Raw genomic sequence first — 52735 nt, 5'->3', positions numbered from 1 at the left:
GTTCATGAAGGACGCGGCCCTCGCTGCTCACCGAGCGCTGGCTCAAAAGATCATCGTCGAAGGCGAGCACGGCGCGAACCAGGTGATATTCGTGACTGAACGATCGCTGATCGAGGTGGAAGAATTCAGCGCATACGCGCCCGGTCAGCTCGACCAGTTTGGCATCGACACTTGGTGGTATGGGAGCGCGACAGAAGCCCGGAGGGCGAAGATCGGAAAGGTTCTGGTGGAGGACCTGTCGGGCGCGGCCGAGTTGGCTTTGTCCGAGATTCCGGCGACGGTCGGGATGCTTGTCGAAGCGGAAGAGCAGTGGGTTCAGCGCGCTTGGGCCATGAGCGAGGCCGGCCAGATGACCCAAATTCTCGAAATGGCTCAGCGCATCGGTTATCGAGAGCTTCTGCAGAAGCTGATTGGGCTTATGCGAACTCGTGGTTGGATCATCGACTTCGCTTACCGAGGCAATGAAGCCGGACAGATGCATATCGGGTCTGATCGGAGGTCGCTGCAGTTCGACGCCAATTTCAGTACGCCAGACAGCGCCGGGTCGACGAGGTTGATGTTCCACATGTCGAGTAAGGCGAATGGCCTCGTATTTTTGGAGGATCCAGAAGACGACGATGCCGTCGCGACGGGACGTCTCTTCACCGTTCGGAACAGTGGTGATGCCGGCCGATTACCGGACCACCTCGCACGCCGGCGGACACGCAAGCGGCGAAGCTAGAAGTACCTGCTTGGGGTGCTCCCTATCTTGGAGCACGGACGCCTTGGCCGGAAGCCGAATGATCTCGAACCGAAGGGTGGTCGGCAACCTTCTTTTTCGGCCATTCATCCATCTTCGCCGCCTGCTGGCGGGCTAGATCGCAGATGCCCGGGTTCGCGCCGGCGGCCGCGGCCAGGTCCGCCCAGGCGCGAACGGCATCGCCTCCAACCATGTCCTGACCACGGATCAGGAATACAGGCTCGTCCGCGGGAATCAGGCGCATCGTGCCGTTGGTCGTAACCGGAACGCGGTCCCTGTATGCGGCGTCGCTCGTAGGATCGGCGATGCCCAGAACCGCTCGCGCCAGGCTGCGCGCCTTGTGGCCAGCATCGCTAACGAACACCATAGACATGACGAGCTCGGCAAGGCGCAGGGCCGCATCCTCGTCTCGGATGGTATGGTCACCATCCACGGCTCCGGCGCCGCGAAGCGGGGCGGTATGCATTGTCGTACTCCTGTTGTCAGGGCTTCGGCGGTGCCGTCGGGTTCCAATATTCGCTGACCGTGCCCTTGGGCTTGAAGTAAAGGTCGCGCTCCACGCGCAGGCCTCCTGGGCCCTCAAGGCGCGCGATCTCGCGAAGGTCGAAATTGCCGAGCTCGATCTCCCCGTTGAAGTCCGCCACTCCGAAGGCAACTTGCGGGTCACGCGGGCTGAGCTCGGAAATGAACCAAGTGATGTTCGTCCAAGGGGCGAACAGCTTCACCAGAGGCTCGGGGTCGATGGCGACGCCTGCGGCAGCCTGTCTCCCGTTCTCTAGAAGGATGTTCTTGAGGTCGTCGGGAATGAGATCGGTCATCGGAGGCTCCTGCGTCACATCCGAGGCGCGTGCGGAGCGAAATCGGAATAGCGGCGGTTCACCCAGAGATCGAGCAGCTGCTCCTGGGTCGGCGGGGAGTTGATGATGCCCGCGACGTCATCACCGAACACGCTGTAGAAGTTGCGGTAGCTCAGAACGGTGCGCTTGGCCGCCGCCATCCAGGCATCGTCCTTGTCGAGACGATCGCGGTGGCGCACGCCGGCGGTGGAGCGTCCGCCCTGGATCAAGTCGTCGATCGTCTCGCTGACGACCCGGCGTTCGCCGTCCTTCGCGTAGATCGCGCGCCAATCGTCGTCGAAGAGGGTGTTGTTGATGAAGAAGAGCGTTTCGGACAGCCCGTGGAATGTCAGGGGATCCAGAACCGCGCACCGCGAGAGGTTCGCGCCGTACCAGGCAACTGGCGCGAAAACGTCGCGCAGGTCGGGAGCCTTGAAAAGAAACATGGAAAGCGCCGTGGCCTTGATGTCCCAGTAGTCCTCGCCAACGCGATCCTGCGACGGAACGATGCCGTCCAGCGTCGCGAGCACAGCGCCGCGATGGGGGATCTCGCCATGGACTTCGGGCCGATCGCTCGGGAGAGCATAGGTACCGTTTTGCCGGATGAAGGCAGCCAGCTGGGCGAGGGTCTCCAGGTAAATATCCTTGTGATTCACGTTCCGATCCACCGCGGATTTGTTCGATGCGCTTCCATGGATCATGAATCGATTCCACAATCCTTCGTAGCTTGATACTCCCGGATCGCGCGTTTGAGCACTCCCGAGCAGTTCTTTTTGGTGGATGCCGGCACCATGCCTCGCTGGTGCGTGCTCGCGCGCACGGAGGAAGGCGTCTTATGGATCGACATGAAGGCTCGTCGGACGCCTTTCGAGGACGGGAAGCCGCTGGCCCACGTCGACGCGCACAACATCACCGAAGCCATGACGCTCGTGCCCGATGCTGTTGTCGAACTCGAACGGGAGTTCGCTTTCCGCTTCCTGCTCAAGCCGTTCTCAGATCAAGGGTGGATCTCGCCCGCCGGCCGGTTCTGGGGGTGCGACTACTATGCCCATGACGACATCGCCCACGCACTCATTCGGAAGACCGCGCCGCAGCTGGAATACGAAGGCTGGGCCCGGGTTCACTCCGACAGCTTCAGGATGCTCGACTCGATCCGCGGCGTGACCCGTGCGCAGGAGCGGACCTTGATTGCTCTGGGGTTCGAGGATCCTGAGCCAGGCGCTCGGAGAGCCCGGGGATTCCAGGTCGACAGCAGCGGTTCGATGCCCTCCTACGCGGTGAAGCCCCCGGAGCATCTCCTGCTTCTTCCGCCGGCGGAAGCGAAGAAGCCGTCGGCTCCTCGTGAACGCGTCTCTCTGAAAGGGGTGATCGATCGCCTGCGCTCCGATGATGACATCAGCGCGCTGATTGAACTGGGCTATGAGGAGCACCGCGCTCTTGGGAAGGGAACCTGGCGGTGGCTGATCCAGCTCGGGGATATCGCCTTCGGCAGCGAAGAGAAGGCGTCGAACCTTCTGAAGGCGCCTGGACTGGCTCTGCGTGCGACATCATTCGATACGATCGAGATCGACGGCTGGCCGCGGGCGGAACTCTCGATTGACAGCTCCGCGAAGTCGATAGTCGCGAAGGAGATGGCTGCGCGGGGTTCATGTCGCAAACCGTGAGAGTTGACACGGTTTTCGCTTTGCGGCATAAACCGTGAGAGTTCTCACGGTGATGACGATGCCAGACTTCGACCGGGCCTTTTCGACAGAATTCACGCCTGCTGAGGCAGCCGAGGCCACCGGTGTCAGTGTCGATCTGCAACGGGATTGGCGGCGACGCGATCTTCTGAAGCCGCAGCGCGGTTCCGGTCACACGCGGTTCCGTCTGCCCGATCTCTGCCGGCTCTACGCGATGAAGGTCTTCTCGGACATCGGGGTCGGTCCTCGCCGCTCGAATTCCTTCGAGCCCGAAGGTTGCGACATCATGAGCCCCGCCGGTGCCACGATCATGGCAGTGCCAATGATGCTCCACTTCGCGGCACTCTCCCTCCGGCTGGCTGAAACGGATCACGACATGGATTTCCGCTTCGTGGTCATCGAGGAGCAGGCGATGGGGCGCACGGCAAGTTTGGCGTCCTACGAGAAGGCTCGAAGGAAACGCAAGTCGGCTAGCCCGCTGCTGCTGGTGTTCGACACCAAGTTGGCGGCCGAGGCGCTGCTGAAAAACCTGCCGCGTTCTCCGATCTCGTTGAAGGAGGCTTCGTAATGAAGGGGGTCGTGATCAGGCTCACAGCGCGCGAGGCCGAGCTCGTTTGGAAGAACGCGGACGGCTGGATCGACGCAGGCGCCTGCGCGGATGGTTTGCGACCGGACGAGGCCGCTGCCCTCAGTCGACTGAACGATCAGATCAGCGCTCAGATCTTCCTGAACAAGGGGAAAAAGAAGTCGAAGGCCGAGCCGGTGGAGGATCAGAGTGTCCATCTTCGCAATCGGCTGGAGAAGGCCCTCGCGAACAACACCATGTGGGATCTCCACGGCGACATGCTGACGGACATCCTGGACGAAGTGATGAAGGTCCTTGAGACCGAAAACAGTGATGTGGAGGTAGCGTGATGGCTCTGGATTTCGACAAGATGATCGGCGAGGCGAAGCTGGCGAGGCAGTCGTACGGCATTGCGATGGCGCAGGGGCGCTTCGGTGGTCCCGCCGGGATCTGGCTGGAGTGCACCAGCTGCGATGATTCGCAAGTTATCGTGGGGTCGAACAGCGATGCTTGGGCGGCGGTGCCGACCAAGCGCGCGGCCGAGGTGTTTCGCAACGCGGGCTGGACTGGTGAAGGTCCGTCGATCAAGAAGGCGCGTTGCCCGAAGTGCTCGGCCGGGCTCGCCGCGGCCGCTTGAGCACACGGGGGTCAGCCGTGGATCTCGCGACCTTCTACCGGGGTATTGCCGTCTCCCCTGATCGGCTCGAACCGGTGCTATCGGCGATCAAGGATCGCGGGCTCGGCGTAGAGAAACTCGGGTTTTGGGCACCGGATCTATATCGCCTACCCGAGCCGCCCAGAGCACTGCTGCAGCAAATGCCGATTCCGAGGGGGCATCTCCAGATCGAAGCGCCAATTCCTGCGGTGTATGCCACTGCCGATAGAGACACAGCGCTCTATTACGCCCTGAAGCACAATCGGAACGCCAAGAGCGCCGCCTCGATCCTGATCAGCTTTCAAGCACCGCTCGATGACGTAATGGTGGATGGCAGGGACCTGCTCTACACCGCGGCATCGGCTGTTCCGCGTCCCGACCTTCGCGCGTTGCTCGTGAAGGTCTTCGGTGAAGCGTTGCTGCCTTATCTCGACGCGGCCTGGGCCACTTCGGATGGCTTGCAGCGGATCACCATAATCGACCTTGCGGTTCATGACCCTAAGGTCATCCGTTCCCATTACGCCAACCGCGTCCTGTTTCGCGCGCGCAACGGAATTCCGTTCCGGTCGGCCTTTGTCGTGCCTACACCCATTCCCAAGAGTCGCATCCTTTTCGCCCGCGAGGTCGATGGAGAACCAGCCTCAGAGGAAGCTGTCGACGCACTGGAGATGATCGAGATGCGCGTCGGTCGGTAGCTCACGGAGCCAGTGCGGCGCTCACTTCAACCCCGCGCCGATGAAGTGTCTCCAGCACGATCGCTGCTCGGCGCGTCACGGGCAATAGGCCATCGTAGCGGTCTAGGTCGGTGCCCTTCGCTTTCTCCTCAAGGCCGAGATCCCTGACCCACACGACGGTCGCCTCGATGAGATCGGTGACCTCAGTCAACGTGCCGCGACCTGAACGATGCGCGTCGAGTGCGGCCATCCGGAACCCGTCCAAGAAAAGGAGATCGGTCACCAGTTCATCGAGGGATTTATCGCCGACCGCCTTTGCGAGACCCCAACCATTGATCGCCCTCGTCATGGGGCCGTCGAAGTCGGAGCAAAGACGGGTGATCATGTCAGCGGATGGCACCAGCATGTCATCGGGGCGCTCGTCCGGTAACAAGGGGCGCAGGCGGCAGCCGGAGCGGCCGAGGTGGTCCTTGCTGGTCCAGGCGTCGGCATCGCTGCTCCAGTACATCTGCTCGCCGTCGTCGAGGATATAGGTCTCCTCGAAATCGAGGATGGTGTCCGTGACGCTAGGGGCCGTGGCGATGATCTCGCGAGCAACAGCACTGCGGTCGGCGGATCCCGGATTGACCACGAAATCACCGACCTGGAACCGCCCGCCAAGCGGTGGCCAGGTGCGGATGTCGTCGATGATGTTTCGATTGGAATCGGTCATCAGGTGGGTGTCGGGATGGCGGGCTGCAAAAGCGACGACCATCGCCTTCCAGTCGGGAAGATGCTGACGCTGCCAGCGCAGATAGTCGTGGCGAAGCAGGGTGTCGCCGCTCGGGTAATGGGTGAACCTGCGTCCGCCCAGGTCGATCTCGATATGTGGGAGGTTGGGATCGATCTTCATCGGAGCCTCGTTTTTTCGAGGACGACTGCACCACCAGATGGTGCAAGCGGCAAATGCAGCTGGCTGTCTGGTTCAGGCGGCCGAGGATTGCCCGAACAACCCTGCCCTGAGGATCGGGCCGATATCGCCGGCGTTCCAGTGCGGCCGGCACACCGAAACATAGCGGTCGTCCCCGCCGACCTCGACGACGTTTCCGCTTTTGATGGCCTGGCCTACGGAGTCGTAGCGAAGGATTTGCGTGGCACGCTGGCCGCAATGGCAGCGGCGCGCGATCTCCACGAGTCGGTCGGCCTTCGCCAGCAGGAACGCGATCGTGTCGCTGAACAGATGGCCGAAAACATTGTTCTTCAGCCCGTAGGCAAGGACCTCGATACCGAGTTCATCCGAGATGCGGATCATTTGCTCCGCGTGATCGACGCTCAGGAATTGGACCTCGTCGATGAAAATGGCCGCGATCGGGGCAGCTTCCGCAGCGCCCGCGACCAGGTCGAAGAGGTCGTCAGCGGTCGCAACCGGATGCGCTGACCTGCTGATGCCCATGCGCGATGCAATGCGGCCAACGCCGGCGCGGTCGTCGATCGCGCTCGTGAAAAGGAGAACGCGGGCGCCACCCTCCTCGAACTCGTGGGCGGCCTGCAGCAGGCGGGCGGATTTGCCGGCTCCCATGACCGAATAGTTGAGCGTCAGCATTTCGCAGGCCTTCCGATTCCTCGTTCCGAGGATCGATGGCGCGGACGAATGGCGCAACGCCGGTTCCTTTTCCTCAACGGCTTTTTGTGGGTTTCACGCCGTTACCGCACCCTAAAGGGCCGGCCAGATCACCGGCATCGCGAAAGATATGAGTTAAACACGGATTTGGTGCTTATCTAATATCAATGAGGATGCTATGCTGAAGGACGAGATTGAGATCCGAGAGCAGGCCAGGCGCCTCAATCTGGGTGTCGAGCATGTCGTTCGAGATGTGATCCAGGCAAGGTTGATTGGGGCGATCTTCGCTGCTTCCGCGGGCGAGCTGGTTCTGAAGGGAGGATTGGCCATGCGAACCTTTCACCGCTCTCATCGCTTGACCAAGGATATGGATCTGCAATGCGATCCAGAGGTGTCTCAGGCGCGCGTTGCTAGCATTATCCGGAAGGCGCTGGGCCAGGCCTTGGACACTGGGTTCCTCAAGCAGGTTTCCATCACGGCTCCCAAGCAGACCGATACCGTGCAGAGATTCAAGATTGCCGGGATCGTCGGATCATCACACATCAACATGACGGTTGAAGTCTCCCGCCGCGGGCTCCCGCCTCCGGAAGAGCTCGTAACGACCAAGGTCGTGGATTTGGCCGGCCAAGCCCGCTCGGTCTACAGCTATTCAGCATCCGCGATCGCGGCCAGCAAGGTTGTCGCGCTTGCCGCTCCGAATCGTTTGGCGGCGCGCGATCTCTATGATCTCGATCTCCTGATCACGATGGAGGTGAACCCGCCGATCGCGCTGCTTGCCCGTATGGGCAAGAAGGGGATCGAGGAGGCCATCGCAAACCTCTGGGACAAGCTTGAGCTGCTGACCTGGGACCACGCTGTCGAGACGCTGCGCGAGTTCCTGCCACGCCCGGAGGCGGCCCGCCTCACCGAGAGCTCGTGGGAAGAGCGCCGTCTACGCACGGGCGAGACGGTGGAGCGCTGGCTCCGGGAGGCCATGCAGATGATCGAGGAGCGCGAGCTCCAGCCGGCGATGAGTATGTGACCGTGGCAGAGCAACATTTGATCCTCAGGGTCGCGGGGGACCTCCTTCGGAGCAGCGAGGCACACCGTGTCCTCGACCGCGAGGGGGTGACGGCGCTCTATGACGAAGCGGTGCGTATCTCGGGCGGCGAGGGCTCAATCCCCTCCAACCAGACGACCACGCGCTTTGCGGATCGATTGATCGCATCCGGCCTTCTGTCCCGAGTGCAGCGCGACCTCTATGCCAATCGTGCGGTCGAGCCGGCGGTACAGCCGAATGAGCTGACCCCGAAGCTTCGCGACGGTGCCGTGGTCGGTCTCTATACGGTTCTTGGTGAGATCGGAATCGCGCATAATCCCTCGCGCGTGGTGACAGCCCTCATGCCTGCTTCGTCGCGCTCCATTGGATTGAAGCGCCGCGTCGAGACGCCTGTTGGTGACTTCCGGTTCATCGGGATCAGCGAGGAAATATTCTTCGCGGGCAGCGAGGCTGACAGGCTGGATCCGATCTTCAGCTATCCGCGAGCGACACCCGAACGTGCACTCTGCGACTGGATCTATCTCGCCATCCAGCGAGGCCCAGGGAAGATCGCGTCTCCTCCCCTCGATCTGGCGGCCGAGGAGCTCGACCAGGACCGCGTGGGACGACTCGCCGATGCAATGGGCGTGCGCGGGTATGTCGAAGCCTGGATGGCGCAGCGTGCGATCTTCCTCGAGGACGAGGAGGCTGAGGAGAAGTTCAGCCAGAAGCTTGGGTTCTGACCTGCACACCAGGTTAACCACGCTGTGGGCGGATCCTTGCGTGCCACTTGCCTTATCAAGAATCGTGTGCTCAATTCATCGCCGGGTTCTGAGATAACCCAGCGCGCCTGCCATAGGCGGAGCCTTTTTCAAGGCATTCTCTGATCTAGACGATCAATTACGACCCCACCCCTTCGGTGGTCGAGCAGGCCGACCATGACCCGGAGGTTGGCATGACCCACCATTTTCATAATACCGTGCGTCCGAAGCTTGTCGCTAAGGCGCTGCAGCAGCAGTTCGACCAGGTCGGGCTGAAGAAGATCCGAGCGCAATGCCTGGAGACCACGGCGCACGTCTACGGGCACGCTTCGTGGAAAGCGCTCGTCGCCGATATCGGGCGAGCCGAGCCGAGCAAGGATGACCACGAAGTGGAGCCGGCCGTTCGGGCCGAACGTCGTGATGTGGCCATCAAGGCACTCATGGCGAGCGGAGCAAGCCGTCCGGTAGCGGAGAAGATCACCGACGAACTCGCCTTCACCGCTCGTGCTGCGATCGCGGAGACGCTCCCAGTAGATGCGATCCTCAAGCCGCTGGCAGGTTTGCCCTGCTTCAGGGAGAGGACGGGAACTCGCGCCAAGGCGGTCCTCGCGACGGTCAGGGACCTCATCAAGGAGCAGATCTCGCTTGCGGATCTCGCCAGCATGCTGCTTGGCAGCGCGACGGCGTTGATGGACCCGGAGCGTAACGTTGATCACCTTCGCATGCGGAGCTGGGACAACGTGGGCAAGGTCTGGCGGAAGCGGATGAAGCGCGTCGTGGAGGGCATCCCGAGCTTTGTGCAGGCAAAGCCCGGACGAGCGGATGTCGCTGCAGCCTTCGGGCTGGAGTGGAACCGCTTGCTGGATCCCGATGTCGATCTCAGAGCGACCGTGGAGGGCCTGGTCGAAGCCGGCCGCGCGGGCGGCACGATGGCGGATCTGATCCAGGTGCTTGACCTCTTCGGCTCGCAGCGGATCGCCCGTCGGGGTGTGACCTGGGCTCCTGCGCTGGGTAGCGATCTCGTCCATGTCGGCCAGATCAATCTCGTCGGATCGAGCCGCTCGCATTTGGGCCGCCTGACGGCGAACCGCGTCACGCAAACGGCACTGGTCAATCTGTTCTGCTTGGGTGACGACATCGCCGATCACTTCATGACCGGCGTTGCGGGCTTGATCGGAAGGACGACCCTAGTCCGGGTTCTTGATCGAGGCGCTGAGGAGAACGAGAGCGACGTCGCCATCTTGGTGTCGTTGACGACGGATGACGGCCCCATCCAAGGCAACGAGCAGTTCGTCGACGTCAACGGCGTCCATGACGCGGCGAGCCTTCCTGCCTACCTCGGTATTCGCGCTGATCAGCTGGAGCTTAAGCGCATCGAAGCGGGATCGCTTGATGATGCGGACGAGGATTTCGAGCCTGCCGAGTTCCTCGAAGCGCTGGCGGCCTGCCTGCCCTGGATTTCGGATCATCCGGATTTCGTCCGGCGGATTGACGAGGACGCGGCGGCCGATTGCCTCGATCGCCTCGTCGATTGCTACGGCATTGTCAGCGGAAGCTACCTCATGAAAGACGGGGTAGAAGATGTCGCCGCAGAGATCCTCGCCGAGGCAAGCCCGAAGCAGGCTCCGCGCCTGAACTAGTCGAACGAAGGGGCGCCAGGGTACCCTGCCCAGGCGCCCCTTTCTCTTTTGAGCTGCGAGGGTAAACGCGCGCCTCGTCGTTCAGGGCTGCGGAGCGTCGATCTGCTCGTAGTCGCTCTCGTCCGGGAGATAGACGTCCCGAAGCTTGTTCTCGTCGTCGGAATAAAACGAGGCCTTCTCCGGATCGTTGTAGAAGCTGGGAGCGAGAGCAATCGCGTGAGCCTCCTCGATCGAATCTGCCTCTACCTCCACAACAGCCGAGACCGTGGTTGGTGCAGTGATCGTGAACCGGAACTTGCTCATCGGGATCTCCATTGGATGCGGAGACGCTAGTCGGCCGGCGTGCAAGGAAGAAGCGATCACGAGACAAGCGACACGGGAATCAGGCGAGCCGCGCTAGTGTTTCCGTTGCCTCTGAGCCCCCTCCTCCTTGAGTGACTCCCGAAGCGCGTCGAAGAGGTTGATGACGGTTGCAGGTTTCGCTCCCGGAGCCGATTTCCGGATGCTGCCGCGCTTTCGATCGATGATCTTGAGCAAGTGCGTCTGGACCGGATCCTCCATGAGTTTCTCGCTCCATGGCTCCGTCTTCTGAGCCACCAGTTGGTCGGCGAGTTTCATCAGATCCGGATCCGGCTTCGCGTCGCCGAGCTCGCCGAAATAGATGCCAGGCCGACGGACCTCGTTCCCGAAGCGAAGGGTCCAAGCCATGATGCCTTTGCCGTGCGGAACGAGCATCACCGCGCGCTCCCGGCGGTTCAGCACCACGCGCGAGATCCCGACGGTGTCGGTCGCTACCATGCCCTCCCGAATGACGGCATAGGCCTCCTCGCCGACGGGATCGTCAGGCGTGAGGAAGTAGCCGGAATCCAGGTAGCTCCATCCGATAGAATCCTTGGGTGCAAACATATCGATGTCGATGGACCGGGCGCTCTCCAGGCCGACGGCCGCGAGCTCTTCGTCCTCGAAGATGACGAACCGGCCCTCCTCGACCTCATAGCCTTTGACGACGTCTTCCTCGTCGTTGACAGGCTTCAGGCTGACGGAATCGATATAGCGGCTGACTACGCGCTGCCCGGTCGAGCGCGCCAGCGTGTGGAAGCGGACCTTTTCGGTGTCGGTGGTGGCGGGGCTTAGCGCCACCGGGCACGTCACCAACGAGAGCTTCAGATAGCCTCTCCAATACGCCGCCATGACACTCACCACGCGCACACCACTCACGCCGACTCAATTTCCGGGAACGCCAACGGTTCCCGGGCGTTTGAGTCCCGGTTGCGTTTATGGAGTTGCGTACGATGGCGGCAGCCCCGAGAGCCCAGTGGCGCGGCAGCTTGATTCTGGGAGCCTTGTCAGTGCCCGTGGCGCTGTACACCGCTGCCAGCACTAGCGAACGCACAAGTTTTAACATGGTGAACAGGGCCACGGGCAATCGCCTCCGCCGGGAATTGATCGATCCAACCACTGACCAGCCCGTCGCCAAAGAAGATCAGGTCAAGGGCTACGAGCTCGACAAGGACCAGTTCGTCCTGATCGAGGAAGAAGATTTCGCGGGAGCGCTGCCGGAAGCGGATAAGAAGCTCGCGATCGGGCAGTTTGTCGACTGCAAGGAGGTCGATCCCGCTTTTCTCGACAAGCCTTACTATGTGACCCCGTCCGGACCTGGAGCTGAGGCGTCTTACGCCGTTTTGCGCGAGGCAATGCGCAACCGCGGCGTCGCGGCGATCGCGCACGCGGTGCTGTTCCGTCGCTACCGCGCGGTGCTCCTGCGCGCCAGCGGTCCAGGGATTATCGCGCACACCATGAACTTCGACTACCAGGTTAGGTCCTCGGCCGCCGCGTTCAATGATCTCCCCGAGATCGAGATCAAAGGGGAGATGTTGGATCTCGCCAAGCACATCATCGGCTCAAAGCGCGGCACTTTTGACATCGAAGGGTTCACGGACCGCTACGAGGAGAAGGTGGCCGAGCTCGTACGCGCAAAGATCGAGGGTCGGGAGATCCACGTCCCCAAGCCCGCGCAGCCGACGAATGTCGTCAACCTGCTGGACGCCCTGAGAGCGAGCGCCGGTGCGTTAGCGAAACAGGACAAGGCCGCCAAGAGGGAGCCCCGAAAGGCAGCACCTACGCGGAAGGCGGGCTAACCGGCTGTGGACAGCACCAGTTCGCAGTCGTTGCCGACGATGCGAGCCATGCGGATGACGCCCGTCTGATAGGAGCCACCGTCGAGATTGAGCCTGCATCTGCGCACCTGCTTCTCGATCGAGATGAGATCTGCATTCGGTTTCGTGTGTCCGTGAACGATGAAGTAGCCGTGATGCCCCTTGCCCTCGGATGGGACGAAGTCAAGGAAGGGCTCGCGGACCCAGGCCCAGTGCCGATCCTCTTTGAAGTCGGCGGGATCGATTGCCCAATGCGCGGCAAGGAAGCCGTCGAGCGGCATGTAGGGTGAAAGCCCCGCGTGAACGGCGAGCACTTGGCCCGATCGGAAATGTGACGCAAGCCGCTCAAGGTGACCCACTCGTTCCGGGCCCAGCCCACGAGACAGGGTGAGATCGGTATCTTCGGGATGCAGCGTCAGCATCTCGTTCATCACCGCGCGGCCGCCATTGCGAGCCCACACCCTCAGGGCGTTGGCCGGAGCAGGATCGTTTCCTCCGATCAGCGCGATCTTAAGCAGCTGCTCATGGTTGCCCATGAGGTGGACCTCGTCGTCGGCTCCGATACGATCCTTGGCGCCGATGATGAGGTCGAGCGCGCGCAACGAAGCGGGGCCGCGATCAATGACATCGCCCACGCTGATGAAGACCCGCCGGCGTCCCGCGACCTTCGGTGTTGAGGCGGCATGATGGAGGAGCTCTTCGAGCTGATCGGCGCAGCCATGCACGTCGCCGATGAGGATCAGCTCGTGCTCCTCGGCGCATGCAAAGGGAAGGCGTAGGTCGGCAGTCTGGATCATGGCGATATCCCGGCAACTCAGGCCGCGGCTTGCATCTGGAGCGTAGACTGGTTGAGGAGCCACGCCGCGAAATCGTCGAGCGACATGGAGCGAAAGTCGCGGGAGAGCAGCGGCCGCCACAGGGCCCAGGCGACCTCACGCTGCGTCCGGTCCATACGAGGAACCCAAACGTGATCATGCCCTGCCTCCCAGGCGCCGGGAGTCGCCGGTACAGCCATGGCCAGGCGGGAAGCGCAGCCCATGACCTGTCCGGAGTTGACAGCGTCCATGTAGCGGGCGAGCGCAGTTTCGGCCGCTTCGCTCGGGGCCAGGTTTTCGAAGGACGCGTGCTGGATAACGGCCAGGTCCCCGCCGGCATTGACCCCGAGCTCGACGGTGGAGACCCGCATCCCCTTCGCCCCGTCGTCCTGCTCCCGAATCGAGAGGATAGCGCATTCGTATCTGGCACAGCGCTCGTCATAGCTCGCGACGCAGTGCGAGAGGCCCCGAAAGCCGTCAGCATCCTTGTCGGGGCTGCCTTCATCGACCAGCTCTCTCGAAGAGCCTAGACACGTGATTGCGAGGCCCGTTTTCTTGCAGACATAGTCGCCAAACAGGCGATCCCAGGCGAGCGCGGGCTCACACTTCGGGTTCGCCAGCGAAATTGCCTCATGCCAGCGTTCGCTCTGCCGGATCATTCCCGCGATGTTGAGATCGCGATAGATCAGCTTGCTGGACAGGGACTCAAGAACCGAATTTACCTGCGATGTCGCTAAGCCCGGAGGAGTATGAGCGATCGCGGGAATGAGGACGCTATTGAAAAAATGGTCGGCCGGGTCGAAGAACCAAGGGGCATCGACCCGATCCAGCCGCCGGCCGAACTCCGACCTCATCAGGTCGAGCGAGCCGGCCCAATCCCGGTCCAGCCCGTTCAGCAGAGTCTGGTAGGACCGACCTGCGATCGCGGTGTTCGCGGCTACCCAGAGATTGCTCAGCTTCTCGCAGGCACGGACGCTCGCGCGATCGATCGGGATCTTGTTTGGGGGGATATGCGGCAGCATCAGCTGGAAGCTCGATGCGTCCCGCTCAATACCCCAGTCTGCGCGGCGAAGAGCCCTAAGATGGCCCTGCGTAACCTTGCACCGCCCGGATTGAGTGTTCAGCTGATGGATGGTCGCGTTCAGCGAATGCAGTATCGAGACGCCGTCGTCGATCGCCTTCCTGCAATCTTCGGCGCCGAATGCCCAGACGGACGGCATCAGCATGGGGAATGTCCGAGCGAAATCCCGGCGGCGCGCTCCTGCTCCGGATTGCTCCGCCAGCCAGGAATAGATGCGCTTGTCGGGCTCCCCGAGGCGCTCCATGATCGCCAGACTCTCGGGGTCGAAGCGCCGCCGATATCGATCGAGACCCGCGCTATCGAGCTTGAGCAGAAGCTCGTCGCACTTGGCCTGCGCTTCCTTCTCAGACTCGTAGCGATCCGGGTCGAACCCTGGCGGCACAGAAATCATGCCGCCCCGAACGAGACCGCTGCGGCGGAACGCTGGCCGCCGATAGGTAATTGTCGTGACCTCGCGCTGGATGTCGATGAGAAGCAGATCCTCATCATATCCGACCTCCAGCTCGCCGTGGGCTTCGTAGAGGTTGGAGAGATCGGGCCGGCCGCCGACGAAAACGTATGAGAGCATCGGACGGTCATTGAGCTGCCACGCATGCGCGAGAACGATGCCGTCCAGCTTGGGCTCACCGAGGAGCGCGACACCGTCGAGCGTGATGACCCCATGACGAGTATCGTCGAAATCGAACCAGACTGCGGAAACGGGCAAACGCAGATACTCCTTCGTCGGTCCGAATTTTATGGTCATTCAAAGATCGTGAGCCAAGTCCTTGTTGGGTGCTCGTCCACGGCCTGGAATCGCTTGAGGCTGAGATGTATCGTCGCGGAGAAGCAGAGGAATCGAGGCACGAAGCATGGATAGGCGGGTGTTTGCAGCTGGATTGAGCCTCATCGCCGCCGGATCGGCGATCGCCGCCCCGCAATGTCCAGCAGAACTCACCACGAGGCAGGAGCTGTCGTCTGTTCATCAGGGCTGGAAAGAACAGCAGGTCATGTCGCCGCATCGGCACGCTCGGATCACCTTCTTCGATGGTCCGCCGGCTGAGCAGGCAAGCTTGGCTCCGGATGAGACCCGGAGCGTCAATGGCCGCGAGGTTTCTACCTGGCGGTTCGGCAGGTCATCGACGCGCGCGATCTGGATCGAGTGTGGCTACGCCGGGACATCGATCTCGCTCAGCCAAGAGCTGCCGGCCGAAACGAAAAGCTGCTCGATCACCTTTGATCCGAAGGTGCGCCTGTCGGGCCTTCCGCGGGTAGGAAAACTGGATTGCCGCTAGGGCGGCTACGGCCTCGGCCCGCTTTCCGGCACGGTCTCAAGCTCCACCATCCGTGCGCTGACGAACGCTGCATGTTGGGACACATCACCGTCTGGCAGGGCCTCCAGCGCGGTTCCTGCGAAATCACGCAGCGCGCGCGGTGCGAAATCAGTCAGCGGCCCGCGCAACTCGCTCGCTGGCGAATTCATCCGGCCGTCATAGGGCATCACCAGTCGTGCGAGGCGGGGCGGCACATGTCGAGGTGATCCGGGCACGAAGATGCGAAGGCGATCGAGATCGCTCTCAGGGCGCCGCTCAAGCTCGTCGGCGACCATCGCAAGGTACGGGCCCGACAAGGCCATCAGAACGATGCCGCCGCCCTCGAACAGCGCGTCCATAGGGCATGAGAAAGGGTTCGATCGGATGGCGCACCACCAGGCCGCTGGATCTCGCCTTCCATTGATACGGGTGAAGATGTCGTCTGCTCCCGCTGAGACGGTCAGGCTGTAGCTGGGGATGAGCTCTTCAGGCCTCACGAGGCCGAGGCCGGCTGAGATCACGAACGGTCGCGCGACGGTGCGGGCGTGACCGAAACCGCGCCCCTGATAAAGGTCGCTCGCAGGCATGCGCTCCACAGCGCAAGGAAGGTTGGCAAGCCAGGCGGCGGAAACCGACTCGATCGAGCCAGGGCGAAGCGATGCCGCCTGCAGAGGCCAGATTGGAGACATGGCCTTGCCGCTGGAGCAGGTGGTGGCAACTCGTACGGTCACGCTGCCGCCGCCACCTTGCGAAGGTCGATTTCCTCGTTGAAGAGGTCGAGCCCGAGAAGGTCGACGAGGTCGATGCCGACGCCGCCTTTGAACTGGCGAACGACGACGCCGCGGTGGTTGTCGCCCAGCTCGACCGGCGTTCCGTTGGGCAGCGTGACATCGGTTGCGATGCCGACGCCGGAGCGGGAAATGTCGATCACGCGAACCCGATACTGTCCCCAATCCACCGTCAGATCGGCCTCCCTGATCGTCGGAATGAGGCGTTCGTAGCGACGGCCATCTTGGAGCGTGGCGGTGTTTTGTCCGGCGAGCCACTTGACCGTCCTCTCCAGCTGCTTAAGCCGGTAGGCGCTGACCTGGAACTCGACGGCGAAGACGTGGGGAAGCAGGCGAACGACGCGCGCCGGCAGAACCCCCATGAAGGCAAGCTCAACCGAAAGCGACTCGCCGACTTGGGGGGTCACATGGCTCGCGAGGGCAGCGCCACTCGCTGAGAGGTTCACCGTCCGAACCGGCACGACGTCCCACGGCTCGCGGCGAACCGAGCCGGTCATCACGATCGGATAGCGCTTGTGACGACGGCTATCGAGCGTTGGGGGCAGCGGCTCGAACTGGGGGCCAGGGACGATCTTTAGCGGGGCTTTGAAAATGCGTGTCAACAAGCTCACCTTCAATCCCTTTCGCAAGGAATGAAATTATTGAGGCACAAGGAGTACAGCTCAATTCCTTACCGAGGTCCTTTCCGGCAAGCGCGCAATTTGATCGATTGTGACCCCATCCACCAGAATCGCGGTCAAGATTCGATTTTGTTGGGGATTTCCTCGCGGTGGATTCCATCAATGAGGCCTCGACGCAAATCTGGGCGTCGGTAAGCTGAGTCGGTCGCGCGATGCGATTCAAATGGGAACCACGGTGGAATGCACAAAGGCGCTTCTCGAAACCAGCAACGCATTGGCCTGAAGGTGACAGCGGGGACTGCACGCGCGAAGGAAGCCAACGCTCTCGCGGCGCCCGTGAAACAGCTCAGATTCGCGGAAGCGCAGAGGCTTGCACGTATCCGCCGCGTCTTCGAGATTGAGCAACAGTTGAAAGGAGCCTCCGGCTCTGACGCCGTCCGCCTCCGTTCTGAGCTGGAGGGGATGCGAACAGGACGCCTGGAGCCGCCGATCTATCTTGCGCAGGATCCCAGGCCCAAGCCTGATCGGCAGCGGCCCGTGACCGTGGCGGAGCGGCACGGGCCTGAACGCGTGCGCGGAACCGGCTCGAATTCAGATCCCAAGCGGGTTGCGAAGGGTCTGGAGGTTGATCTCGCTGATCTGGCGAGGGCGAAGGTCACTCTCACGGGTGTTGCCCTCGTAAAGACGCTCCTCTCGAACTTCGAACCGTCGCTGATTGCAGAAGCAATTGGAGCCAAGGTGGAGACGATCTCGAAGATCGCCGCGCACCCGCTTCTGCAGATCACCCCTGCCCTCTCCGCCGAGGATGGCCTGGTGCTCGTCACCATCCTCGAGGAACGCTTCAGGGACTTGGTTGCGTCGGATCCCGGAGACGATGAAGAGCCAGCTCCTGGTCCATCGCCGGCGCCGTGAGGAGATCGCAATGAACCTCATCAAGGTATGCTCGGGTGTGTCCAGCGCAGAGGACGTTCGCTCCGCCGTCAAGCGGGCATGCGCGGCCGCTGGGGGAAGCAATGCCCTCATCTGCCACGCCACGCGGAACTACCCCGGACGCGCCGAGGAGCTGGTCCAGGGCGGCTCGCTCTACTGGATTATCAAGGGCCGCGTCGCATGCCGGCAAGCGATCGTCGAGTTGCGGAAGGACGATCGCTCCGGGCAATGCCTGATCATTCTTGGGCATGACGTGGTCGATGTTCGGCCCGTGCCGCGGCGACCCTTTCAAGGGTGGCGTTATCTTCCGACAGCAGACGCGCCTCCGGACATCGGGGCCGTCATGGAGCAGACCGAGGAGATGCCCGAGGAAATGCGCCGCGAGCTCGCGGGGATGGGGCTAATCTGAGGCGGCGAACTTGCGTTAAACCGCAAATTACGGCTTTTATTCCCCTAGCCGACGATACCAACCAGCACCGTTGAGCGCCTCGGGGCCAGAGCATCGTTTCCGGAGCGCGGTGGTACGTCGCGATTGTGCGCCCCAGCCTACCATCCGATCCGCTGCCTGAGCCCCTCCGATCGATAAACACCGCGCTAGCGGCTAGTGATGGTCGGCCGGACCGCGTATCCCTTTCGGCGCTTGAGAGCCGAGACTGACGCATGGCGTCAACGTCAGCAGGCCGTTGCAAGGCGAAATCGACTTCCATCGCCTCTGGGTTACATTGTAATTCCTTGAAATGCGGAGCGGCTTGCCATGCTGCAGAACGAAAAATCTCAGGTCTCGCTCAGATTGCCGACGCCCTTGGTGGCGGAATTTGACCGGATCGCCGCCACGCTTGACCGCGATCGGACATGGGTGATGCAGAAGGCGCTCAGTCAGTACCTGGCCGGTGAAGGGACTGAAATTATCCAAGACGCTCAAGGTATCGATGAGCTCGATCGCGGGGAAAGCGTCGATCTTGAGGACGTGCTGGAGAAGGCGCGGACAATCGTAGATGCCGCGGAATATCGACGCGGTAAACGGGCCGGCTAATGCCCCTGTCAGGAGGCGTCTCTGCTTTGAAACTCGTGATCCCAAGAAACTCAGAGCGCCAGAGCGAGTTGGGCCGTTTCGCCGGCCTCTTCCGTGTTCAGCCCCGTCAGCGTCACGCCGACCAACCGAATGGGCTTCGGGAGGGGGAATAGGCCATTCAGGAGCTCGTGCGCAAAGAGCTCAACGCCGGCGCGGTCCTCGATATACCGGGAGTTGGACCGGCTTCGCGTGATCTGCTCGAAGTCTGAGTAGGTGACCTTGAGCACGACGGTCTTTCCGCGGGTGCCGTTCCGCGCGCAGTGAGACCAGACCTTGTCGATCAGGGGTGCCAGCTCGACGATGAGCTCGTCCCGATCGCTCGTGTCTTCCAGCATCGTGTTCTCGGCGCCGACCGATTTGCGGACGCGATCAGGCACCACCGGGCGATCGTCAATACCCCTCGCGAGGGCATAGAAATACGGGCCTGACTTCCCGAAATGCCGGATGAGCAGTTCGATGGGCTTCTCCCGCAGATCGCGGCCCGTGTGGATCCCGAGGTTCTTCATTGCCTGGGCGGTAGCAGGGCCCACGCCGTGGAACTTCTCGATCTTCAGATTGGCGACAAATTCCGGTCCATCCTCGGGAGTGATGACGAATTGGCCATTCGGCTTCCGCTGTGAGCTCGCCATCTTGGCCAGGAACTTTTGGTAGCTGATACCAGCAGATGCGGTCAGCTGTGTCTCTTTGAAGATGCGCTCCCGAATCTCTCTCGCGACGACCGAGGCGAATTCGATGCCGCGCTTGTTCTCGGTGACGTCGAGATAGGCCTCGTCGAGGCTCAGCGGTTCGATCAGATCGGTGTATTCCGCGAAAATCGCCCGGATCTGTGCCGAGACATCGCGATAAACGTCAAAGCGTGGCGGCATGAAGATTACATCGGGGCAAAGCGCCTTAGCCTTGAAGCCAGGCATCGCCGATCGGATCCCGAAGGCCCGAGCTTCATAGCTCGCCGCCGCGATGACCCCGCGCCGCCCGTCACTACCTACCACGACCGGCTTGCCGCGAAGCTCCGGGCGGTCTCTGATTTCGCAGGATGCGTAAAAAGCATCCTGGTCTATGTGCACGATCCGGCGCATAAAACGTTGATATTTCGACTATAAACGAGGTTTTGGCGGAGGGGAATCGTAAGCTTCGGCGAAAGGACTATGAAGCTCATCCGTGACGTCTTCTTCCGGTCCCAGCTTGCGCGCTCCGGTGACGGGGAGGAGGAGTGTCTTCCGCTTGCCGTCTCGCGTTGCCAGTGTGATGAAGACGGCCTTGCTGGGGAGATCCTGTGCCGAGATATCAGCGATATCTGATAGCGAAACGGGCTTGCTGGGCGTGACGTGATCGAGTGCGCGGGCGCCCTTCTCGATCATCGTTTCCTCCTCGGCGCTGCCCGACAGGATGACCTCATAGATCGCGGCGTATCCGGGAATATCGTTCTTCTTGATGACCTTGTTGAAGCGGGCGACGGCGTCCGTGGTGCAGGCGTCTTCGGCGATCTGGTACATGCCGAAATGAGCGCCGCGGTCGAACAGCGCGAAGGCATGGATGAGGCCCTGATCCTTGAAGAGGTGGCGGGTGAGGCCAAGGGCATGTGCGGTCAGTTTCTCGAAGTCCATCTCGACCTCATTTCAGAAGGGCTGTCGCGCAAGGGCGGTGGTTGCCCGCAGTTCCTCATAAAGGGTGTCGAATTCCGGCGTCGTGTACAGGATCGACTTGGAATCCCTGGTGGATGAGGCCGGAATTTCCGACCAGGTGACGGATTGGGCCGTCCGGGGGAGCAGACCCCAGGACCGGTGACCGATGTTGCCGTGCACACGATGCTGGGCGAAATCGTCGATGATCACGCCGTCATAGCCTTCGGCGGCAGCGCGCTCGAAGATCTCATGAGCGTGGTACTGCAAATTCGTCAGATCGCTTTCACCCGCGCTGATGTCGAGCCAGCGCCATGTCGGATCCTTCTTGCAGAAGAGGAGCCGTCCTTCCATCCGCCAGTCGGCTGGCATGGTCACCGTCAGGCCATCGACGATCTGCTGGCTCACCCAGATCGGGCCACCCGAGAGATCGTAGCCGAGCGCCTCCAACGCAGCGACGGCTTCACGATAGGTGACGTGCTTCTCGAACCCCCATGACCGCGCATCCCCGTGCGGAGACCAGTCGATATCGCAATGCTTCAGACCGCACGTCTGCTCAGCGAAGGCGGCCCAATAGCCATTCTTGCTCGGCCGGATGCCCTGATCGAGACCGAACCGATCTGGGGCCGAAACCATCGCCTCGATGCCGCTCAGAGGGATGTAGGTCTGCGCGATCGCCGGCGAGTCGGTCGTCCAGACCATGCCGTCGTAGCCGCCGCCATCGATGAGATCGAATTGCTCGCAGGTGCCATGGAAGAGCAGGCCGGAGATCGCCGAGGCTGCGTCAGGCGCTCCTCGCAAATGCTCTTCCATCTCTGGCGCGATGTTGCTGTCCATGGTCCGATCCGGCGTTCGATTCCGCCCTTCAGATTACTCCAGCGCCATGCAGGTCGCGAGCGCGTCAGCTGGCGGCAGGAGCCGCCTCACGCGGACGCCGATGCGCCCCTGGCGGCTATCGCAGCGCGGACCTGGTCGAGCGCCTCGGCGTCGGTCCTGCCTTCGCCCTTGATGGCGATCTCGCCCTTGGTGAACAGCCAGAAGGTGTGCGGGATACCGCCCAGGCGATAGTCGTTGTGGACGGCGACTGCCCAGCCGAGCGCGCGGATGTCATCTGCGCTGCCGGCTGCAAGGCGCTTGGCGTCGGGGGTCATATGAATCTCCTTGGGATGGGCGGTTAGCCCACGACGATCGCGAAGAGCAGCCCGGCGACCAGGCCGAGCGCGAGGGCATAAAGGCGGGGGTGCGGGCGCGCGCCCTTGGTGGTGACGAGGGAGCTGCCAAGGCGATCCAGTGCCAGGCATGCCGCGACGGTGATAGAGGCGGCCAGGAGGCCTGCGACGACCCCCATGCTAGCCACCCATCGCCGGAGCGGGCACGAGCTGCTGACTGGCGTCCTTAAGGCGCCGGTAGACCGTCCAGCCCTTGCGGGTGAGCTTGATGTAGCCGTTCCCGGTGATTCCGACCAGGAAGCCTTGCCCGTCCCTCGCCATCCGTTGGGCGGTCGAGGCGGCCCAACCTCGGCCGCGGCGAGCTCGGTAGGACACGAACCGTGATTGCGGTGAGCCGTCATACTCCGTGGCGACGTCGCCGACGGCCAGAAGCAGTTCACGCCGCGCCTCTGTTAAGCCTTCGGCGAGAGCCTCCTCCTCGGGATCGAGGTCGCATCCGGCCGAATTGAAGTCGAAGATCACCTGCTTTGCGAGCTGCGCGCAGGCCTCCGACGAGAGCAGAATCCCGTGCTCCAGAAACCGATGCTTCATGTCGGCCGGTGTCGAGAAAAGGGGATGTCCGTCACGCGCCTTCGCGAAGATCTGATCCGCGACGGCGACTGCACCGGTGGCTGCGAGAAGGCGGTCGATAAAGGCTACGCCGTTGCCGGTGTGATCGATATCGAAGGAGGTTCCCAGATCCGGTGCGGTCAGGAGGTCGATGCCGAAGCGACAGTGTTGGCCGGATTTCTCGTTCCGGTAGCCCTCTGCGAAGCCCTCGCTGGGATTTCCGCTTCGCCCCAGCGCGAGGCGAGCCGCGCGGGCCCCAGCGAGATAGTCGTCATCCATGACGAGCCAGCGCGCGCCTACCAGAATACGGTTGGGCATCGCTATTCAGCCGCCTGCATAAGTTGGGCTCGGGTGCCGATCTCGCCATCGGCGTAGATGAGACGCTCGACAGCTTCCCGGCCACCGCGGGCCAGTGCGGTATGGATCTGGAAGAGATCAGCGCCGGCGCCGAGATAGTCCTCCAAGTCCGACTTCTCGTAGATGCCGCCGCTCGCGATAATGGTCGCGTCTGGAGCCAGTCGTCGAAGGGTCGCGACCATCGCGAGATTGATGTCGCGCAATTCGGGCCCCGAGAAGGCCCCGAACTTCACCGGATGCGGGCCACCGCGCACCGGCCACGGCAGCGTGATGCCCGGGAGCAGGTCGCGGCTGTGGGACGAGAGACTGCTGCCGGCGACGAAGCCGGTGGCGCCAGCCAGAAGGAAGCTCTCGACCATCGCTTCGAGCACGTCCAGGCGAACGGTCGGCTCGATCTTGACGAAGACCGGCTTGCCCTCGGCCGGGCCGACGAGTGCCTTGATCTCGCGGATGGGGCCCGACAGCGCGGTCTGAACCATCGCGGTATTCGGGCACGAGGCGTTGACGGTGAAGTAGTCGACGAGGTCGACCAGGGCCTGGCCGAGCATGCGGATCTCGTTGCCGCGACCGTCCGGCGAGAGGATGTTTGCCCCAACGCAGAAGTCGCTTCCGCCATCGCTGTCGCGGAAGGCCTTCAGGTTCTCGGCAAAGACCGTCAGGCCGGGATTTCCGAACTCACCGGAATGGATGAGCCCGCGCTCGCCGACGCGCCATTCCCGGCCGGCCTTGCCGGAGTTCTTCGCGTTGACGGTCACCGATCCAAGCTCGGCAAATCCGAAGCCAAGACGCTGCCACGCCGCCGGTGCTTGAGCGGATGGATCGAACCCGGCTGCGAGCCCGATGCGGTTCGGGATCAGCCTCGGTAGGATGTGATTGATGTGACCGGTTCGAGGGGCGGCAGGCTCGCTACGGCTCCTGCTGAGCAACAGGAGGTTCAGCTTGCGGGCCGAAGCAGCCGGAAGGCGGTCGATGAGCTTGGAGAGCATGGGAATCCTGAGAACGCGAATTCCCTGATAATCCCCCGGACTGGGGCTTCATCCAAGGATTGTTACGGTGGCCATCCACTCATTCCTTCGAAATTAAGGAATGAAGGCCCAATCCACTGCTCTGATGGTGCCTTTCATCGTCAGCGCTTTGACTCATGGGTAGCCGCATTCGACGATCAAGAAGGATTCGAGATCGCCTGCCGGAGGACTGAAACATGACCGTCGCCTACCGCCCGATCGATATCACTCCTTTCGCCGCGCTGATCCAACCCGGCCTGTCCTCCGACTTCGGGGTTGAGCCGCAGCTCATGTGGATCGAGATCAACAAGCTCGTGGTCGACCCGCGCTACCAGCGGGAGATCTCCAGGCAGGGTGCCAAGAACGTTGTGCGAATCGCCAACAGCTTCAGCTGGCAGCGCTTCGGAACGGTGCTGGTCAGCCGCGTCAGCGACCAGGAGGGGGATCTTTGGGCGATCATCGACGGTCAGCACCGTGTGACCGGCGGCGCCCTGCGGGGTATCCAAAGAGTGCCTTGCATGGTGATCGAGGCTACCCCGGCGGGCCAGGCGGCTGCCTTCGCGGCGATCAATGGTCTCGTCACCAAGCTGACGCCCCTGCAGATCCACGCAGCTCGCGTCGCTGCAGGGGAGGAAGACGCGCTCGACCTGGTTGCCCTCTGCGCGGAGGGAGGCGTCACGATCTGTCGCTATCCGATCCCCGGGGACAAGATGGCGCCTGGCGAGACCCTTGCTGTCGGTACACTCGACAAGCTTCGCAAGGAGGTCGAGCGCCCCACCCTCGTGCTTGCGCTCAAGTGCATCACCCAGACGGGCGACAACGTCGGTCTGGTCCGGACCTCGCTGGTGAAGGGTCTCTGCGCTGTCTTCGATAGCGAGCCCGCTTTCGCCAGCAAGCCGGATCGGGTGCTGAGGTCGCTCCAGGGCTACGACTTTGGCGCGCTCCTCGATCAAGCCGTCATTGAGGGTCGGCGCTCGAAGCTCTCGACGCAGGCTGTCGTGACGCGCTCGCTTTACCAAGTGCTGGATCGTGCGCTGGTGGCGGAGGCTGCATGAGCCTGGCATTCGCGAGCGAAACACCGGCGCGCGATCCAGCGTTCGATCGCGAGGTCGTCGCAGCCCAGGCGTCGCTGCTCCGATCCGCGTTCGGCTATGTCCGCGGCCGGGATGCTGCCGAGGATCTCGTCCAGACGGTCATTCTGAAGGCGCTGCGGAACCACCACAGCTTTTTGCCAGGCACCAATCTGCGGGCATGGCTTCAGACGATTATGGTCAACACCGTTCGTTCGGACCATCGCAAGGCAAAACGGGAGGTTGAGGACATCGACGGGCAGCTGGCGAGTGTGCTCCCCTTCCCCGCCGCTCAGCTGCATGCCGTCGAGCTGCGGGATATGATGGCCCGGCTTCGGCTCCTGCAGCCTCAGGTGCGGCAGATCGTGATCGCGGTGACAGATGGGGACTCGTACGAGGAACTCGCTGAGCGGTTCCGCATCCCGATCGGGACCGTTAAGAGCCGTATCAAGCGGGCACGGGACTTTCTCGCCGGCGATGATCAGGAAGAGGCGACCGAACTGGAGGTCGACGGGGACTCCGTGATCACGGCCGAGCAGGCCCGGCAGATCACACGGCTGTTCGAGGGGGGCAAAGCGATCTCGGAGATCGTGGCCGCAACCGAGCTTGGTTCTGATCTCGTCCTGTCGTTCGTGCTGGAGCGTAGCCTGAAGCGTCGCAAGGGACGTTGAATGCGAAAGCAGGCCTCACTTCGGACCGCTTTCCTGAGCATCTCCTCCAAGCTTTTTCGAGCGCTTCGCCGTTGCCAGATTCCAACTTCCCGGCGGAAGTTCTTTGCCCTCTATCCAAATTGCTCCGTTCAGCGACATCAGCGAACCCGAAAGCACCCTATTATACAGCAGTCGGTAGAGAACCTCTGTCGCGATCTCGTCTCTCTTCGAGTGCTCCTGATGGATTTCCGGAGCCGACATAGGCCTTCCGTGTCGCTCAATGATCGCGACTGCCTCATCCACCGCACGTTGGTTGAACTGTCTGCTGCGGTAGGCTCGTTCCTCATTGGCTGCGGCGGGAAGTGCCGGCGGGCGCGGCGCCTCCAGACTTACAGCTAAAGCACTGATTTCCCCGCAGGCGACGGTTTCACCCGTTATGCTGTGCAGGTAATCGGCAGCGGCCTTCCATTTGCCGATCAGAGGTAAAATTTGAGCCTCGATCTGGCTGATCCGGGCCCGAACGGCCGCTACTTCGTTGCCTTCGTTTTCCATTTTTAGCTCCAGTATATAGCAGACACAGCAATTGCGCTGCGCACTAGTGGTTGATATGTCAAATGGAGCAAACGGAGTCAACCTAAGGCGATCTATCCACGTCATGGGGTTAATGAGGGGTGTCAAACTGCTCCTTGACGCGAAAGAAGGAAGTCTCCAAAACAGAAGAATGACCTCGTTCGCGACTCCTTCGTGCCAGTGGTGGCCGCTCGTCTGATCCGGGCGGGCTGAGGAAATTCGTGAGCAAACGAGATTGTCCAAGGGGCCGCTCCGGCAGGAGTCAGGCCCCTTTGTTTTTGCCTCTCCGGCCGGACGCGCTCCCCACAACAGGGGTGAATGATGTCGACGGCTATCGATAGAATGACGGGGCTGCGCCCGGTGGTGCTGACGGGCGATCGCCCTACGGGCGGCCTGCATCTCGGGCACCTAGCAGGCTCGCTCGCAGAGCGCGTCCGCCTGCAGGAAACGTGCGATCAGTTCGTGCTTGTCGCGGACCTTCAGGCGATGACGGACAATGCGGGAAACCCCGCCAAGGTCGCGGAGGCGGTGCCCGAGGTCGTCGCCGACTATATCGCGGCGGGGCTAGATCCAACCAAGTCGACGATGTTCCTTCAGTCGGGCATCCCGGAGTTGAGCGAGCTCACCATGCTCTACCTCAACCTGGTCACGGTCTCGCGGCTCGAACGCAATCCGACGGTTCGCGACGAAATCCGGCAGCGTGGCTTTGAGCGCGATATTCCCGCGGGCTTCCTCTGCTATCCCATATCACAGTCGGCCGACATTACGGCGTTTCGGGCAACGAAGGTGCCGGTCGGGGATGACCAGCTCCCGATGATCGAGCTCGCGCAGGAGATCGCGATCCGCGTGAACAGGTTGGGCGGAAGCGAGATCCTTCCGCGCCCCGAGGCGGTACTCTCGGCTGTTACTCGCCTACCCGGCATCGATGGGCTCGGGAAAGCCAGCAAGTCTTTGGGGAACGCGATCCAGATTGGGGACCCGGCCGACGTCGTTCGGGAGAAGGTGCGGATGATGTTTACCGATCCCAATCATCTCAGGGTGAGCGACCCGGGCCGCGTCGAAGGTAATGTCGTCTTCAGCTATCTCGACGCCTTCGATGGCGATGTCGCCGCGGTAGCAGATCTCAAGGACCGCTACCGTGCCGGCGGTCTGGGCGACAGCGTCCTCAAGCGTCGGCTCGCCGATGTCCTGGAGGCTCTCCTGTCTCCGATGCGGGAGCGGAGGCGTGCCATTGGAAGGGACGAGGCGATGGCGATCCTCGCCGCCGGCACTCTGCGAGCGCGCGCGGTCGCAGCGCAGACCCTTGTCTCGGTGAGGTCGGCGCTGGGGATGCCCGTGCTAGTCTAGGAGCGCCTCACGGCGCCGGCGAGAACCGGGAGATTCGGGCCTGCCAATCCGGGATCATGACATTGAGAGCGTGGTCCCGGTACTCGGGCGTGATCCACGGCGGCATCGGAAGGCTATCCCGCCAGTGCTTGCGGACGAACGCCTCAGCCAGGCTGCCGCCTTGGAGCATCCCGAATTCGTCGATGTGGAGACCATCGAAAGCGGCCTTCGATGAGCTGTGGACCCTGCCGCCCGGAGCCTTGCGGTTCAGCCTGTAGCCGCCGTTCTGGATCAGAATCTGGTACTCGGTGCCTTCGTAGGAGCAAGAGTACGCGTTGTGGCCCGTCGGGCGGAAGCCATGCGCGAGAGCCCATTCGATGACTTCTGGCGGTTTCATTCCACGTCCCTCTGGCGATTGGGGGCCCGGATCGTCAGAGCTTAGGAGGCCGGCGCGAAAACCAGAAAGGTCATGGATCTCGTGCCGACCAAAGCACGATCTTGGCCGGTCACACAACCTCGGGCGCAGCAGTCGATCGTTCGCTGGCGGCGCGCGCCAGATGGATGAAGGCTTCGAGCCGCTGGGCATCGAAGTGATGCTCGTCACGCGAGACTCCGGTTGCCACGAGCACATGGGAAAGCAGAGGAGCGAAGGCCCAGATATTGTCGAGGGTCATACCGCTGGCGCAGGCCAACGGCGCATCAGGACCGATCGCTTGCCGCATCACCTCGATCTTGGACAGGGAGGGAGCCGACCCGGTGGCGGACCCACTGGTGGTGGGGATAAAGCCGAGCTCCAGCGCCTTCGCCGCCGCGACACCCGGATCGTTTTCGAACGCCTGATACTTGAAGGCGACCGATGCAAAAATGCTGGGAACCGGTCGGCCAGCGTCATCGAGCAGGGCCCGGTAGGTAGCCAGATGCAGGGCCTCGGTTTCGTAGCCCTCGGAGCTCACCCCGGGGCGGTCGGTCCAGAGGCCGTCGATCCGGACGTCGCTATCGACCACGAGCCTGAAGGCGTCGGGGAGGTGCATCGAGAGGAAATTGATCCCGAGCCACGCGCTCGGCCGCTCCTGGCGGATTTGCTTGGCCAGGGGGATCAAGCTCGCGTCGTCATCCTGATGCGAGATGAGAAAGACGCCATCGGCTCCGAGCTCGAAGGCCAGCTTCGCCTGCTCCAGGCTGAGGCTGGGTTCGATATGGTGGATGACCGGGATGACGCGGCAAGCTGGACTTTTCATGTTGAGGACTGGTCTCGGGCGTTGAAACTGCAATTCAAGTGCATGGGAGGGAGCGGGAAGCGCAAGGATTGAGCTGCAGGATCTGGTGGATAGCGACGTCCGGATGACTGCACGGTGGATCGGGGTGCCACTGCTATTGTCGCCACCGGTCGCTGCCGGCACCATCGTCTGCATGGACAAGATCCCTCGCAGAACCGGTCACGACAAGCTCGACGAGATCCGCGCGAGGATGCTGCCGATCGCAAGCCTCAGCCGCGGCCAGACGCCATGGGACAGCTTGAGCAGGGACGACCTTCTGTTTCTCGTGCAGAGCTACCACGCACAGAACGAGCGCTCGGTCTCTGCGCTGGAAAGAGCTGATCTTTTCGGCCTGCTCCAGCGAGAGGCCTTGATTGGCGCCCGCGCAGCGGCGGATTACGTCTTCTCGGAATATATCGGCCCGACGACGGAAAAGGTCGCGTACCGCGGAACCGAGGTGGCCGATAGCTTCTATGGGCGGGAAGAGGGTGAGATATTCTGGCAGGCGTCGATGAGGTCGGTGTCCGGACTCCTCGCCTTTGATGTCGGCGACACGATCTGGTGGGCCTGCGACACCTGCCAGATTCATCTGGGGATCAAAGCGGGGCGTTCGCCTGAATCGCCCCGCGCCAAGTCCTGTGAGGGCGGGGCCAGCTGCTCGTTCCGACTTGCAGTCTGGGGCGACGGGAAGCCCTCCCCGATGGAAGCCGGGAAATAGCGGAGCCAGGGCGCGGGAGCGGTCCGCCTGCTGACCATAGAGCCATGCAGCGTACATCTATTTAGGGTATTCAGGGGCGAATTGCGGTCGACGATCGCCCTGGGGGCTCAGACAAGGCGGAAGAATACGAGGGAGAGCGGGTGCTCCTGGGGAATTTGATAGCCCAAAGCGGAGATTTCGCAACCAATATCAACATCGACGCTTTACTCGTTTTGGATATATGCATATGGGTCTATTCGTCGAGTGCTTCCTTTCCAGTTTCTGGGGAAGTTAGCGGGCGAAGGAGGTGTGAAATGAGCGAGAACAATCAAAAGACGGCTATCGAGCACGCTCAGGAAGAGCTCGCTGCAATTGATCAGGCCTTGTTTGCGCTATTCATCAAGCGCGAGGCGTTCTCGGATTCGATGAAGAAGCTTGCCGGCGTCGAGCCGGCTCCGTTCGTTTACAAGAGGATCGAGTATCAGAAGTCGGAATTCGTGGCCTCGTTTGACGCAAATACCGCAATTGAAGCCGCTCGGCCAGAAATGGCGGGTGGAGGGGTGTATCGTGCCCGCCATGTCAACAAGAGGATGGTCGAAGAAGCCATCCAGATCATTGTCGCAGCGGGCAGGCCTATGTCGACGCCTGAAATCATGAGAACCCACTCGATGCGCGATCAAGTGTCATCGGAAGCGCTCTACCGCCTGATGTACAATCGAATGGTAACAGGCTCTTTAATGTCGTTAAACGGAGCATTTTGGCCCGTAGGGCGCGATTTGCCTGCTAGCTTTGACATCAGTAGGGCCAAGCAAAAGGGAAACTTGGCAAAAAGAGCGAAGGCCGCGGCGTGAACGTCATCAAACTTGGCGGCACCCATGCCGAAGAGACAGTGCTCGACTTTCTGAAGCGCCACGGCGGCGCCCCAACCGACGTGATCGCCGGTCGCTTTGGCTGGACAGCAGCTCAAGCTCGATCGAAGCTGCGCCAGCTTGAGGCCGAGGGTTCCGTCAGCGGAAAGCTTGAGGTGCGGACCTCCGGCCTCGGCGGCCCGGGCCGAGTTCTGGTGTGGCGTTTGCCGGCGTGAAAGTCGTCGTTTGATCAAGGCTCGCCCGATTCGCGGAAGCTCCGAAAACCCCGTTGCTATCGGGTGTGAAGGCGCCTGAACGCTCTCGATCCACTGCTGCAGCGTGATTCCCCTGCGGATAAGTCGATTTCAGGGCTTTCAGCGGCCGCAACTGCCTTGCTTGCGCCCTCGATTGGCGACGAGATCGCTACCGCCTTAGAGAAAACAGGAGTTTCACATGGCAGAAGCTAAGCCGAAGGCCGTCATTTCGACCGGCAAGCACCTTGCTGCGAGCATCGCGGAGGCTCACTCGATCCCGAAGAAGCAAGCCGAAGCGATCGTCGCTGACGTGGTCAACGGCATCGTTCAGAGCCTGACCAAGGGCGAGAAGGTGCGCCTTGCTGGTCTCGGGACCTTCCAGGTCAACGATCGCCCGGCTCGTCAGGCTCGCAACCCCGCCACCGGCGCGATGATCGACGTTGCCGCCAGCAAGAAGGCTGCCTTCCGCCCCGCTAAGGAGCTGAAAGAAGCTATCTGATCTATGCCTACGCGCCCGTAAGGTCCGTCCACGGATTCCTTGCGGGCGCCGGTTGATCCTTTCGGTGCCCGGCTCGACCATGCTGTCGAAGCTGAGGTTCCCACATGCACGCTCTTTCGAATCGCCCTTCGGCCCTATGGCTCATAGGCATCGTTCTGCCGCTCTGGATCGTCGTCGGCTTTCTGCTCGGCTGGGGCTTCGCGACGATGCTGCTCCTCACCATCGGCGCGCTGATGAAGCGGTGGTACGGCTGGGCTCTCGCCTTTGGCGAGCTCACGATCCTGGCGCTGGTCTTTCTCTGATGCCAATGCTGCTGAGCCGGACGACGCGGCTGATCCTCGGCTGCCACCTCGCCATTGGCCTTGTGCTGACGCTGCTCGTGCACGGCTTCACGCCTCATCCGCTATCGCTGTCGACCTGGTACTGGCTTGTCGCCTGGCCGCTGCCGCTCGTCTTCGGCATCATGCGCGGCTTTATGTTTCTCGGTGCACTGCTCGGCATCCTCATCGCGCTGATCGCGTTCTTCACGGAGCACTACAGGACGGCCGGCGTCATCGGCTGTCTCAGCGTCTGCGTGCTCGTTTTTCTCTGAACTCGTAGCTTGCGGCGGATGGCCCTAGCCTGTCGCCAGGAGGCTCTCATGACCCAAGTTCACTTCATTGCCATGTCCAGCGCAGGCGCCGAGATCTACAGCGCGCCGATCTTTCCGACGAAGGAGGCGCTGGAGGATTGGCTGTACGCCTACGCTGCGCAGGCGTTCCTGCGAGAACATCGCTACGACTTCGCGAAAGGCTACGAAGTCGACGAGGCCTCTCGCGAGGACAAGTGGCGTTCTGCCGCGGAGTGGGCTGTCGAGACTGGTCGCGGCGAATGGGCCTTCGGGACACGCGAGTTCGGGTCGGTGAGCCCTGACGGCGGCGCTTTGATGCCTCAGGCCGAGGTCACCTCGCTGGACGAGGACTATCTCGCGACGCTCGTGCCGGCGGCCGCACCTGCTCCCTGAGGTGCTCATCCCCGGATTTCAGATGCTGGCGGATTGAACTCTGCCAGCTTTCCTTCTCAGCTAAGACCCATGAAGCGCGACGACATTGCGATTGACGAGGGGTTTCGGGCCGCTGCGGTGCACGGGTTCTATCCGCTCGTGCTCGATGACGCCGGGCGCGCCGGTATCCGCTTTGCCGATCCCAAGCGCGACGCGATCGCAGATCTCCTGACGGATCCGACGCTGCTGCCGGATGCCGAGATCTCGCTGCGGGTGTTTCCGTCGACAAGAGAACTCCACGGGTACGAGGCGGCCGCGGCCGAATTCGGAGGCAACTCCGTCGCAGTCATCGCCGGGCCATCCGGACGTGATGGCGCGCTTGCCCTGGTGCTCCGTTATGACCGGGAGCGAGAGCTCGGGTTGGGCGTGAACGACTCGATCAAGCTGATCGCCCCGCAGGACAAGGCTACCCAGGATCTGGGTCGCGATCTCGCCCGCGGCTGGATGGTCCAGAAGGAGTTCCAGGCCAAGCGTAGCGCCGATGCGGCGTTCATGCAGGGTTGGGCACCGGTGGCCGATCTGCTCGATCAGAACAGCGTCTTCACCCAGCGAAGCGACAGCGGAAGCGGCGCCCTCAGCTTTCGTTACAGCCGCGGCAACCTCACGGAGGTCTGGGAAGGCTCTGTCCGCCGGGTTCCCGAGGGCCTGCTGATCGCAGCTCACCCTCGCATCAGGACAAGGCGAGACGACGATCTCAATGCGCGTCTGCGCGCCGAGGCCGAAAGCCGTGGCTACGTCTTCGATGAGAACGACGTCGCCAGCCGCACGGTGCCAGCTCTCGATCTTCAGGAAGTCGAGCGCTTGAAGGACGCCGTCGGGACGCTCTCGTTGCTCGAATTGGGGTTCAACCGCGAGCAGAAGTCGCGCGACGATCTCGGCGTCATTCTCGGCGACCGGGAGAACGCGCAGATTCTCGACCGGATCGCCAGGGGCTGCCCGGTGGCCCATTCCAGCAGCGACCGGCCGATGCAGATGAGCCCGCGCTCGGGCAAGCTGCATACGGTTGCCTGGTCGCGTGTCACCGTTCTGTTCAAGGCTGGTCTGATCAAGCCGCTCTACTGGACGCTGCAGTGGGAGGGGCGCCCGACCTTCGTCAGCTTGAAGACAGCGGTCTTTGGACTGACGCCGTCGGGCAAGCTCGCCGTCGCCGGCGAACGCCGTGCCGCCGCTGTGGATCTGCCTCGCGACAAGGCGATCGCCCAGTACTGGAACGGCTATTCGGTCCCGGACGGATTTGAGTTCCAATTCGACGGGGACAGCTTCAAGGGGATCGCTGATCCAGCACAGCTCGAAGCCCTCGGTGAGTGCGTGGACGAGGTTCTCACAGTCACGAACTGGAAGAGCAAGCCGACGGCGCCCGCCCAGCTTGCCATTGTTGCCGCTGGCGTCAGCTGCGGCCGCGTTCGCCTCGAGGATCAGGAATTCCAGCTCGAAACCTCGCCCGCCCCTCGCATCTGAGAGATCCCGATGTCGAAGCCCGCATTCACCAAGCCGCGGTTTGAGCTTCTCGCCGAGCTCCACGAGAAGCGCAGCCGCTCGATTGCTGAAAGCTACGCGCCTGGTCAGTGGCTGGTTGCGATGAGCTACGCGACTTTGAAAACGGGCAACTTCGGCACGACGACGATCTCGATCACCGACGCGGGAGACGCTGCCTACGAGCAGGTTCGATCGAAGTTCGAGGCGCCGGCGGGACCGAAGCCGTGACCGCAGAATTCGACCCCGAGCGTCACCTCACCCGGGCCGACATCGCGGCCCTCCGCGGCCCCTTTGTGAAACGGCCTGCGGAAAATGCCGATCCGAGTGAATGGGTGCGATGGGCGGAGGAGGTGTCTGGTCATATGGCCCATGCGAATTCCATCTTGGCCTATCGCGATGCCAAGCGCGCTCAAGCCTCTCGGGCGGGCGCCAAGCGGACGAGGCGGCGCGCATCATGACCGAGATCACCACGGACGATATCAGGGCTTTTGTCGACCTCGCGCAGGATGAGGCGGCAGCCCTGCATCAGCTCGACGGCAGCGCGATCAAAGCCTTCGCTGATGCCTGGTATCTGGTCGATACCGACGTCATCTCCATCCGAAACATGGACGACGAGGAGCTTCGAAAGGCTATCGTCGAGGAGTTGGTGGACGTCGAGTATTGGCGACGGCATGGCAAGAAGATGAGTTATCGGGTTGAGGATCTCGTTCGCTTTCTCCCTGCAGTTCTGCATTCGCGCGTCATGGGCGCCTTCGCGGATCCTCACCTGCAGTCTTTCCTGGAGCGCCGCGACGACGGAGAGCTCCGCATCGATCCCGTTCACCTGCAGGACGCGATGGATTTCTGCGGCGTCTGGCTGGAAGGCGAGGCGCCGCTGACGGACGAGGCTGTCTACATAGCCGGCCCGGGTTATCGTTGATGAGCGTCATGGGTGACAGCCGCCGCATCACCGGTGTCGCCTTGCGGCTGGCGGACGGCAGCATGGTTTCGTTGCCGGCGCCTTTTCGTCATCACCATCTCTTCTCGATGAGCGCGCTGCTCGGGATCGATCCGGACGGGATCGGTCACACCCCGGGCTTCACGACAGATCAGGGCGTCTTCGTCGACCGCACCGCGGCGATGGATCTCGTCAAGGCGAGTGGCCAGCGCATGCGCAACGAGAGCGCGCAGCGCGAGCTGTTCTCGGAGGATCTCTGGTGAGCGCGAACTGGATCGCCGGACTGACCGAGGACGAGCGCCATATCGTCATCGGCTGCCTGCTGCACAGCCTGCACGACATCGAGAGCACCTACCTGGTCGGACGATCGGCGATCGCCGAAGTCTTGACCGCGGACCTTGATCGTTGGGTCAACGATCAGGGCGCCACGCCAAAGGGCTTCGTCGCCAAGATCCCCGAGGACGCCAGGGAGCCTCTGTGTGCCTCCATGTGGGCTACGGTGCTCAACATCCACCAGCCACAGGACAACCTGCCTGCCTCCGGGTGGAAGGCGCTGGAACAGGCGCTGGAGCTCGTCGATCAGTTCGATGCCGGCCGCAGTTCTGGTTTGCGTCCCCAACCGGTAGCCTGAGGGCGGAGGTCTCACCATGAAATCAGCCATCCTCAGCTCCGCATGCCTGACCGAAGCCGGTCGTCGACTCGACGCGCCCTACGGGATCGCGCTAGCCGAGGAGTTGGCCGCGCGCGGTCTGCCGCAGACAGTCGGGAACGCCCGCGTCGCCGCGCAGGCGATCCGCGATCGCGAGGCTTCCGATCGACGCCGCGCCTCCGAGCTGCGCGACCAGGCACGCTCTCTTGTCGACGAAGCCCGAGCCCTTGAGGACGGCGCCTCCCTCACCTTCCCTGCCAGGCGCTGACGATGGCAAAGAAAGATTCGCTCTCCTACGCGAGCCTAGCGCTCCTCGACTGGCTCCTGGAGAACGGTCCGGGCAATCGCCTGGTCACCACGTCCGGTGCTGGCGGGATGCAATTCTTCGACCTGACGCCGGTCGACGAGAACGGAAAGCGCAAGGCGCGGATGGTCCAGAACCAGGACGCGCTGGTTGAGCTGCACAGGCGTTTCACCAAGGCCTCACCTGACACCACGCCCCTGATCAGGCTGAAGTACCTGACCTATGAGAACTCCCTCAACCTGATCCCGAACCGAGTGAGTTCGTCGCGTCCGGCGTTCCAAAAGCTGATCGATCAGCTCGGCGATACGCCAGCCCACTACAGCTCGAACATCTACCTGCTGACCAAGCAGGGTTTCGATTTTTGGAATGAGACGGGCAAGGCTGAATTCGAAGCGATGCGCACCGCGCGTGCCGCAGCGGAAGAAGCTGCTGCTCGAACGATCATCATCGGGAGCGATTATCGGACCTCGATCCATGACGACCGTGAGCGTATCGGGAAGCTCCCGAAGGGCTTCGTCCTCCCCTTCCCGAGACTCGGCTTCCGCCGCGCCGTCGCGGTGGCGACGGTCATCAAGGAGACCGGATCGCGCTTCTATGTGAAGCCTGGCTACAGGACGATCTACGCGGCCGACTATGGTTCGCGTGGCGTCCAGGGCCGCGCGCCGCAGCTATACGTCGATCGCGCGGACGTCTTGCTGGATCACGCCTCGCCTGCGGCCGTCCAGGCGATCATCGATGCCGACAACGAGCGGATCGCCCAGTACCGTGAAACCGTCGGGCGTGCGTTCGATGCGATGCTGCCTGCGCTTCAGGAGCTGGCGTCCCGGATCGATCAGCAGGCCGCCATGCATGACGACATGATGAAAGAGATTCTGGAGCGCTACCGGGTTCCAGACGAGGACGCCACGCCGGCGCCCCGCCTCTGATCATCACGGCGCAGGAACCGGCCCGGGCTCCTGCTCGAATTTTGCGACGATGACCGGGATGATCGCCCGCGACAGGTCAAGCGCGAGTGAGGTGATGGCCTTTCGCTCATCGCCGACCGGATAGGGGTTGCCCTTCCAGACCGCGTCCGCATAGAGCTCCGGCTCGACCCCATGCACCAGGTAGTCGCTCCGTGCGCCCGACTTCTTCAGCGCATCGAACACGGCGCACTCGAAGGCCCGGGCAAACGTCTCGGTCGGACGCTGCCAGTAGCCGTTCGAACCGCCGAGCTTCAGGGCCTCGGCGAAATAGTGCGAAACTGCCGCGGCACCGGGCAATGAAGGGTTGTTGTGAAAGGCCTCGCGACGAGCGCGGACGGAGTTCTCGGCCGCGGCCTCGCCGCGAAGCCAGGCCTGCATCTTGGGGACGAACTTGCGGTCACGCTGCTCACCGCCAGATGCGATGAAGGTCTCCAGGCGCTTCGTCTCGCTCGCAATGCGGCCGGCGTGATAATTGATCTTGCTGTCCAGCGCAGCCAGATGCTCGTCGCGACTCAGGCGGCGCATTCGGATGGTTTCCATCATCCGATCCCACATGGCGGCAAGCTCCGGACCAAGTCCACCCAGCCGGCCGGCGCGTGGCAGAGACCACTCGTACCAGCCGGAGCCGGACGCAATCGAACCGTTCTGAGAGGGGATGTATTCCTTCTGACCGGCATAGTGATCCAGAAAATGCCCGTATTCATGGGCAACCGAGCCGGCGCCCGACAGCCGGGAAACATTGAAGACAGCCCTCAGCGGCTCGTAGTGAGCAGCCTGGCCGTTGCCTCGCGCGCCGAATGCGAGGGCGAGGTTCCCGCCCAGGCTCAACGAGGTGCGCGGGATGTCCAGAACCTCAGCCAGGTCGCAGAACGCATCCCAGGCGTGGTCGAGCACCATCTGGCGCTCGCCGTCCGGCAACCACTCGCCGAACTCGACGCCGCGGAAACCGAACTCCTCGATGAACGCTTCCGGCGTAACCGATCCGTCGCGACGAGCCGGCAGACCTTCGCGCACGATCTCTTCGAGGCGCTCGCGGTACATCGGCGGCATCTTCGGGGTGTCGGTCTTCTTCGTGCGCTTTTCCTGGTAAGCCGCCTTGAGCGCGGCAACCGTCGCTTCGTAGGTGGCGTGCCCCTTGGTGGTGATGGTGCGGCCGCGGACAGCGTAGAACTCGCCGGAGCGCTCTTTGATCAGGACACCCTTGAGCCACGGATCGGCCTTGGAGCTCGGGAACCCCTCCCGGACCATCGCCGACGCCTTGTCGAGGTCGGCGGTCTTCATCTCGTATGGACGCTTGCGTCCCGGGGTGACGCTGGCAATCTTCGAGCGGACCTCATTGCTCCGCCAGCCGGACTGGTGCCAGTCGAGCTCCGTGTAGATCTCGTTATGGAAGACGCGCATTTCCGCGGCGGTTTTCAACCGCGCCGCGACGTCGCGAAGCAAGCCGACCATCTCGACATACTGCCGATGGATCTGGCGCAGTTCCTGGTCCGGCTTGTCGCTGTCCGGAATGACAGCAGCCGCCGGCAGGCGGTCGCGCACGATCTTTTGCAGCGCAAGGGCTTCAGGTTCGTACCCTGCCGCCGCGAGCGCTGAATAGTCCGGCTTCGGCCAGACCAAATCCTTCGAGACGAACGCTACGGCCTCCTCGATGCTCAGAGCATCAAGGTCCTCCGGGGTCATGACGCGGCTGCGCCACATGTCCTTGCGGGCACCGCCGATCTTCTCGCCGGCGTCGTCGACCTTGCGGGTTTGGCTCATGTCTCTCTCGTTCTGCGCGCGAAAATAGAAAGTCAGGAAGGCCGGCTCAAGCGCCTTTCGCCGAGAGTATCCGGAGCGGTCGAAAGCCACACCAGCCGCACGATCCACGGAAAAGATTTCGACTCAATTCTTTGCTTCAATCCTTTGAGGTAGCATCGTTGCGGTGTGGAGTCGGAAGGAACACGCTCATGGAATTGCAGATTGTGCGCCAGCGTTCGGCGGTGGAGCTCGCTGCGCTTAAGGTGGGCGAGTTTCTGGGGTACCTGATCGTCTATCTGCTCGGCTGGGCGGTGATGGGGCTGTTTGCCCTCGGGATCGTCACCGCTCTCGTGCTTGTGGCTGCGCGTCCGGATCTTCTTGCTGTGATTTCGGGCTTCATGCGCACGAATGTCCAGGCCGGGATTGTCGGCTTCACGGTGCTGAGCAGCGTCAGTGCCTACGTCACCATGGTTTTCACCAACGCTCCGCACCTCGGCGCCATAAAGGGCATCGATTACTGAGCCCATCCACCGAAAGCTGATCAAGGAGTCGAATATCCGGTTCTTGCTTTCGGGGAGTGCGCGTAGGTTCCGCGCAATCCGAAGGCATGGAGCCTTCGATCATCTTCACGAAGGCCAACCATGTTTCTCGCTCTCATCGTCGAAGGCGGACGCGCCGCCGCCCGCCGCTATCGCGCCAAGCGCAAGGAAGAGCGTACGCTTCGTGCGCTTGCCTCATTGAGCCAGCATGGTCTCAACGACATCGGCGTCGCTCCCGGCGATATCCACGAAGTCGCGCGCTCAGCCGCCAGAGGCAGTCTGCACTGAGGTTTCTTCAAGCGAAGCGAGGTCAGGTTCGATACTGTACCTCGCTCTTGGCTGAGTACGAGCCACGACGATATCAGGCGTTTTCGGCGGATGTTTGAGGCGCGCGTTTAAGCAGCGGATTCAGGATCTAGAGAGGTCCGAAAGATGTCCGAGCGAACCAGGACGGGGCGGAATGGCGACGATCAGCGACAAAGTGGTCGTCGAAACATCCAGAGATTTCTCCGAATCCTAGCTCCTGCCGGGGGAACTCATTCAATCGACGAGCCTGCTGATCCGAGCGGGGAATGGTGGATTGATCTGGAGCTCTTTGGCCATAAGTTCAGTGTCAGCTGGCGATCGGGCCAGGGGTTCGGCGTTTTTACTTCCGATGATGCGTCATACGGAGCGCGCCCCGACGAAACTTATCGCAGCCCGAATTTGGCGGCCGAGCGACTGATCCAACTGCTCGATCGAACAAGGGCCTTCGGGCCCTAGCAAGAACGCTGTCCGGATGAAGGCAAATTCGTCCGACGAACGAGGTTGGTCGGGGCGCGGATTCGATTGCCCCTCTCCGGGTAACAGTGGGGTCAGGAGCGGATCATTCCTCGCAGGCGCCGTATGCGTTCTGTTCCAAGCTGTTTGGCCTGCTCTTCGGTGGATAGCGAATACAAATCTTGCCCGAGGCGGGCGCCGGCCCTATGATTATGAAATCGGCACTGGCAGCCGATGACGCCGGAACGGGCAACCGTAAGCGCAGAACCCCAGGTGGGGCCAGGGTAGACCACAGACATTCTGCTCCTCTTCGATTGGATTGAGGTTCGGGATGCACGTAGCGGGGAATCCGGCCCTCGCTACCAGTTCGTTCCCAACTGATGACCATTCGGAGATGACAATGACCCGTGAACCCCACGAGCGCCCCGTTACGCGCTTTCGTCCGACCTCGAAGGACGATTTCAGCGCCCGCGCCAAGCATCTTGCTTGGCTCATCGAGCAGCCCCTTCAGGTTACCCAGAACTTCCTCGCCCGAGCCTATGGTTATGCCGATTTGCATGACCTGCAGAAGGACCTGGAGCGCGCTAGCGCGCACCCGGAGAAGCACCCGCCAGGTCCCTATGAAGAGGATCTTTCATCGCTGTTCCTCTCCTCATCGAAGGAAGAGAGTGCGCGGGCGTATGACGGAAAGATCCCGATCAGCGTGCGGAGAGACAATCATCTCTTGCAGTCGGTGGCTGATTTGAAGGGAACCGATCTCAAGGGCCTCTCGGCCCGAGATTGGGACATCCGTGAGATCGGGCTTTTCAGGACGCCAGAAGCTCACGGCCTCGCCTTCCGGGAGATCAAGGGAAAGCATGAAGTGCTTCGCGGCGGTACGAAGGTGGATGGCTCGAAGTCGGCCGGCGACTATGCCACTGCAGCTCCGACGCGGTCTGATGATGACGAGTTTCAGCTCGAATTCACACGGGCCGGCGGGGCGGTCTGGAAGGCGCTTCAGGCTCTTGCCGATGAGTATGAGGACGGCCCTGTCGACGATCACAAAGCGCAGCTTGAGAAGCTGCTGAAGCAGCATCCCGAGAACCCATGGGTCCACTCGTCGTATGTCGGCGCGCTTGCCGAGCCCTGCCTGCAGTTCAGCTGGGCGGGCAACGGTCGGCGGGACAACTGGGGGCCCGCCGACCCGAACTACAAGGCGGCGGCTCCTCACTTTGCGAGGGACCTTCTTCCGCATGTCACGAAGGCAGTTGCTCTGTTCGAGCAGCTCTATGGGGACAAGGTCGACCGGCTCGCGCCGAAGAAGCTCATGTCTTGGAGCAAGCACGGCTGCGATTCCTTCCACTACCCCGCGATCCTCGCGACCGGCGGGTGGATTGCAGCGAACGCAGGTCAGTGGTCTCTCGCGCAGACGCTGCTGACGAAGGCTCTGAAGGCGGATCCCGGCGGCACCTATTTCTGTGAGGATCTTCTCGCCACCGTGAACCTCAATGTTGGTTCCGGTCCCGTAGCACAGCTCTTCAGCAAGGACCGTCTCTCCATGTGGGGCTCGCTCTGCAAGATGGCCAAAGAGCTGCGGGATGAGGAGTACGATGCGGCCGCCACGCACCTGTCGGACTGGCTGAAGAGCATCCCTACGTCTCTCACGGCGGTCGATGGAAAGTACCGCGCCGCGGATGGCGTCCGTGTTCGCTCGAACGTTGAGTCCCTGGGCGCGATGCAGGAATTCTTCTTCAGGACCGGCGACTTCTGGAGGCGTCATCCCGAGGCGATGGACTGGCTGAAGCGGGTGACGAGCGACAAGGGCCTGCGCAAGGCGTTCGCGGCCTATCACGCCGATCGCGAGAACCGGCGCGTGTTTGTCGGCGCTATGGAGCATCCTGGCTTCGACGAGGCATTCGAAGCTGCCGTCGAGGCCGCACTTCCATCGCCGGCGCTTAGGTCCTGACTGCCTGCTCGGGCGAAGGAGGCTTGCTAGTCATCTGCCAGATGACTAGCAAGCCCAGAGACCGGCAGGGGTGGTGACTGGGCGAATGCGGGTTCTTGGGCTTTCCGACATCCATAGCAATGTCAGAGCCGTCGAGAAGCTGCGCGGGCTGGAGCGAAGCGAGTTCGATCTGCTCGTGGTCGCAGGCGACATTGGGAACGATGCCGCGGCGACCATCTTTGAGATCCTCGCCTCGTTCAATTGTCCAGTCCTCTATGTCTTCGGAAACTGGGACGGCAGGCTCGAATATGACCGGTCGTTTGGGTCGACCTGCCATCATCTCCACATGAGGCCATACGCGCATGGCGGCTTCGTCTTTGTGGGCTTCAGCGGGCTGCCGGTGAAGTGGGGCCTCAACCCGCACGCAGTGCGGCTGCGGGCCGAGGTCGACGCGCGCCACCAGGCTGTCCTGGATGAGTTGGAAAGCCTGAAAGGAGCGTCGAGCTCGGATAGGGCCAAGCTGGAGCGCAGCGCGCGCTATAAGGCCTTCAAGCGAGACGACGCCGCTGCCGACGTCGCGATCATAAGGGCAAACCGTCGCGACCTAGCGAACCTGGTCGCGGAGAACGACCCGGCGCGCACGATCGTGGTGACGCACGAACGCCAGACGAAAACGCAGCTCGACATGGCGGGTGTCCCGCTCTTCCTCTACGGGCACCGCCATGGCTTTGAGGACAAAACCCATCGCGGTTCGCGCTTCGTCAACGTCAGTGCACTCGACAACCGCGTCACCGTCGAGCCGTCCGATCCCAAGGCCGCGGACTGGGAGCTGCGCAACATCAACGCGGGCGGGTATGTCGTCATCGATATCGACGAGTCCGATATTCGGGTCACTCCGCGGCAGTTCCAGGTCAATATGGCCGGGCTTGTCCGTTCGAAGCATTGGCGGCTTTTCGCGCCGGCGATCGAGGACTGACCCTGGCAGGCTGGATCGGCCAGCTGCTCTCGACAACCTTGTAGCCGCGACGGCGCTTGCGTTCGAGCCACTCCTCCAGCGTCGAGAATGCGCGCACCCGATCGTCGAACAGGTCAAGGCGCCGGCGGCCGTTCGTTCCGATGCGCCCCCATTCCCGGACCAGCGCGACATCCCCGAACAGGGTCTCATCGAGCGACAGGACATAGAAGCGGAAGCGGTTTTCCGCAGGACAGATGCTCTCCATTGCGACGATGCATTGCATGGCACTGGCTCCGGCTCGTTTCGGGCCGGCAACCTCGCGCGTCGCGGTACCAGGGGTCCAATTGAAGTTCGGAATCGAAGGGGAGTTGCGGATTCACGACGTGAATCGGTCGCCGGTCCTCGGCGATTAACGAAAACCCGTGAGTATCGGGCTGCTGACAGCGGTTTTCGTGGCTCAGGGGTAGTGTCCTGGGGTAGATTGACGGTGGGTCATCTGCGCAAGGGCGCTGACCGCGTGGCTGCTGGGGGGGCGAATGGGTCGAGACAACGTGCCTGGTGTGAGGCTTACGCCGGGGCGACTTCTCCTGCTCTGGCCGGGGTTGATAATCCAATGGTTCATCTACCTGTTGCCTCGAAAAGGCGTGCAGGGAGTTGCAGCTTCGACCCGTCTCGCACGCTCGCCCTTCATGACCTACGTCTTCTCGTTTGGCGCCTGGCTCTACATCGGGCTGCTGATTAAGACCTGGCTGGTGTCGTCGTGAGTGATCGTGTCGGACGCCGGATGTGGCTCAACCACGTTCTTTTTCCCATCGAACTGACGGCGATCGTGGTGACCCTCGCCATTTGGGCAGTCACGAAGTACGAGCCACCGCTCGCAGTCACTTTGCTCGCCTTGGTCGTGATCAATTTGCCGACGACGAAGATCCGAGCCGAGGAGTACGGCACGACCGGAATGGTTGCGCCGGGCGATATCAAGCTGTTCAAGAAGGCATTCAAGCGATCGGACGAAGGATCGAAGCTCAACGTCAAGCTGGTCAAGGAGAGCTACCGGATCAAATGCGATCGGGAGTTCCTGCGGATCGAGAAGTTCGGCTTTCTCTGGCTTCTGACGCCGAAGACCTACTGGATCCAGGACGGCTTCAGCGTCGTTCGCGGCAACACCGACGAGATCGAAGTAGAGACCGTCTGTCGCGATGTCGGGCGCGAGAAGCCGCGCTGGAAGGCGGAGATCGTCGGGCAAACATGGCGCCATGCCACGAAGAACGGCGACCGCGATTACCGCTTCAAGAACAACTATCAGATCCCGATTGTGCGTGACTGGATCGCGGTACTGCGCATGCCGACACGCGAGACCATGGAGTTCGTCTGTCGTAGCCAGGCCGAGGCCGACGCTATCTCCAGCCAGTTCATGATCGTCTTCAAGGGGCGCGAGTTCACCGAGCTCGATCTGAAAACGATCGGCGGTTGGCTCCGGAAGTCAGACAAAGGCACCGGCGCGAAGCCGCAGATCGCGGCGCTGGCTAGTCTCCCTGTCGAAAATTTGGTCGAGCAAGAAGCCCTTCCGGAGCCGGTCGCAGTGAAAGCAAGGACGGACAATCCGCTCCGTCCGACATGGCAGCAGTTCGCCGCGCGACAGCCCGAATAGGCTCGCGCGGCGAGAGGGTCTTAGGCCAGCATCATTCGGACTTCTGGCTCGGCTTCTTCGATCGCGTCTCCGAGATCGACTTCAGCTCCTTCAGGAAGCCCTTGCGCTGCTCCGGCGTCGTCGCCTCGAGGCTCTTCTCGAAGTCCTGGTCCTGACGATCCGTCGTGTTCACTTCCGCGGAAAACGCGCGCGATTGCGTCATGATCGATCCCATTCCGTGTCGCCAGACGAGCCATTGCTTCGTCAAACGAGACATTCAACGATCCGACCTTACGGCCGGAGAGGTGGTCCCAGGCTGCCTTCTCGGCATACCACAGGACCGCTTGCATCGTAGCTGGCTCGATGATGACACCATTGCCAGCCAAAATCTCTACCGCGCGCCCCATCACCTGCCGTATCCACCGGCGTTCGCTTGCGGTGGCTGGGGCGTCGACGCTGGCGCCGAGCGATTTTGAGATCGACTGCGCCGCGCCGGGCCATCCGAGGTTCGCCTTGAATTCGGACAGCTGCTTGTTGTCGTCATAGCCCTTGGCGACTAAGGACTTCCTAAAGCGCTCCCAAAGATTGATCAAATCCCCACAGAGATCGACAAGATCTTCATCAGCCAATTCATGGATGGTCGAAGGATCGGCATGGAGGCCGGCTTCGGCCATTTCGGCCAGAAATCCTTCAGAGATTAGGGTGTCACGAAGTCGGTCCTTCTGGTCGTCACTCACTGTTCCTTTGACCAGACGTCCAGTCAGCCTGCCCCAGGTGCGTGTCATCCACAAATCCAGGGTCAGCGGGCTCAGGTTCCCCAGCAAATTTGAGAGGAATGCGTTTCCGATCTTTGGGCCGAAAACGATCGATCCATAGACGGTCTCGTCCGCCAGCTCGCGCGCGGTGATATTGATGCCGAACTTGGCCGCGGCCGTGCGCAGCTCGCTCATCGTGTAAGGCGCCTCAAGGAAGTCGCGGAGCGATGAAAGATCGCCCTCGTGAACCTCCAGCAGCTCGTTGAAGCGGACCAGGTTGTTGGCGACCGAGGCCCCCTTGGCGCCGTAGGTCTTCGCGAAAAAGGCGCCGTTCGTGCGGAAGGCGCCGTACTGCTCCAACGCGTAAGCACAGTTCTCGTGCACGGTGTTGTTTTGCGAGGTGATTGCGAGCGCGCAGCAGAGCACCGTCTTCGCTTCCTGGGCGGAGCGGATGTTGGCGTGGCCGAGGCCCTTCGCCGCCTTGTCGTCGACGAGCTCGGGGTAGATCAGGCCGGCCAGCTCGATCGAGCGAGCGATCGCGTCCTTGTACCAGTTCACGCCGCGACTGAGGTCGCCCTGCTGCATCGCGTGGAACGTCTCATAGGCGAATTGCCGCGCCAGGCGCTCATCCGTCACAGGATCCGGCCCAGTCAGCGGCCGGCCGCCGAGATCGCGGAGTGCCTGCTCCATCAGGAAGGCCGAGACCTCGGTGTTGGTCCGGCGCTTCAGCTTCTCTTGGCCGTCACCGAGCCATTGACCGATGAAGACGTGTTTCATCGGCGCGCGGCGCAGGGACACCTTCCTCTTGCGGCGGGGAGAAGCTTTCGTCTCGGAATCGATCATGGCAGCCTGAGAAACCTCTTTCACCGAGGAGTCTCACGGCTCGATGCAAGTGACTACTCTCGGCCCTGGAGGACCGAGTTTCTCGCCTTTGCAGGCGCGACTTCCTGTTTCCGGCCACCAGCGCGGCTCGATCCACAGGCCATCCCCGGACGTCCTCCGGTTGTGCCGAGCCCGCGCGCCAGGATCGACCTGGCGGCGTTGACGTCGGCATTCTCGATGAGACCGCAATTCGTGCAGACGAACTGCGAGCGGCTGATGCGACTCTTCGCATCGACCGTGCGGCAGGAAGAGCATTCCTGCGAGGTGTAGGCCGGATCGACGGCGATGAGCCTCGATCCGTGCCAGGGCGCCTTGTAGGCGAGCATCGCACGGATCTTCCCCGGCGCAATGTCGAGCAGGGACCGGTTCAACCCGGCCTTCTGACTGACCTTCGAGCCAGGTTCCTCCGCGGAACCTCGCGCCGATGCGGTCATGTTCCTTACCTTCAGGGCTTCGACAACGACCATGCCGTGGTTCTTGGCGATGATCGTCGTGGCCTTGTGAGCTGCATCCCTCCTTCGTCTGGCGAACTTCGCCTGCAGCCGCGCGACGCGCCGCAGGGCCTTAGCCCGGTTCTTCGATCCTTTCCGCCTGCGAGCCACGCTCTGCTGCGCGGACGCCAGCCGGCGGCGCTCGTGGAGCGAGACGCGCGGCAGCGCAAAGACCGTCCCATCCGAGAGCGTGATCGGCTGCTCGACGCCCAGATCGACGCCGACGGCCGGGCCGTGATTGAGGGCAGGCTCCGCGACTTCCTGCTCGACCTGGATCGAGACGAACCAGTCGCCCGCGATCATTGAGACCGTGGCGTTCTTGACGTCGCCCTCGACCGGCCGGTGCTGGACAAGCTTCACCCACCCAGCCTTCGGCAGGAAGATGCGCTCCTCCTCCAGCTTGATCTGCTTGGGATCGGGATAGCGGAAGGACTCGTTCTCGCCTTTGCGCCGGAATGAGGGGTAGCGCGCTCGCCCCTCGAAGAAGTTCGTAAAGGCGCGGTGCAGATCACGGATCGCCTGCTGCAGCGGGTGGTGAGGAACAACCCTCAGCCACTCCACCTCGCGCTTCAGTTCGGTCAGGCCGTCGCACTGACCTGCGTAGCTCAACCGCCGCGGCGCGCTGCGGTGGTGTTCCAACGTCTTCTGGTCGAGACACAGGTTGTAGACCAGCCGGCAGCAGCCGATCGTTCGGCGGAACAGATCCGCTTGCGTATTGCTTGGATAAATCCGGAATCGGTAGGCCTGCTGGCGCAGCATAGCGTCGAAGCTATGCAGGATTTCCGGGCGACACAAGGATCGCCTGACCCGGCCCTGAAGGACCGGGATTGTCGCGATCGAAGGTTAGAACCACGCCGTCACGCACGCTGCAGATGCCGGCGTTGAGCGGCGTGGATACGCTCCATCCGACGCAGGTCTTCGGGGCTGAGTGCCATGGCTGCCTCGATCCATTGATCAGCGACTTCGTAGAGCTCGCTGATCGGCAGCGGCGCCACCCGCCGGCGGGCGGCCTGCACCAGGCTGCGTGTTGGCTTCTCGCGGCGCAGGTCGGTATTGAGGTAGCGCAGGAAGCCATCGATACCGCTCCCGGGCTCCAGAAGGACGTCGACGACGCCCAGCGCATGGAGATCTTCGGCCAGCATGACCTCGCCTCCGATCATCAGGCGCTGCACGACGGTCCATGGGACATGCCTAGTGAGCAGCGAGATCGCTCCGATCGCTGCGAAAAGACCGAACTTGACCTCTGGCAGGCCGAGGCGTGCACCGCGCTCTGCGACGACGACATTGCACGCCCGGGCAGCCTCGAAGCCGCCGCCGAGTGCCGTGCCCTCGACGAAAGAGACTGTGGTCACGGGGAGGTCGAAGCTCGACCACATGTCATAGACTAGGTCGCATGAGTGGCGTGCGTATCGACGAAGTGCGGGTGCGTCGCCCTCGCAGATAGCGCGCGCGAAGGTCGCGAGATCCCCTCCGAGGTTGAACACGCCGGGCGTCTCGCTATGGAGGACGCAGAACTCCAGGCCCTGTGCCAGCCCCTGCTCCGCCGCCAGCCGCACGGCCGTCGTCGCCAGCCTCATCTCCTGCAGCATCGCAGGCGCGAAGCTCGGAAACGGGTTGTCGAGCATGGTTGCCCAGAGAATGCCCGTCGCCTCGTCGAAGCGCATCCGGAACGCTGTGAACTCGCGACAGATCTCGTCGAGACGAACGGCGAGTGAAGCGGGGCGGCCGGTCGCGATGTGCGGAAGCGTGAAAGTGCGCGCCGGGACGTGTTCGACCAGTTCCATACTCAGCCTGCTAACCCGAGAGCGAGGGGATCATGATTTGCATCATCATTCCTTGAGACCGACTGATATCCAAGGATCGTGACGCGATTTCCCGTGGGCGCCTGCGGAGACGGGCGGTTTGTTGTTTGCAGGCCACTCCACTAGGTTCCTGCCTACCGAATTCGCGATGGAATCAGCGGTGTCGTCGAAGCTCAAAGTCACGTTCACGGTCGGCCAATCCGCCCGCCTCGACCAGCCTGGCGTCGTCATCCCGCTGGAGATCGAACTCCCCGAGAAGACAGGCGAGATCGCGCTGCGGGCAAATGCCGTGGTGCAGCTTGGCAAGTTCGAGATGCCCCAGCTCGTCGAACGCCTGCTCGTCGACGACGTCCTGTTCCGTCCTCTCCCGCTTGAGGAAGCAGCCGGACGCAGTGTCGCCGCGGCCGGCGCCAAGGCCGTGAGCGACTTCATCATCTCGACCCTGGCCTCGCGCGGCACCCACGATGTTGTCGCCGCGGCGAAGAAGACCGCGGTTCGCTACAAGGACGCCAGCTCTGAGGAGAAGGTGTCAGCTGACCGGTATGTCGCCGAGATCGAGCGCATCATCGCGGACGAGACGCTATTCAACAGGAACCGCGTCTGGGGAGCAGCCCCGCCGCCGGCGATCGTCGTCAAGCATCCGATCTACCCGGCGTATAACCAGGGCGGGCCTCGTATGGGGTGGAGCGAGCTGACACTGAACGATCTCGGAGCCGACCCGGGCGAATTCGCCTTCGGGATCACCCGCCTGGATGTCGCCGGCAAGTTCCTGGCCGACTATGCCAACATCGACAAGAACGAGAAGCGGCTCTCCGACAACTTCGTTCGCAGGCTCGAAATCGACACCATCAACGAGGACGTCATTCTGTTCGACGAGCAGTCCGTCAATGTCGCGGCAGGTGTCCGGATGCTCCTGAACAGTCTGAAGGAGCGCTTCGCCATCATCGGAGTGGACGGCCGCGCCCCGCTGATCGAAATCGCCAAGCTCCGGGAGGCCGCGCTCGCCGGTGAGCCAGACGGTGCCGCGCGGCTCCTGCGCGCCTTCAGGGATCTCGGGAGAAATCGCTTCAATCTCTATGACGAGTTCACTGACAAACGCAGGCGTTTTCTGGAGAAGTCGCTGGTGCTGGCCGAGGGGGCTTTCGAGATCTCGCAGCCTGCCCCGGCGCCGGCAGCCGGCCGTGGAGTTCGCCCATGAAGACCATGCCGATCGACATTCAGGTCCGCGTGCCGTTCAAGGTGCTGCGTGGTCGAAGCAAGAAGCCTGAGAAGATCCAGGTGAGGGTTCCGCTCGCTGGCGAAATCAAGCTGATCGAGAGCCTCGACCAGGCTCCGATCGCCCTGCGGGCTCGTACCGTCGAAGGGCCTCGCAGTGACGAGTATGAGCGTCGAGTCATCGAGGTTGACGGTAAAGAAGTGCTCGTCCGCCCGATCATGCGAAGCAGCTGGGAAAAAATCAGGGCTCGTATCGCCGACGCGCGTGCGATGCTCGCGGACGGCTTCCACCATTCTCTCAAGGTTCAGACCCCTCTCCATATCGGATGGGGAAACGATGTGTTCGACGTGCTTCCGCTCGATACGCGAGCCGTCATCGAGGACCATACCGACTCCGCGATGAAGCTGGCGCGGGATACGCTGGATCGCGTTTTCGCCATCGAGGATACGCTATTTCTCAGATCAGCTCCGCCCGCTTTCGATCTATACCCGCCGACCAAAACCGGTGGCGATCGAGGGCGTTTCAACGTGAGCGATCAAGTCGACCTGGCGCCTGGCTACCAGAGCAACGGCTTCGCCTTCATGCTCGACCGGGTGGATGACGCTGTAGCTTTCGCCAAGCGCCATGGCCTCAACGATATCCCTCCAGAGTTCAGCAGCTTCCGGATCGACCGGCCAGATCTCCTGACGAGCGGCGAGACCCTGGCGAACGCCTACATGGGCGTTCGAACCATCGAGTTCGAGCTGCAGGAGGCACTTGCAGATCTCTCGGCAGCCGGTCTCGAACAGCTCGGGCGCCTGCTCACGCAGCGCGAGAGGATGGTCGAGGAGCATGGCGGTGACGCAGTGTGGGCGATTATCGACGAGCTCGATGACGCGGTCGCCAACCGGTTCTACACCCCGGCGCTGCCCCCTCGCATCTTCGACCGGATCGCCAAGGTCACAGACATGACCAAGGACGCGCTCACGATGTCTCGTGATCTGCCGCCTCGTCCCGTCATCGAATTCGGCGACGATCCGGAGCTGGCGAACCTCGGCATGTAGTTTAACTGCGTTCTAGTTGCAGGATGGTGGATAGTGCTTTGGGGAATAGGTGACACAGCGCTTGCCCGTGAGATAGCCTCGGTCCTATCGGCAGTCCATTCCGCTAGGGTCCTTGAATGCGCAGGCAATCGATCATCGCACTCGCGATAGTCACCGGACTTTCTATACCCGCGGTGGGGCAGGACGATCAACCCGCGCCTCGTCCGCCGAACATCACAGTAAGCGCCGAGGCAACTCGCGACGTCGTCCCACGCATCGCAATGATCCAGCTCAGCATTGTTGCTGAAAAGCCGACATCTAGGGCTGCTACGGACGAAATGGCGCGGCTCTCGGCGCCTGTGATTGCCGAGATCAGGTCCCAGGGAATCGACGCTCTCGACCTGAAGACGGATTTCGATCTTTCGTTGGTTTGGGATGACACGCGTGGCGTTTTTCTGCAGTCCAAGGAGACGCTGCGCGGATTTCGCGCTCGCAATACCTTGACCATAAGGCTCCACGACATTGCTCGGGCCGGCGCGCTCGCTCAGATCCTGATCGACAAGGGTGCGAACCACTTCGAGGGCATTTCATACATGGTGGGCGATGACAAGCGCCAGTCGGATGAATTGATATCCGAAGCCACGAAGGAGGCGACGCGGAGAGCGGGGATTTATGCCGAAGCAGCTGGTGTTCGGCTCGGGCGCGTGCTTCAGATCGATACAGCTCCCGTTGCTCCCGGGGCCACCGAGCCTCCCGTGCTGCGAAAGAGCACGCTAAGGGAATCTATTCCGACGGTGGTGCCGTTCAATCCCGGATCTCTGCAGATCAGGTCGCGGGTCAATATGACCTGGGAAATCCTGGACCGATAGGAAGCAGGTCATGCCCTCGATCAGAAGATCGAAGACATGACCTATTGCCTCATCAATCGCATCCTCTGATCATCTCTGCATGAAAGGATTCCTCACCTCATTCCTTTTGCTCGCCGGCGTTTCTTTCGCGCAGGCACAGCTCGCGCCGATTGAGGCGTACCGACAGGCGCTGCTGCCCTGCCTGCGTCAGGCGAAGTCCTGCGATCTCGCCAAGCTAACGGCCTCGGACCGGGACTATCTGCGCTACGAGCTCGGGCGCTCGAAGCTGTCGGCGGCAGACGTCGCGGCCGTTGCCGAGGCGCGCATGACGCAGTTCAGGTACGGCCCGATCCCGTCGGAAGACAAGGAGCTGCCGAGTCGGCTGCGTAAGGCGACAGTCATGATCCTGGCGCGCCACGCCACGACGGTGTCCGAGGGATCTGGGTTTTTCGTCGCGCCTAATTTGATCGTGACCAACCGCCACGTCATCGATGGCTCTCCGCAGACGATCATGGTGCTGTCGAGCGAGTCGAGGCTGCCGCTGGTCGGCCAGGTCGCCGCAATGACGCCGGATCATGTCGTCGGCAATCCCGACCTCGCTGCGATCTGGGTGAGCCCTGTCGAAGGTGTCGAGATCCTGAAGTTCGCGAGCCCGGACAGCGGCTCGGTGATTGCGGCCGGCTTCCCGGGCAAGGCAATCGGTCCGGAGGGCTTCTGGAGGCGCGCCCAGGTCGGTGACTTCACCATTCCGACCCTCACCCTGTCTCAGGGGCTGACCGGCGCCATAGAGATGTCCCAGACCGGCGTGGAGCTGATCCGTCACGCAGCGGTCCTGGCGAAGGGGAATTCCGGCGGGCCGCTGATCGATAGCTGCGGCCGCGTCGTTGGGGTCAACACCTTCATCCGAGGCTCGCAGTCCTATGCGCTGTCGACACCAGTGGCCATGAAGTTCCTGCGCGACGCGAAGCTGCCCTTCGCGCAGGATGAGAGCGGGTGCAAGCCGGCCGCCGTCGCCAGCGGCCGATAAGGGCTCAACCCTGCGCGGCGATCGCGGCCTCGAAGTTCGCGATCGGCCGGGCGCCGACGAGACGCTCGGTGCCGACGAAGAATGTCGGAGTCGAGTTGACGCCAAATTGGGACTGGGCGCGCACACGGACCTGACTGATGCTCGTCAGCAGGGCTTCGTTCTTCAGGACCGCGTCGAATTCCTCTCGCTTCATGCCGAGTTGGGCGGTGAGAGCCGGCATCGTGTCGAGCGGACGACCGTTGAACGCCCACTCTGATTGCTTGCGGAAAAACGCGTCGACGTAAGCTTCACGCCGGTCTGCCCCGGCGGCGCGAGCCAACATAAAAGCGGCCAGCGAGAGCGGGTCGAGCGGGAATTCCCGCAACACGAAGCGAATCTTGCCGGTATCGACATAGCGCTTGCGGAGCTCCGGCCAGACGTCCTCGTGGAAGCGCGCGCAGTGCGTGCAGGTGAGCGAGGCGTATTCGACGATTGTGACCTTCGCCGTCGGGTCGCCGATCCAGAGGTCCGGCACGTCGGTGGCTTCCAGAAGCTTGTCGAGCGTGACCGCCGGCGGGTCTTCGGCCTGGGCAAGGGTCGTGGATGCGGTGAGTGCGGCGGCGATGCCGGCGATCGCGCCGCGGCGGGTGAGAACTGCAAAGGTCATAGGCGGTCCTTCAAGAATAGCTCATCGAATCCATCTGGATCCGCGTTGAAGGATGGATCGCGCATGGCCCATGCCGCTGTCCATTCCAGGAATGCAGATTTCGGAGGATGGCGAGATCACGCTGGCGTGAGAGCAGGCATCGCCAGGTGGACAAGATGCTCCTGGGCAACCTCGCTTGCCTGCTGGCAGAGGATATCGAAGTGGAGGCGGTGGGTCGGATCCATCGCCTCGGGAAAGCACTCCACCAGGTGGGAAAAGAGCGCCGCGGAATCCGCGT

The 52735-nt window shown here is 62.3% G+C and carries 68 protein-coding genes (2 of these 68 running past the window's edge); 40 read left to right on the top strand and 28 right to left on the bottom strand.

Translation table 11 applies throughout. From position 1 onward, the window contains the following. A protein-coding gene (locus tag OCUBac02_RS26510; RefSeq protein WP_173050875.1) for a hypothetical protein crosses the window boundary here: on the top strand, positions 1-721 show its 3' portion. It extends 800 nt beyond the left edge of the window; only the last 721 of its 1521 coding nucleotides appear in the window; its start codon lies beyond the left edge, outside the window; it ends in the stop codon at positions 719-721. Between the two features lie 22 nt (positions 722-743). Here OCUBac02_RS26510 and OCUBac02_RS26505 read toward each other — a convergent pair whose 3' ends face one another. The 3 genes from OCUBac02_RS26505 to OCUBac02_RS26495 are packed head-to-tail and all read right to left on the bottom strand — an operon-like array spanning position 744 to position 2276. Beyond that, positions 744-1205, bottom strand: coding sequence for a hypothetical protein (locus OCUBac02_RS26505; protein WP_173050873.1), 462 nt, complete (start codon positions 1203-1205; stop codon positions 744-746). A 16-nt stretch (positions 1206-1221) separates the two neighbouring features. Continuing rightward, the gene (locus OCUBac02_RS26500) at positions 1222-1557 is read right to left on the bottom strand and encodes a DUF2958 domain-containing protein (RefSeq protein WP_173050871.1); all 336 of its coding nucleotides are present in this window, start codon (positions 1555-1557) and stop codon (positions 1222-1224) included. A 14-nt stretch (positions 1558-1571) separates the two neighbouring features. Next, entirely contained in the window at positions 1572-2276 is a 705-nt protein-coding gene (locus tag OCUBac02_RS26495) for a hypothetical protein (RefSeq protein WP_173050869.1), read from the bottom strand. Positions 2277-2324: 48 nt separating this feature from the next. Between OCUBac02_RS26495 and OCUBac02_RS26490 the strand changes: the two genes are divergently transcribed. From OCUBac02_RS26490 to OCUBac02_RS26470, 5 genes are read left to right on the top strand one after another with little or no spacing between them, the layout of a single operon-like run. Further along, positions 2325-3239: an FHA domain-containing protein gene (locus tag OCUBac02_RS26490; protein WP_173050867.1), complete on the top strand. Its 915-nt coding sequence runs from the start codon at positions 2325-2327 to the stop codon at positions 3237-3239. A gap of 52 nt (positions 3240-3291) precedes the next feature. Next, positions 3292-3825, top strand: a complete 534-nt coding sequence (locus OCUBac02_RS26485) for a MerR family transcriptional regulator (protein ID WP_173050865.1) — start codon at positions 3292-3294, stop codon at positions 3823-3825. Next, complete coding sequence (locus OCUBac02_RS26480) at positions 3825-4172, top strand: hypothetical protein (RefSeq protein WP_173050863.1); 348 nt, start codon at positions 3825-3827, stop codon at positions 4170-4172. The genes OCUBac02_RS26485 and OCUBac02_RS26480 overlap by 1 nt, the downstream gene beginning before the upstream one ends. Continuing rightward, positions 4172-4459, top strand: a complete 288-nt coding sequence (locus tag OCUBac02_RS26475) for a hypothetical protein (RefSeq protein WP_173050861.1) — start codon at positions 4172-4174, stop codon at positions 4457-4459. The genes OCUBac02_RS26480 and OCUBac02_RS26475 overlap by 1 nt, the downstream gene beginning before the upstream one ends. Before the next feature lie 17 nt (positions 4460-4476). Next, positions 4477-5172: a hypothetical protein gene (locus OCUBac02_RS26470; protein WP_173050859.1), complete on the top strand. Its 696-nt coding sequence runs from the start codon at positions 4477-4479 to the stop codon at positions 5170-5172. A 1-nt stretch (position 5173) separates the two neighbouring features. Here OCUBac02_RS26470 and OCUBac02_RS26465 read toward each other — a convergent pair whose 3' ends face one another. Together OCUBac02_RS26465 and OCUBac02_RS26460 are read right to left on the bottom strand one after the other, a co-directional pair. Then, positions 5174-6043, bottom strand: coding sequence for a hypothetical protein (locus OCUBac02_RS26465; RefSeq protein WP_173050857.1), 870 nt, complete (start codon positions 6041-6043; stop codon positions 5174-5176). A gap of 72 nt (positions 6044-6115) precedes the next feature. Beyond that, positions 6116-6733: a thymidine kinase gene (locus OCUBac02_RS26460; RefSeq protein WP_173050855.1), complete on the bottom strand. Its 618-nt coding sequence runs from the start codon at positions 6731-6733 to the stop codon at positions 6116-6118. A gap of 196 nt (positions 6734-6929) precedes the next feature. Here OCUBac02_RS26460 and OCUBac02_RS26455 point away from each other — a divergent pair, with 196 nt between their 5' ends. From OCUBac02_RS26455 to OCUBac02_RS26445, 3 genes are all read left to right on the top strand, one after another. Beyond that, positions 6930-7772, top strand: coding sequence for a nucleotidyl transferase AbiEii/AbiGii toxin family protein (locus OCUBac02_RS26455; RefSeq protein WP_173050853.1), 843 nt, complete (start codon positions 6930-6932; stop codon positions 7770-7772). After that, complete coding sequence (locus OCUBac02_RS26450; protein WP_173050851.1) at positions 7769-8512, top strand: hypothetical protein; 744 nt, start codon at positions 7769-7771, stop codon at positions 8510-8512. The genes OCUBac02_RS26455 and OCUBac02_RS26450 overlap by 4 nt, the downstream gene beginning before the upstream one ends. 212 nt (positions 8513-8724) lie before the next feature. Then, a complete protein-coding gene (locus OCUBac02_RS26445; protein WP_173050849.1) occupies positions 8725-10170 on the top strand; it encodes a hypothetical protein in 1446 nt (481 codons plus the stop codon). 81 nt (positions 10171-10251) lie between these two features. Here OCUBac02_RS26445 and OCUBac02_RS26440 read toward each other — a convergent pair whose 3' ends face one another. Both OCUBac02_RS26440 and ku (OCUBac02_RS26435) read right to left on the bottom strand, forming a co-directional pair. Then, positions 10252-10473, bottom strand: a complete 222-nt coding sequence (locus OCUBac02_RS26440) for a hypothetical protein (protein WP_173050847.1) — start codon at positions 10471-10473, stop codon at positions 10252-10254. Positions 10474-10566: 93 nt separating this feature from the next. After that, positions 10567-11361, bottom strand: coding sequence for a non-homologous end joining protein Ku (ku, locus tag OCUBac02_RS26435; protein ID WP_173051182.1), 795 nt, complete (start codon positions 11359-11361; stop codon positions 10567-10569). 101 nt (positions 11362-11462) lie between these two features. Between ku (OCUBac02_RS26435) and ku (OCUBac02_RS26430) the strand changes: the two genes are divergently transcribed. Then, positions 11463-12308, top strand: a complete 846-nt coding sequence (gene ku / locus OCUBac02_RS26430) for a non-homologous end joining protein Ku (protein ID WP_173050845.1) — start codon at positions 11463-11465, stop codon at positions 12306-12308. Here ku (OCUBac02_RS26430) and OCUBac02_RS26425 read toward each other — a convergent pair. Next, positions 12305-13123, bottom strand: a complete 819-nt coding sequence (locus tag OCUBac02_RS26425; RefSeq protein ID WP_173050843.1) for a metallophosphoesterase — start codon at positions 13121-13123, stop codon at positions 12305-12307. The two genes, ku (OCUBac02_RS26430) and OCUBac02_RS26425, sit on opposite strands and share 4 nt — an antisense overlap. 17 nt (positions 13124-13140) lie before the next feature. After that, positions 13141-14967: a PcfJ domain-containing protein gene (locus tag OCUBac02_RS26420; RefSeq protein ID WP_173050841.1), complete on the bottom strand. Its 1827-nt coding sequence runs from the start codon at positions 14965-14967 to the stop codon at positions 13141-13143. Between the two features lie 133 nt (positions 14968-15100). Between OCUBac02_RS26420 and OCUBac02_RS26415 the strand changes: the two genes are divergently transcribed. After that, positions 15101-15496 (top strand): STY0301 family protein, encoded by a 396-nt coding sequence (locus OCUBac02_RS26415; RefSeq protein WP_173050839.1) that lies wholly within the window; start codon positions 15101-15103, stop codon positions 15494-15496. Positions 15497-15501: 5 nt separating this feature from the next. Here the strand turns inward: OCUBac02_RS26415 and OCUBac02_RS26410 are convergent, their stop codons facing one another. Both OCUBac02_RS26410 and OCUBac02_RS26405 read right to left on the bottom strand, forming a co-directional pair. Beyond that, a complete protein-coding gene (locus OCUBac02_RS26410) occupies positions 15502-16101 on the bottom strand; it encodes a hypothetical protein (RefSeq protein WP_173050837.1) in 600 nt (199 codons plus the stop codon). Positions 16102-16241: 140 nt separating this feature from the next. Continuing rightward, positions 16242-16904 (bottom strand): PilZ domain-containing protein, encoded by a 663-nt coding sequence (locus tag OCUBac02_RS26405; protein ID WP_173050835.1) that lies wholly within the window; start codon positions 16902-16904, stop codon positions 16242-16244. 258 nt (positions 16905-17162) lie between these two features. Between OCUBac02_RS26405 and OCUBac02_RS26400 the strand changes: the two genes are divergently transcribed. From OCUBac02_RS26400 to OCUBac02_RS26390, 3 genes are all read left to right on the top strand, one after another. Further along, positions 17163-17834, top strand: a complete 672-nt coding sequence (locus OCUBac02_RS26400) for a hypothetical protein (protein ID WP_173050833.1) — start codon at positions 17163-17165, stop codon at positions 17832-17834. A 10-nt stretch (positions 17835-17844) separates the two neighbouring features. Next, positions 17845-18261 carry a DUF1489 family protein gene (locus tag OCUBac02_RS26395; protein WP_173050831.1) on the top strand — a complete coding sequence of 139 codons (417 nt, stop codon included), beginning with the start codon at positions 17845-17847 and terminating at the stop codon, positions 18259-18261. A 345-nt stretch (positions 18262-18606) separates the two neighbouring features. Continuing rightward, complete coding sequence (locus tag OCUBac02_RS26390) at positions 18607-18885, top strand: CopG family ribbon-helix-helix protein (protein ID WP_173050828.1); 279 nt, start codon at positions 18607-18609, stop codon at positions 18883-18885. 50 nt (positions 18886-18935) lie between these two features. On the opposite strand, the gene dinB is transcribed toward OCUBac02_RS26390, so the two are convergent. The 7 genes from dinB to OCUBac02_RS26355 form a co-directional block, all read right to left on the bottom strand. Beyond that, entirely contained in the window at positions 18936-20000 is a 1065-nt protein-coding gene (gene dinB / locus OCUBac02_RS26385) for a DNA polymerase IV (protein ID WP_173050826.1), read from the bottom strand. Between the two features lie 18 nt (positions 20001-20018). Further along, positions 20019-20528 (bottom strand): hypothetical protein, encoded by a 510-nt coding sequence (locus OCUBac02_RS26380; protein WP_173050817.1) that lies wholly within the window; start codon positions 20526-20528, stop codon positions 20019-20021. A 12-nt stretch (positions 20529-20540) separates the two neighbouring features. Continuing rightward, entirely contained in the window at positions 20541-21380 is an 840-nt protein-coding gene (locus OCUBac02_RS26375) for a hypothetical protein (protein ID WP_173050815.1), read from the bottom strand. 86 nt (positions 21381-21466) lie between these two features. Next, on the bottom strand, positions 21467-21694 hold the full coding sequence (locus OCUBac02_RS26370; protein WP_173050813.1) for a hypothetical protein: 228 nt from the start codon (positions 21692-21694) through the stop codon (positions 21467-21469). A 23-nt stretch (positions 21695-21717) separates the two neighbouring features. Then, the gene (locus OCUBac02_RS26365) at positions 21718-21900 is read right to left on the bottom strand and encodes a hypothetical protein (protein WP_173050811.1); all 183 of its coding nucleotides are present in this window, start codon (positions 21898-21900) and stop codon (positions 21718-21720) included. Further along, positions 21893-22639 carry a hypothetical protein gene (locus OCUBac02_RS26360; RefSeq protein WP_173050809.1) on the bottom strand — a complete coding sequence of 249 codons (747 nt, stop codon included), beginning with the start codon at positions 22637-22639 and terminating at the stop codon, positions 21893-21895. Before OCUBac02_RS26360 ends, OCUBac02_RS26365 begins: the two co-directional genes overlap by 8 nt. 2 nt (positions 22640-22641) lie before the next feature. Further along, a complete protein-coding gene (locus tag OCUBac02_RS26355) occupies positions 22642-23664 on the bottom strand; it encodes a beta/alpha barrel domain-containing protein (protein ID WP_173050807.1) in 1023 nt (340 codons plus the stop codon). A gap of 215 nt (positions 23665-23879) precedes the next feature. Between OCUBac02_RS26355 and OCUBac02_RS26350 the strand changes: the two genes are divergently transcribed. Then, the gene (locus OCUBac02_RS26350; protein WP_173050805.1) at positions 23880-24737 is read left to right on the top strand and encodes a ParB N-terminal domain-containing protein; all 858 of its coding nucleotides are present in this window, start codon (positions 23880-23882) and stop codon (positions 24735-24737) included. After that, positions 24734-25423 carry a sigma-70 family RNA polymerase sigma factor gene (locus OCUBac02_RS26345; RefSeq protein WP_173050803.1) on the top strand — a complete coding sequence of 230 codons (690 nt, stop codon included), beginning with the start codon at positions 24734-24736 and terminating at the stop codon, positions 25421-25423. Before OCUBac02_RS26350 ends, OCUBac02_RS26345 begins: the two co-directional genes overlap by 4 nt. Positions 25424-25438: 15 nt before the next feature. On the opposite strand, the gene OCUBac02_RS26340 is transcribed toward OCUBac02_RS26345, so the two are convergent. Beyond that, positions 25439-25954 carry a hypothetical protein gene (locus OCUBac02_RS26340; RefSeq protein ID WP_173050801.1) on the bottom strand — a complete coding sequence of 172 codons (516 nt, stop codon included), beginning with the start codon at positions 25952-25954 and terminating at the stop codon, positions 25439-25441. Between the two features lie 339 nt (positions 25955-26293). Between OCUBac02_RS26340 and trpS the strand changes: the two genes are divergently transcribed. Next, a complete protein-coding gene (trpS, locus tag OCUBac02_RS26335) occupies positions 26294-27319 on the top strand; it encodes a tryptophan--tRNA ligase (RefSeq protein WP_173050799.1) in 1026 nt (341 codons plus the stop codon). 7 nt (positions 27320-27326) lie between these two features. Here trpS and OCUBac02_RS26330 read toward each other — a convergent pair whose 3' ends face one another. Beyond that, a complete protein-coding gene (locus OCUBac02_RS26330) occupies positions 27327-27695 on the bottom strand; it encodes a hypothetical protein (protein WP_173050798.1) in 369 nt (122 codons plus the stop codon). A 109-nt stretch (positions 27696-27804) separates the two neighbouring features. Then, complete coding sequence (locus tag OCUBac02_RS26325) at positions 27805-28536, bottom strand: hypothetical protein (protein ID WP_173050796.1); 732 nt, start codon at positions 28534-28536, stop codon at positions 27805-27807. Between the two features lie 85 nt (positions 28537-28621). Between OCUBac02_RS26325 and OCUBac02_RS26320 the strand changes: the two genes are divergently transcribed. The 14 genes from OCUBac02_RS26320 to OCUBac02_RS26255 all read left to right on the top strand — a co-directional run bounded on the left by OCUBac02_RS26320 (position 28622) and on the right by OCUBac02_RS26255 (position 36186). Continuing rightward, complete coding sequence (locus OCUBac02_RS26320; protein ID WP_173050794.1) at positions 28622-29272, top strand: hypothetical protein; 651 nt, start codon at positions 28622-28624, stop codon at positions 29270-29272. A gap of 293 nt (positions 29273-29565) precedes the next feature. After that, positions 29566-30102 carry a hypothetical protein gene (locus tag OCUBac02_RS26315; protein ID WP_173050791.1) on the top strand — a complete coding sequence of 179 codons (537 nt, stop codon included), beginning with the start codon at positions 29566-29568 and terminating at the stop codon, positions 30100-30102. Continuing rightward, on the top strand, positions 30099-30335 hold the full coding sequence (locus OCUBac02_RS26310; RefSeq protein ID WP_173050789.1) for a FaeA/PapI family transcriptional regulator: 237 nt from the start codon (positions 30099-30101) through the stop codon (positions 30333-30335). The genes OCUBac02_RS26315 and OCUBac02_RS26310 overlap by 4 nt, the downstream gene beginning before the upstream one ends. Positions 30336-30552: 217 nt before the next feature. Then, positions 30553-30852: an HU family DNA-binding protein gene (locus tag OCUBac02_RS26305; protein WP_173050787.1), complete on the top strand. Its 300-nt coding sequence runs from the start codon at positions 30553-30555 to the stop codon at positions 30850-30852. A gap of 104 nt (positions 30853-30956) precedes the next feature. Continuing rightward, a complete protein-coding gene (locus tag OCUBac02_RS26300; RefSeq protein WP_173050785.1) occupies positions 30957-31154 on the top strand; it encodes a hypothetical protein in 198 nt (65 codons plus the stop codon). A gap of 5 nt (positions 31155-31159) precedes the next feature. After that, positions 31160-31444 carry a hypothetical protein gene (locus tag OCUBac02_RS26295; protein WP_173050783.1) on the top strand — a complete coding sequence of 95 codons (285 nt, stop codon included), beginning with the start codon at positions 31160-31162 and terminating at the stop codon, positions 31442-31444. A gap of 48 nt (positions 31445-31492) precedes the next feature. After that, a complete protein-coding gene (locus tag OCUBac02_RS26290; protein ID WP_173050781.1) occupies positions 31493-31855 on the top strand; it encodes a hypothetical protein in 363 nt (120 codons plus the stop codon). Positions 31856-31924: 69 nt separating this feature from the next. Further along, positions 31925-33352: a hypothetical protein gene (locus tag OCUBac02_RS26285; RefSeq protein WP_173050779.1), complete on the top strand. Its 1428-nt coding sequence runs from the start codon at positions 31925-31927 to the stop codon at positions 33350-33352. 9 nt (positions 33353-33361) lie between these two features. Further along, positions 33362-33598, top strand: coding sequence for a hypothetical protein (locus tag OCUBac02_RS26280; RefSeq protein WP_173050777.1), 237 nt, complete (start codon positions 33362-33364; stop codon positions 33596-33598). Between the two features lie 226 nt (positions 33599-33824). Then, positions 33825-34289 carry a hypothetical protein gene (locus OCUBac02_RS26275; protein WP_173050775.1) on the top strand — a complete coding sequence of 155 codons (465 nt, stop codon included), beginning with the start codon at positions 33825-33827 and terminating at the stop codon, positions 34287-34289. 8 nt (positions 34290-34297) lie between these two features. Then, the gene (locus tag OCUBac02_RS26270) at positions 34298-34570 is read left to right on the top strand and encodes a Y16D family protein (protein WP_173050773.1); all 273 of its coding nucleotides are present in this window, start codon (positions 34298-34300) and stop codon (positions 34568-34570) included. Beyond that, a complete protein-coding gene (locus OCUBac02_RS26265; protein WP_173050772.1) occupies positions 34567-34938 on the top strand; it encodes a hypothetical protein in 372 nt (123 codons plus the stop codon). The genes OCUBac02_RS26270 and OCUBac02_RS26265 overlap by 4 nt, the downstream gene beginning before the upstream one ends. A gap of 16 nt (positions 34939-34954) precedes the next feature. Beyond that, positions 34955-35224 (top strand): hypothetical protein, encoded by a 270-nt coding sequence (locus tag OCUBac02_RS26260; RefSeq protein WP_173050770.1) that lies wholly within the window; start codon positions 34955-34957, stop codon positions 35222-35224. A gap of 2 nt (positions 35225-35226) precedes the next feature. Further along, entirely contained in the window at positions 35227-36186 is a 960-nt protein-coding gene (locus tag OCUBac02_RS26255) for a hypothetical protein (RefSeq protein ID WP_173050768.1), read from the top strand. A gap of 3 nt (positions 36187-36189) precedes the next feature. On the opposite strand, the gene OCUBac02_RS26250 is transcribed toward OCUBac02_RS26255, so the two are convergent. Then, entirely contained in the window at positions 36190-37986 is a 1797-nt protein-coding gene (locus OCUBac02_RS26250; RefSeq protein ID WP_173050765.1) for an LPD1 domain-containing protein, read from the bottom strand. A 188-nt stretch (positions 37987-38174) separates the two neighbouring features. On the opposite strand from OCUBac02_RS26250, the gene OCUBac02_RS26245 reads away from it, so the two are divergent. The 4 genes from OCUBac02_RS26245 to OCUBac02_RS26230 all read left to right on the top strand — a co-directional run bounded on the left by OCUBac02_RS26245 (position 38175) and on the right by OCUBac02_RS26230 (position 42163). Next, positions 38175-38486, top strand: coding sequence for a hypothetical protein (locus tag OCUBac02_RS26245; protein ID WP_173050763.1), 312 nt, complete (start codon positions 38175-38177; stop codon positions 38484-38486). Between the two features lie 120 nt (positions 38487-38606). Continuing rightward, positions 38607-38792, top strand: coding sequence for a DUF1127 domain-containing protein (locus OCUBac02_RS26240; protein WP_173050761.1), 186 nt, complete (start codon positions 38607-38609; stop codon positions 38790-38792). Positions 38793-39663: 871 nt separating this feature from the next. Beyond that, positions 39664-41208 carry a hypothetical protein gene (locus tag OCUBac02_RS26235; RefSeq protein WP_173050760.1) on the top strand — a complete coding sequence of 515 codons (1545 nt, stop codon included), beginning with the start codon at positions 39664-39666 and terminating at the stop codon, positions 41206-41208. An 85-nt stretch (positions 41209-41293) separates the two neighbouring features. Further along, the gene (locus tag OCUBac02_RS26230; protein WP_173050758.1) at positions 41294-42163 is read left to right on the top strand and encodes a metallophosphoesterase family protein; all 870 of its coding nucleotides are present in this window, start codon (positions 41294-41296) and stop codon (positions 42161-42163) included. On the opposite strand, the gene OCUBac02_RS26225 is transcribed toward OCUBac02_RS26230, so the two are convergent. After that, positions 42099-42425 (bottom strand): WGR domain-containing protein, encoded by a 327-nt coding sequence (locus OCUBac02_RS26225; RefSeq protein ID WP_173050756.1) that lies wholly within the window; start codon positions 42423-42425, stop codon positions 42099-42101. The genes OCUBac02_RS26230 and OCUBac02_RS26225 overlap by 65 nt on opposite strands. A gap of 501 nt (positions 42426-42926) precedes the next feature. Between OCUBac02_RS26225 and OCUBac02_RS26220 the strand changes: the two genes are divergently transcribed. After that, positions 42927-43790: a hypothetical protein gene (locus OCUBac02_RS26220; protein WP_173050754.1), complete on the top strand. Its 864-nt coding sequence runs from the start codon at positions 42927-42929 to the stop codon at positions 43788-43790. A gap of 20 nt (positions 43791-43810) precedes the next feature. Here the strand turns inward: OCUBac02_RS26220 and OCUBac02_RS26215 are convergent, their stop codons facing one another. The 3 genes from OCUBac02_RS26215 to OCUBac02_RS26205 all read right to left on the bottom strand — a co-directional run bounded on the left by OCUBac02_RS26215 (position 43811) and on the right by OCUBac02_RS26205 (position 47681). Then, positions 43811-45367: a hypothetical protein gene (locus tag OCUBac02_RS26215; protein ID WP_173050752.1), complete on the bottom strand. Its 1557-nt coding sequence runs from the start codon at positions 45365-45367 to the stop codon at positions 43811-43813. A gap of 53 nt (positions 45368-45420) precedes the next feature. Next, positions 45421-46656, bottom strand: a complete 1236-nt coding sequence (locus OCUBac02_RS26210; protein ID WP_244639335.1) for an RNA-guided endonuclease InsQ/TnpB family protein — start codon at positions 46654-46656, stop codon at positions 45421-45423. Positions 46657-46754: 98 nt separating this feature from the next. After that, positions 46755-47681, bottom strand: coding sequence for a crotonase/enoyl-CoA hydratase family protein (locus OCUBac02_RS26205; RefSeq protein WP_173050748.1), 927 nt, complete (start codon positions 47679-47681; stop codon positions 46755-46757). Positions 47682-47799: 118 nt separating this feature from the next. On the opposite strand from OCUBac02_RS26205, the gene OCUBac02_RS26200 reads away from it, so the two are divergent. The 4 genes from OCUBac02_RS26200 to OCUBac02_RS26185 all read left to right on the top strand — a co-directional run bounded on the left by OCUBac02_RS26200 (position 47800) and on the right by OCUBac02_RS26185 (position 51812). After that, positions 47800-48897 (top strand): hypothetical protein, encoded by a 1098-nt coding sequence (locus OCUBac02_RS26200; RefSeq protein ID WP_173050746.1) that lies wholly within the window; start codon positions 47800-47802, stop codon positions 48895-48897. Further along, a complete protein-coding gene (locus tag OCUBac02_RS26195; protein ID WP_173050744.1) occupies positions 48894-49958 on the top strand; it encodes a hypothetical protein in 1065 nt (354 codons plus the stop codon). Before OCUBac02_RS26200 ends, OCUBac02_RS26195 begins: the two co-directional genes overlap by 4 nt. 116 nt (positions 49959-50074) lie before the next feature. Next, positions 50075-50806 (top strand): SIMPL domain-containing protein, encoded by a 732-nt coding sequence (locus tag OCUBac02_RS26190; RefSeq protein WP_173050742.1) that lies wholly within the window; start codon positions 50075-50077, stop codon positions 50804-50806. A gap of 106 nt (positions 50807-50912) precedes the next feature. Beyond that, complete coding sequence (locus OCUBac02_RS26185) at positions 50913-51812, top strand: S1 family peptidase (RefSeq protein WP_173050740.1); 900 nt, start codon at positions 50913-50915, stop codon at positions 51810-51812. 4 nt (positions 51813-51816) lie between these two features. Here OCUBac02_RS26185 and OCUBac02_RS26180 read toward each other — a convergent pair whose 3' ends face one another. Both OCUBac02_RS26180 and OCUBac02_RS26175 read right to left on the bottom strand, forming a co-directional pair. Beyond that, positions 51817-52458, bottom strand: a complete 642-nt coding sequence (locus OCUBac02_RS26180; protein WP_173050739.1) for a DsbA family protein — start codon at positions 52456-52458, stop codon at positions 51817-51819. A 116-nt stretch (positions 52459-52574) separates the two neighbouring features. Then, positions 52575-52735, bottom strand: partial view of a hypothetical protein gene (locus OCUBac02_RS26175; RefSeq protein ID WP_173050737.1) — the end only. Its footprint extends 292 nt past the window's final position; 161 of the gene's 453 nt are visible here — the last part of the coding sequence; its start codon lies beyond the right edge, outside the window; its stop codon occupies positions 52575-52577.

This window comes from Bosea sp. ANAM02, assembly GCF_011764485.1.
In the GTDB taxonomy this organism is placed as follows: Bacteria; Pseudomonadota; Alphaproteobacteria; order Rhizobiales; family Beijerinckiaceae; genus Allobosea.
This window is presented reverse-complemented; position numbering and strand designations above follow the sequence as displayed.

What these genes read in the sequence shown, in the direction of transcription:
- OCUBac02_RS26505 (WP_173050873.1), bottom strand. Translation starts at nt 1,205, where the DNA reads ATGCATACCGCCCCGCTTCGCGGCGCCGGAGCCGTGGATGGTGACCAT.
- OCUBac02_RS26500 (WP_173050871.1), bottom strand. Translation starts at nt 1,557, where the DNA reads ATGACCGATCTCATTCCCGACGACCTCAAGAACATCCTTCTAGAGAAC.
- OCUBac02_RS26495 (WP_173050869.1), bottom strand. Translation starts at nt 2,276, where the DNA reads ATGATCCATGGAAGCGCATCGAACAAATCCGCGGTGGATCGGAACGTG.
- OCUBac02_RS26485 (WP_173050865.1), top strand. Translation starts at nt 3,292, where the DNA reads ATGACGATGCCAGACTTCGACCGGGCCTTTTCGACAGAATTCACGCCT.
- OCUBac02_RS26480 (WP_173050863.1), top strand. Translation starts at nt 3,825, where the DNA reads ATGAAGGGGGTCGTGATCAGGCTCACAGCGCGCGAGGCCGAGCTCGTT.
- OCUBac02_RS26475 (WP_173050861.1), top strand. Translation starts at nt 4,172, where the DNA reads ATGGCTCTGGATTTCGACAAGATGATCGGCGAGGCGAAGCTGGCGAGG.
- OCUBac02_RS26465 (WP_173050857.1), bottom strand. Translation starts at nt 6,043, where the DNA reads ATGAAGATCGATCCCAACCTCCCACATATCGAGATCGACCTGGGCGGA.
- OCUBac02_RS26460 (WP_173050855.1), bottom strand. Translation starts at nt 6,733, where the DNA reads ATGCTGACGCTCAACTATTCGGTCATGGGAGCCGGCAAATCCGCCCGC.
- OCUBac02_RS26455 (WP_173050853.1), top strand. Translation starts at nt 6,930, where the DNA reads ATGCTGAAGGACGAGATTGAGATCCGAGAGCAGGCCAGGCGCCTCAAT.
- OCUBac02_RS26445 (WP_173050849.1), top strand. Translation starts at nt 8,725, where the DNA reads ATGACCCACCATTTTCATAATACCGTGCGTCCGAAGCTTGTCGCTAAG.
- OCUBac02_RS26440 (WP_173050847.1), bottom strand. Translation starts at nt 10,473, where the DNA reads ATGAGCAAGTTCCGGTTCACGATCACTGCACCAACCACGGTCTCGGCT.
- ku (WP_173051182.1), bottom strand. Translation starts at nt 11,361, where the DNA reads ATGGCGGCGTATTGGAGAGGCTATCTGAAGCTCTCGTTGGTGACGTGC.
- ku (WP_173050845.1), top strand. Translation starts at nt 11,463, where the DNA reads ATGGCGGCAGCCCCGAGAGCCCAGTGGCGCGGCAGCTTGATTCTGGGA.
- OCUBac02_RS26425 (WP_173050843.1), bottom strand. Translation starts at nt 13,123, where the DNA reads ATGATCCAGACTGCCGACCTACGCCTTCCCTTTGCATGCGCCGAGGAG.
- OCUBac02_RS26420 (WP_173050841.1), bottom strand. Translation starts at nt 14,967, where the DNA reads ATGACCATAAAATTCGGACCGACGAAGGAGTATCTGCGTTTGCCCGTT.
- OCUBac02_RS26410 (WP_173050837.1), bottom strand. Translation starts at nt 16,101, where the DNA reads ATGCCTGCGAGCGACCTTTATCAGGGGCGCGGTTTCGGTCACGCCCGC.
- OCUBac02_RS26400 (WP_173050833.1), top strand. Translation starts at nt 17,163, where the DNA reads ATGCACAAAGGCGCTTCTCGAAACCAGCAACGCATTGGCCTGAAGGTG.
- OCUBac02_RS26395 (WP_173050831.1), top strand. Translation starts at nt 17,845, where the DNA reads ATGAACCTCATCAAGGTATGCTCGGGTGTGTCCAGCGCAGAGGACGTT.
- OCUBac02_RS26390 (WP_173050828.1), top strand. Translation starts at nt 18,607, where the DNA reads ATGCTGCAGAACGAAAAATCTCAGGTCTCGCTCAGATTGCCGACGCCC.
- dinB (WP_173050826.1), bottom strand. Translation starts at nt 20,000, where the DNA reads ATGCGCCGGATCGTGCACATAGACCAGGATGCTTTTTACGCATCCTGC.
- OCUBac02_RS26380 (WP_173050817.1), bottom strand. Translation starts at nt 20,528, where the DNA reads ATGGACTTCGAGAAACTGACCGCACATGCCCTTGGCCTCACCCGCCAC.
- OCUBac02_RS26375 (WP_173050815.1), bottom strand. Translation starts at nt 21,380, where the DNA reads ATGGACAGCAACATCGCGCCAGAGATGGAAGAGCATTTGCGAGGAGCG.
- OCUBac02_RS26370 (WP_173050813.1), bottom strand. Translation starts at nt 21,694, where the DNA reads ATGACCCCCGACGCCAAGCGCCTTGCAGCCGGCAGCGCAGATGACATC.
- OCUBac02_RS26360 (WP_173050809.1), bottom strand. Translation starts at nt 22,639, where the DNA reads ATGCCCAACCGTATTCTGGTAGGCGCGCGCTGGCTCGTCATGGATGAC.
- OCUBac02_RS26355 (WP_173050807.1), bottom strand. Translation starts at nt 23,664, where the DNA reads ATGCTCTCCAAGCTCATCGACCGCCTTCCGGCTGCTTCGGCCCGCAAG.
- OCUBac02_RS26350 (WP_173050805.1), top strand. Translation starts at nt 23,880, where the DNA reads ATGACCGTCGCCTACCGCCCGATCGATATCACTCCTTTCGCCGCGCTG.
- OCUBac02_RS26345 (WP_173050803.1), top strand. Translation starts at nt 24,734, where the DNA reads ATGAGCCTGGCATTCGCGAGCGAAACACCGGCGCGCGATCCAGCGTTC.
- OCUBac02_RS26340 (WP_173050801.1), bottom strand. Translation starts at nt 25,954, where the DNA reads ATGGAAAACGAAGGCAACGAAGTAGCGGCCGTTCGGGCCCGGATCAGC.
- trpS (WP_173050799.1), top strand. Translation starts at nt 26,294, where the DNA reads ATGTCGACGGCTATCGATAGAATGACGGGGCTGCGCCCGGTGGTGCTG.
- OCUBac02_RS26330 (WP_173050798.1), bottom strand. Translation starts at nt 27,695, where the DNA reads ATGAAACCGCCAGAAGTCATCGAATGGGCTCTCGCGCATGGCTTCCGC.
- OCUBac02_RS26325 (WP_173050796.1), bottom strand. Translation starts at nt 28,536, where the DNA reads ATGAAAAGTCCAGCTTGCCGCGTCATCCCGGTCATCCACCATATCGAA.
- OCUBac02_RS26315 (WP_173050791.1), top strand. Translation starts at nt 29,566, where the DNA reads ATGAGCGAGAACAATCAAAAGACGGCTATCGAGCACGCTCAGGAAGAG.
- OCUBac02_RS26305 (WP_173050787.1), top strand. Translation starts at nt 30,553, where the DNA reads ATGGCAGAAGCTAAGCCGAAGGCCGTCATTTCGACCGGCAAGCACCTT.
- OCUBac02_RS26300 (WP_173050785.1), top strand. Translation starts at nt 30,957, where the DNA reads ATGCACGCTCTTTCGAATCGCCCTTCGGCCCTATGGCTCATAGGCATC.
- OCUBac02_RS26295 (WP_173050783.1), top strand. Translation starts at nt 31,160, where the DNA reads ATGCTGCTGAGCCGGACGACGCGGCTGATCCTCGGCTGCCACCTCGCC.
- OCUBac02_RS26290 (WP_173050781.1), top strand. Translation starts at nt 31,493, where the DNA reads ATGACCCAAGTTCACTTCATTGCCATGTCCAGCGCAGGCGCCGAGATC.
- OCUBac02_RS26285 (WP_173050779.1), top strand. Translation starts at nt 31,925, where the DNA reads ATGAAGCGCGACGACATTGCGATTGACGAGGGGTTTCGGGCCGCTGCG.
- OCUBac02_RS26280 (WP_173050777.1), top strand. Translation starts at nt 33,362, where the DNA reads ATGTCGAAGCCCGCATTCACCAAGCCGCGGTTTGAGCTTCTCGCCGAG.
- OCUBac02_RS26275 (WP_173050775.1), top strand. Translation starts at nt 33,825, where the DNA reads ATGACCGAGATCACCACGGACGATATCAGGGCTTTTGTCGACCTCGCG.
- OCUBac02_RS26270 (WP_173050773.1), top strand. Translation starts at nt 34,298, where the DNA reads ATGGGTGACAGCCGCCGCATCACCGGTGTCGCCTTGCGGCTGGCGGAC.
- OCUBac02_RS26260 (WP_173050770.1), top strand. Translation starts at nt 34,955, where the DNA reads ATGAAATCAGCCATCCTCAGCTCCGCATGCCTGACCGAAGCCGGTCGT.
- OCUBac02_RS26255 (WP_173050768.1), top strand. Translation starts at nt 35,227, where the DNA reads ATGGCAAAGAAAGATTCGCTCTCCTACGCGAGCCTAGCGCTCCTCGAC.
- OCUBac02_RS26250 (WP_173050765.1), bottom strand. Translation starts at nt 37,986, where the DNA reads ATGAGCCAAACCCGCAAGGTCGACGACGCCGGCGAGAAGATCGGCGGT.
- OCUBac02_RS26245 (WP_173050763.1), top strand. Translation starts at nt 38,175, where the DNA reads ATGGAATTGCAGATTGTGCGCCAGCGTTCGGCGGTGGAGCTCGCTGCG.
- OCUBac02_RS26240 (WP_173050761.1), top strand. Translation starts at nt 38,607, where the DNA reads ATGTTTCTCGCTCTCATCGTCGAAGGCGGACGCGCCGCCGCCCGCCGC.
- OCUBac02_RS26235 (WP_173050760.1), top strand. Translation starts at nt 39,664, where the DNA reads ATGACCCGTGAACCCCACGAGCGCCCCGTTACGCGCTTTCGTCCGACC.
- OCUBac02_RS26230 (WP_173050758.1), top strand. Translation starts at nt 41,294, where the DNA reads ATGCGGGTTCTTGGGCTTTCCGACATCCATAGCAATGTCAGAGCCGTC.
- OCUBac02_RS26225 (WP_173050756.1), bottom strand. Translation starts at nt 42,425, where the DNA reads ATGCAATGCATCGTCGCAATGGAGAGCATCTGTCCTGCGGAAAACCGC.
- OCUBac02_RS26220 (WP_173050754.1), top strand. Translation starts at nt 42,927, where the DNA reads ATGTGGCTCAACCACGTTCTTTTTCCCATCGAACTGACGGCGATCGTG.
- OCUBac02_RS26215 (WP_173050752.1), bottom strand. Translation starts at nt 45,367, where the DNA reads ATGATCGATTCCGAGACGAAAGCTTCTCCCCGCCGCAAGAGGAAGGTG.
- OCUBac02_RS26210 (WP_244639335.1), bottom strand. Translation starts at nt 46,656, where the DNA reads ATGCTGCGCCAGCAGGCCTACCGATTCCGGATTTATCCAAGCAATACG.
- OCUBac02_RS26205 (WP_173050748.1), bottom strand. Translation starts at nt 47,681, where the DNA reads ATGGAACTGGTCGAACACGTCCCGGCGCGCACTTTCACGCTTCCGCAC.
- OCUBac02_RS26195 (WP_173050744.1), top strand. Translation starts at nt 48,894, where the DNA reads ATGAAGACCATGCCGATCGACATTCAGGTCCGCGTGCCGTTCAAGGTG.
- OCUBac02_RS26190 (WP_173050742.1), top strand. Translation starts at nt 50,075, where the DNA reads ATGCGCAGGCAATCGATCATCGCACTCGCGATAGTCACCGGACTTTCT.
- OCUBac02_RS26180 (WP_173050739.1), bottom strand. Translation starts at nt 52,458, where the DNA reads ATGACCTTTGCAGTTCTCACCCGCCGCGGCGCGATCGCCGGCATCGCC.